57 protein-coding genes, 1 pseudogene and 1 other annotated feature (2 of these 59 cut by a window edge) are annotated in these 57,671 nt (G+C 53.4%); of the genes and pseudogenes, 50 read left to right on the plus strand and 8 right to left on the minus strand.

Features of this window, described 5'->3' with window-relative positions; all coding sequences use genetic code 11:
• From DI14_RS13260 to DI14_RS13275, 4 genes are all read left to right on the plus strand, one after another.
• Positions 1-1,119, plus strand: the 3' portion of a protein-coding gene (locus tag DI14_RS13260; RefSeq protein WP_034809340.1) for a DnaD domain protein. Its footprint begins 234 nt before the window's first position; only the last 1,119 of its 1,353 coding nucleotides appear in the window; the start codon falls outside the window, past its left edge; it ends in the stop codon at positions 1,117-1,119.
• 5 nt (positions 1,120-1,124) lie between these two features.
• A complete protein-coding gene (dnaI, locus tag DI14_RS13265; RefSeq protein WP_034809344.1) occupies positions 1,125-2,039 on the plus strand; it encodes a primosomal protein DnaI in 915 nt (304 codons plus the stop codon).
• 302 nt (positions 2,040-2,341) lie between these two features.
• Positions 2,342-4,279 carry a threonine--tRNA ligase gene (gene thrS / locus DI14_RS13270; RefSeq protein ID WP_034809348.1) on the plus strand — a complete coding sequence of 646 codons (1,938 nt, stop codon included), beginning with the start codon at positions 2,342-2,344 and terminating at the stop codon, positions 4,277-4,279.
• A 112-nt stretch (positions 4,280-4,391) separates the two neighbouring features.
• Positions 4,392-5,258: a DUF1002 domain-containing protein gene (locus DI14_RS13275; protein ID WP_034809350.1), complete on the plus strand. Its 867-nt coding sequence runs from the start codon at positions 4,392-4,394 to the stop codon at positions 5,256-5,258.
• A 29-nt stretch (positions 5,259-5,287) separates the two neighbouring features.
• Here DI14_RS13275 and DI14_RS13280 read toward each other — a convergent pair whose 3' ends face one another.
• Entirely contained in the window at positions 5,288-5,497 is a 210-nt protein-coding gene (locus tag DI14_RS13280; RefSeq protein ID WP_034809352.1) for a hypothetical protein, read from the minus strand.
• Between the two features lie 156 nt (positions 5,498-5,653).
• Positions 5,654-5,796, plus strand: a sequence feature (ribosomal protein L20 leader region).
• 39 nt (positions 5,797-5,835) lie between these two features.
• On the opposite strand from DI14_RS13280, the gene infC reads away from it, so the two are divergent.
• The 9 genes from infC to pheT all read left to right on the plus strand — a co-directional run bounded on the left by infC (position 5,836) and on the right by pheT (position 13,380).
• Entirely contained in the window at positions 5,836-6,366 is a 531-nt protein-coding gene (gene infC, locus DI14_RS13285) for a translation initiation factor IF-3 (protein WP_034809354.1), read from the plus strand.
• Between the two features lie 30 nt (positions 6,367-6,396).
• Positions 6,397-6,591, plus strand: coding sequence for a 50S ribosomal protein L35 (rpmI, locus tag DI14_RS13290; protein ID WP_012726697.1), 195 nt, complete (start codon positions 6,397-6,399; stop codon positions 6,589-6,591).
• A 28-nt stretch (positions 6,592-6,619) separates the two neighbouring features.
• Positions 6,620-6,979, plus strand: coding sequence for a 50S ribosomal protein L20 (rplT, locus tag DI14_RS13295; protein WP_021065642.1), 360 nt, complete (start codon positions 6,620-6,622; stop codon positions 6,977-6,979).
• Between the two features lie 84 nt (positions 6,980-7,063).
• Positions 7,064-7,318: a hypothetical protein gene (locus DI14_RS13300; protein ID WP_034809355.1), complete on the plus strand. Its 255-nt coding sequence runs from the start codon at positions 7,064-7,066 to the stop codon at positions 7,316-7,318.
• 23 nt (positions 7,319-7,341) lie between these two features.
• Positions 7,342-7,824, plus strand: a complete 483-nt coding sequence (locus DI14_RS13305) for a dUTP diphosphatase (protein ID WP_034809356.1) — start codon at positions 7,342-7,344, stop codon at positions 7,822-7,824.
• Positions 7,825-7,847: 23 nt separating this feature from the next.
• Positions 7,848-8,927, plus strand: coding sequence for a M42 family metallopeptidase (locus DI14_RS13310; protein WP_034809358.1), 1,080 nt, complete (start codon positions 7,848-7,850; stop codon positions 8,925-8,927).
• Between the two features lies 1 nt (position 8,928).
• Positions 8,929-9,675, plus strand: a complete 747-nt coding sequence (locus tag DI14_RS13315) for an RNA methyltransferase (RefSeq protein WP_034809359.1) — start codon at positions 8,929-8,931, stop codon at positions 9,673-9,675.
• A gap of 297 nt (positions 9,676-9,972) precedes the next feature.
• Positions 9,973-10,995, plus strand: coding sequence for a phenylalanine--tRNA ligase subunit alpha (gene pheS / locus DI14_RS13320; RefSeq protein WP_034809360.1), 1,023 nt, complete (start codon positions 9,973-9,975; stop codon positions 10,993-10,995).
• A gap of 12 nt (positions 10,996-11,007) precedes the next feature.
• Positions 11,008-13,380 carry a phenylalanine--tRNA ligase subunit beta gene (gene pheT, locus DI14_RS13325; RefSeq protein ID WP_034809363.1) on the plus strand — a complete coding sequence of 791 codons (2,373 nt, stop codon included), beginning with the start codon at positions 11,008-11,010 and terminating at the stop codon, positions 13,378-13,380.
• Positions 13,381-13,420: 40 nt separating this feature from the next.
• On the opposite strand, the gene DI14_RS13330 is transcribed toward pheT, so the two are convergent.
• The 3 genes from DI14_RS13330 to rnhC form a co-directional block, all read right to left on the minus strand.
• Positions 13,421-14,443 (minus strand): PTS transporter subunit IIC, encoded by a 1,023-nt coding sequence (locus DI14_RS13330; protein WP_034809365.1) that lies wholly within the window; start codon positions 14,441-14,443, stop codon positions 13,421-13,423.
• A gap of 345 nt (positions 14,444-14,788) precedes the next feature.
• Positions 14,789-15,601, minus strand: coding sequence for an alpha/beta fold hydrolase (locus DI14_RS13335; protein ID WP_034809367.1), 813 nt, complete (start codon positions 15,599-15,601; stop codon positions 14,789-14,791).
• Positions 15,602-15,672: 71 nt separating this feature from the next.
• Positions 15,673-16,581 (minus strand): ribonuclease HIII, encoded by a 909-nt coding sequence (rnhC, locus tag DI14_RS13340; protein ID WP_034809369.1) that lies wholly within the window; start codon positions 16,579-16,581, stop codon positions 15,673-15,675.
• Between the two features lie 125 nt (positions 16,582-16,706).
• On the opposite strand from rnhC, the gene DI14_RS13345 reads away from it, so the two are divergent.
• From DI14_RS13345 to DI14_RS13375, 7 genes and pseudogenes are all read left to right on the plus strand, one after another.
• Positions 16,707-17,108, plus strand: coding sequence for a hypothetical protein (locus DI14_RS13345; RefSeq protein ID WP_034809370.1), 402 nt, complete (start codon positions 16,707-16,709; stop codon positions 17,106-17,108).
• The gene (locus DI14_RS13350; RefSeq protein WP_034809371.1) at positions 17,108-17,632 is read left to right on the plus strand and encodes an NfeD family protein; all 525 of its coding nucleotides are present in this window, start codon (positions 17,108-17,110) and stop codon (positions 17,630-17,632) included. The genes DI14_RS13345 and DI14_RS13350 overlap by 1 nt, the downstream gene beginning before the upstream one ends.
• Positions 17,633-19,150: pseudogene (locus tag DI14_RS13355) on the plus strand (SPFH domain-containing protein). It abuts the gene before it with no gap.
• A 143-nt stretch (positions 19,151-19,293) separates the two neighbouring features.
• Positions 19,294-20,265, plus strand: a complete 972-nt coding sequence (locus tag DI14_RS13360; RefSeq protein ID WP_034809373.1) for a BMP family protein — start codon at positions 19,294-19,296, stop codon at positions 20,263-20,265.
• The gene (locus DI14_RS13365; protein WP_034809376.1) at positions 20,262-21,902 is read left to right on the plus strand and encodes a methyl-accepting chemotaxis protein; all 1,641 of its coding nucleotides are present in this window, start codon (positions 20,262-20,264) and stop codon (positions 21,900-21,902) included. Before DI14_RS13360 ends, DI14_RS13365 begins: the two co-directional genes overlap by 4 nt.
• Positions 21,903-22,061: 159 nt before the next feature.
• Positions 22,062-22,631, plus strand: a complete 570-nt coding sequence (locus DI14_RS13370) for a ComEA family DNA-binding protein (protein WP_034809378.1) — start codon at positions 22,062-22,064, stop codon at positions 22,629-22,631.
• 1 nt (position 22,632) lies between these two features.
• Entirely contained in the window at positions 22,633-24,765 is a 2,133-nt protein-coding gene (locus tag DI14_RS13375; protein ID WP_034809381.1) for a DNA internalization-related competence protein ComEC/Rec2, read from the plus strand.
• A 53-nt stretch (positions 24,766-24,818) separates the two neighbouring features.
• Here the strand turns inward: DI14_RS13375 and DI14_RS15290 are convergent, their stop codons facing one another.
• Positions 24,819-24,983, minus strand: a complete 165-nt coding sequence (locus tag DI14_RS15290; RefSeq protein ID WP_024371416.1) for a YqzM family protein — start codon at positions 24,981-24,983, stop codon at positions 24,819-24,821.
• A gap of 91 nt (positions 24,984-25,074) precedes the next feature.
• Here DI14_RS15290 and holA point away from each other — a divergent pair, with 91 nt between their 5' ends.
• Both holA and DI14_RS13390 read left to right on the plus strand, forming a co-directional pair.
• Positions 25,075-26,085 (plus strand): DNA polymerase III subunit delta, encoded by a 1,011-nt coding sequence (gene holA / locus DI14_RS13385; protein ID WP_235193477.1) that lies wholly within the window; start codon positions 25,075-25,077, stop codon positions 26,083-26,085.
• Between the two features lie 9 nt (positions 26,086-26,094).
• A complete protein-coding gene (locus DI14_RS13390) occupies positions 26,095-26,529 on the plus strand; it encodes a GNAT family N-acetyltransferase (protein WP_034809385.1) in 435 nt (144 codons plus the stop codon).
• Between the two features lie 30 nt (positions 26,530-26,559).
• On the opposite strand, the gene rpsT is transcribed toward DI14_RS13390, so the two are convergent.
• A complete protein-coding gene (rpsT, locus tag DI14_RS13395) occupies positions 26,560-26,820 on the minus strand; it encodes a 30S ribosomal protein S20 (RefSeq protein ID WP_021065661.1) in 261 nt (86 codons plus the stop codon).
• A gap of 219 nt (positions 26,821-27,039) precedes the next feature.
• On the opposite strand from rpsT, the gene lepA reads away from it, so the two are divergent.
• The 5 genes from lepA to hemW all read left to right on the plus strand — a co-directional run bounded on the left by lepA (position 27,040) and on the right by hemW (position 33,613).
• A complete protein-coding gene (lepA, locus tag DI14_RS13400; protein ID WP_034809388.1) occupies positions 27,040-28,863 on the plus strand; it encodes a translation elongation factor 4 in 1,824 nt (607 codons plus the stop codon).
• A gap of 107 nt (positions 28,864-28,970) precedes the next feature.
• The gene (gene serC, locus DI14_RS13405) at positions 28,971-30,041 is read left to right on the plus strand and encodes a 3-phosphoserine/phosphohydroxythreonine transaminase (RefSeq protein WP_034809390.1); all 1,071 of its coding nucleotides are present in this window, start codon (positions 28,971-28,973) and stop codon (positions 30,039-30,041) included.
• On the plus strand, positions 30,028-31,191 hold the full coding sequence (locus DI14_RS13410) for a phosphoglycerate dehydrogenase (protein ID WP_034809393.1): 1,164 nt from the start codon (positions 30,028-30,030) through the stop codon (positions 31,189-31,191). Before serC ends, DI14_RS13410 begins: the two co-directional genes overlap by 14 nt.
• A 12-nt stretch (positions 31,192-31,203) precedes the next feature.
• Positions 31,204-32,388 (plus strand): DUF1015 domain-containing protein, encoded by a 1,185-nt coding sequence (locus DI14_RS13415; RefSeq protein WP_034809396.1) that lies wholly within the window; start codon positions 31,204-31,206, stop codon positions 32,386-32,388.
• A gap of 67 nt (positions 32,389-32,455) precedes the next feature.
• The gene (gene hemW, locus DI14_RS13420; protein ID WP_034809399.1) at positions 32,456-33,613 is read left to right on the plus strand and encodes a radical SAM family heme chaperone HemW; all 1,158 of its coding nucleotides are present in this window, start codon (positions 32,456-32,458) and stop codon (positions 33,611-33,613) included.
• Positions 33,614-33,658: 45 nt separating this feature from the next.
• On the opposite strand, the gene DI14_RS13425 is transcribed toward hemW, so the two are convergent.
• Positions 33,659-34,264: a DUF1054 domain-containing protein gene (locus DI14_RS13425; RefSeq protein ID WP_034809402.1), complete on the minus strand. Its 606-nt coding sequence runs from the start codon at positions 34,262-34,264 to the stop codon at positions 33,659-33,661.
• A gap of 192 nt (positions 34,265-34,456) precedes the next feature.
• On the opposite strand from DI14_RS13425, the gene hrcA reads away from it, so the two are divergent.
• The 6 genes from hrcA to DI14_RS13455 all read left to right on the plus strand — a co-directional run bounded on the left by hrcA (position 34,457) and on the right by DI14_RS13455 (position 40,842).
• Positions 34,457-35,479, plus strand: coding sequence for a heat-inducible transcriptional repressor HrcA (gene hrcA, locus DI14_RS13430; protein WP_034809404.1), 1,023 nt, complete (start codon positions 34,457-34,459; stop codon positions 35,477-35,479).
• A 17-nt stretch (positions 35,480-35,496) separates the two neighbouring features.
• A complete protein-coding gene (gene grpE, locus DI14_RS13435; protein ID WP_051622730.1) occupies positions 35,497-36,072 on the plus strand; it encodes a nucleotide exchange factor GrpE in 576 nt (191 codons plus the stop codon).
• 29 nt (positions 36,073-36,101) lie between these two features.
• A complete protein-coding gene (gene dnaK / locus DI14_RS13440) occupies positions 36,102-37,925 on the plus strand; it encodes a molecular chaperone DnaK (RefSeq protein WP_034809406.1) in 1,824 nt (607 codons plus the stop codon).
• A 105-nt stretch (positions 37,926-38,030) separates the two neighbouring features.
• The gene (gene dnaJ, locus DI14_RS13445) at positions 38,031-39,134 is read left to right on the plus strand and encodes a molecular chaperone DnaJ (protein WP_034809408.1); all 1,104 of its coding nucleotides are present in this window, start codon (positions 38,031-38,033) and stop codon (positions 39,132-39,134) included.
• 18 nt (positions 39,135-39,152) lie between these two features.
• Positions 39,153-40,091, plus strand: a complete 939-nt coding sequence (gene prmA, locus DI14_RS13450) for a 50S ribosomal protein L11 methyltransferase (RefSeq protein WP_034809410.1) — start codon at positions 39,153-39,155, stop codon at positions 40,089-40,091.
• A 4-nt stretch (positions 40,092-40,095) separates the two neighbouring features.
• The gene (locus DI14_RS13455; RefSeq protein WP_034809412.1) at positions 40,096-40,842 is read left to right on the plus strand and encodes a 16S rRNA (uracil(1498)-N(3))-methyltransferase; all 747 of its coding nucleotides are present in this window, start codon (positions 40,096-40,098) and stop codon (positions 40,840-40,842) included.
• A gap of 34 nt (positions 40,843-40,876) precedes the next feature.
• On the opposite strand, the gene DI14_RS13460 is transcribed toward DI14_RS13455, so the two are convergent.
• Positions 40,877-44,542 carry a S8 family serine peptidase gene (locus DI14_RS13460; RefSeq protein WP_034809414.1) on the minus strand — a complete coding sequence of 1,222 codons (3,666 nt, stop codon included), beginning with the start codon at positions 44,540-44,542 and terminating at the stop codon, positions 40,877-40,879.
• Positions 44,543-44,869: 327 nt separating this feature from the next.
• Here DI14_RS13460 and DI14_RS13465 point away from each other — a divergent pair, with 327 nt between their 5' ends.
• The 17 genes from DI14_RS13465 to recO all read left to right on the plus strand — a co-directional run.
• The gene (locus tag DI14_RS13465; protein WP_034809417.1) at positions 44,870-45,514 is read left to right on the plus strand and encodes a trans-aconitate 2-methyltransferase; all 645 of its coding nucleotides are present in this window, start codon (positions 44,870-44,872) and stop codon (positions 45,512-45,514) included.
• On the plus strand, positions 45,511-45,978 hold the full coding sequence (locus DI14_RS13470) for an S-ribosylhomocysteine lyase (protein ID WP_021065678.1): 468 nt from the start codon (positions 45,511-45,513) through the stop codon (positions 45,976-45,978). Before DI14_RS13465 ends, DI14_RS13470 begins: the two co-directional genes overlap by 4 nt.
• Positions 45,979-46,917 carry a PLP-dependent cysteine synthase family protein gene (locus DI14_RS13475; protein WP_034809419.1) on the plus strand — a complete coding sequence of 313 codons (939 nt, stop codon included), beginning with the start codon at positions 45,979-45,981 and terminating at the stop codon, positions 46,915-46,917.
• Positions 46,883-48,040, plus strand: a complete 1,158-nt coding sequence (locus tag DI14_RS13480; protein ID WP_034809421.1) for a bifunctional cystathionine gamma-lyase/homocysteine desulfhydrase — start codon at positions 46,883-46,885, stop codon at positions 48,038-48,040. The genes DI14_RS13475 and DI14_RS13480 overlap by 35 nt, the downstream gene beginning before the upstream one ends.
• Before the next feature lie 127 nt (positions 48,041-48,167).
• Positions 48,168-49,049 carry an EamA family transporter RarD gene (gene rarD / locus DI14_RS13485; RefSeq protein WP_235193474.1) on the plus strand — a complete coding sequence of 294 codons (882 nt, stop codon included), beginning with the start codon at positions 48,168-48,170 and terminating at the stop codon, positions 49,047-49,049.
• A gap of 90 nt (positions 49,050-49,139) precedes the next feature.
• On the plus strand, positions 49,140-49,805 hold the full coding sequence (gene deoC / locus DI14_RS13490; RefSeq protein WP_034809422.1) for a deoxyribose-phosphate aldolase: 666 nt from the start codon (positions 49,140-49,142) through the stop codon (positions 49,803-49,805).
• 77 nt (positions 49,806-49,882) lie between these two features.
• Positions 49,883-50,077: a 30S ribosomal protein S21 gene (gene rpsU / locus DI14_RS15295; RefSeq protein WP_029334745.1), complete on the plus strand. Its 195-nt coding sequence runs from the start codon at positions 49,883-49,885 to the stop codon at positions 50,075-50,077.
• A gap of 33 nt (positions 50,078-50,110) precedes the next feature.
• Complete coding sequence (locus DI14_RS13495) at positions 50,111-50,560, plus strand: GatB/YqeY domain-containing protein (protein WP_034809424.1); 450 nt, start codon at positions 50,111-50,113, stop codon at positions 50,558-50,560.
• A 134-nt stretch (positions 50,561-50,694) separates the two neighbouring features.
• Positions 50,695-51,207, plus strand: a complete 513-nt coding sequence (locus tag DI14_RS13500; protein ID WP_024371438.1) for an NfeD family protein — start codon at positions 50,695-50,697, stop codon at positions 51,205-51,207.
• Positions 51,204-52,187 carry a flotillin-like protein FloA gene (floA, locus tag DI14_RS13505; protein WP_034809426.1) on the plus strand — a complete coding sequence of 328 codons (984 nt, stop codon included), beginning with the start codon at positions 51,204-51,206 and terminating at the stop codon, positions 52,185-52,187. Before DI14_RS13500 ends, floA begins: the two co-directional genes overlap by 4 nt.
• A gap of 5 nt (positions 52,188-52,192) precedes the next feature.
• A complete protein-coding gene (locus DI14_RS13510) occupies positions 52,193-52,657 on the plus strand; it encodes a hypothetical protein (RefSeq protein ID WP_034809429.1) in 465 nt (154 codons plus the stop codon).
• Positions 52,658-52,835: 178 nt separating this feature from the next.
• Entirely contained in the window at positions 52,836-53,792 is a 957-nt protein-coding gene (locus DI14_RS13515; RefSeq protein ID WP_034809432.1) for a PhoH family protein, read from the plus strand.
• A 17-nt stretch (positions 53,793-53,809) separates the two neighbouring features.
• Entirely contained in the window at positions 53,810-55,891 is a 2,082-nt protein-coding gene (locus DI14_RS13520; RefSeq protein ID WP_235193475.1) for an HD family phosphohydrolase, read from the plus strand.
• Entirely contained in the window at positions 55,869-56,345 is a 477-nt protein-coding gene (ybeY, locus tag DI14_RS13525; protein WP_034809436.1) for an rRNA maturation RNase YbeY, read from the plus strand. The genes DI14_RS13520 and ybeY overlap by 23 nt, the downstream gene beginning before the upstream one ends.
• Complete coding sequence (locus DI14_RS13530; protein ID WP_034809437.1) at positions 56,342-56,686, plus strand: diacylglycerol kinase family protein; 345 nt, start codon at positions 56,342-56,344, stop codon at positions 56,684-56,686. Before ybeY ends, DI14_RS13530 begins: the two co-directional genes overlap by 4 nt.
• Positions 56,687-56,729: 43 nt before the next feature.
• Positions 56,730-57,638, plus strand: a complete 909-nt coding sequence (gene era / locus DI14_RS13535; RefSeq protein WP_034809438.1) for a GTPase Era — start codon at positions 56,730-56,732, stop codon at positions 57,636-57,638.
• Between the two features lie 3 nt (positions 57,639-57,641).
• Positions 57,642-57,671, plus strand: partial view of a DNA repair protein RecO gene (recO, locus tag DI14_RS13540; protein ID WP_034809439.1) — the start only. It continues 720 nt past the right edge of the window; 30 of the gene's 750 nt are visible here — the first part of the coding sequence; its start codon is at positions 57,642-57,644; its stop codon lies beyond the right edge, outside the window.

Below are 57,671 nucleotides of genomic sequence, written 5' to 3' on the forward strand. Positions count from 1 at the left end.
ACGGACAGCCTGTTCCGGCTCGAAGCGATTGGACTCGTGCGGACGTATAAGACGAAAGACGCGCGCGTCACGCAGTACGTGTATCAGTTGCGGGTCCCGCTCGCGCCGCACACGTTCTTGAACGACGGCCTGTTGTCGAGTTTTCTCTTCTATAAGGTAGGCGAGGTCCGCTTCAAACAGTTGCAAGGTCGATTCACAATCGACCCGCTTCCGGCCGGCATCGTCGAAGTGACGAAAGATTTTAACGAGGTGTTCGACGTCAAAGGCGTCAACCATATGGCGTTCACGCAAAAAAACTATGAGAAACCGGACCGTGCGAAAATCGAGATCAACTATACGTTCGATATGGACATCGTCAAAAAGTTGACGAACTTCCCAGTCGGCTTTTTCACGAAAAAGTTGGATGAGACCATCACGAAACTCGCCTACGTCTCTCAAATCGATGAAGAGTTGATGGCCGAAATGTTGAAAGAATATTTCGTCCATGAAGCGTACTTGCCGCTCAGCGAACAAGAGAAGCGAGACGGCTGTCGCCAGATGGTGCTCCAGCTGAAGAAGAAGCAGACAAGGCATCGAAAAGCGAAGGCGAACGAGTTGACGAAGACCGAACTCAGGGACTTGGACGATCCGAACGTGATGGAGACGGCGCATCCGCATCAATACGTCTCGACGCTTCGGAAGACGCCGCAATTATCGAAGAGCGACGAACAACTCATCATCGAGATGGTCGATACGCTCGGACTCGCCCCAGGCGTCATCAACGCACTGTTCTATTACTGCATCGAAGTGAAGAAGCAGACGCGGCTCAGTGAGAATTACGTGATGCGCATCGCCACGAGCTGGAAGACGGCTGGGTATGTGCATGCGAAAGATGCGCTCGACCAAGAAGCGACACATGACGCGTTGATTGAGAAGAAACAACAGAAGCGCGAGAACGTGCAACGGACGACGGTCGGCTCACGCCGCAAGACGCCGCAGACGGAACTGCCGAAGTGGCTTGAAGAGGACGCGAAAGAGCAACGCTCGTACGACCAGAAACGAAAACAAGAGCTCGAGGCGTCGGTGCCAGATGACGCTGAACTCGTCAAGTTGCTCAATGAGTTGAAAGAGAAAGGATGAGGGACATGGAACGTATCAATCAGACGCTCGCCCAGATGATGAATCGGAAAGAAGTTCGGGAAGCGTACGAGTCGATTCGTCGGCGTACCCTCGACCATCCTGGCGTGATCGCCTTCTTAAAGGCGCATCCGGAGCTAGATGAGGCGGCAATCGAGCTCGGCTTCACGAAACTGAGCGAGTATGCCGAACAGATGGACGGAAAGGTGCTCATCGAGGCGAACGCCGTCATTCCGGGCCATCAGCCCGTCCTCTATGTCGACCTTGGACAAGTCGCCATCCGTTACGAGGAAACGGTCAAACATCGTCAAGCGCGTCGGCAAAAAGAGATGGACCGAAAGTTCAAGAGCCTGTTCTTGCCGGAAGAAGTGCGTGAAGCGAGCTTTGAATCGTTCGATTGGTCGGATGACGCCCGTAAAATCGCACTCCGTGAGGCGATGCGGTTCGTCTCCGGGATGAAGACGAGACAGAAAGTGAACGGTCTGTATCTGCACGGCAGCTTCGGCGTCGGGAAGACGTATCTGCTCGCGGCCATCGCCAACGAGTTGAAAGTGGCCGACATCGAGACGATTCTCGTCCACGCCCCTGGCTTCGTTTCGGAAGCGAAACGGAAAATCCGGACCGACTCGTTCGATTCGTTTTTGACGTCGTTCCAACACGTGCCCGTGCTGTTGATTGATGACATCGGGGCCGAGGCGATTAGCCCGTGGGTGCGCGACGAGCTGTTCGGCATCATCTTGCAGTACCGGATGATGCACCGGTTACCGACGCTATACAGTTCGAACTTCAGTGGCGAAGAGCTCGAGACCCATTTCTCGATTGACGGATCCCCGCAAAATAAGATGAAAGCGCAACGGCTCATGCAGCGCATCTCGACGACGACGACACAAATCGAGTTGAAAGGTGAAAATCGTCGCCGGTAAGGATTGTATTTCTCGAACGGGTTGACTATACTAATAGCATATAATGGATGCAATGACAGAGGACATGAGACGTCGTCACGGGTTTCAAAGCGAGGGAAGGTTGGTGAGAGCTTCCTAGACACGCCGAACGTTTTACTCCCTCCGAGCACCGCACGGGTCAATCGTGCGGCGAGTCACACTCGTTATCGTGTGTTCGAGCCAAGCGTCTGCTTGGGAACGAGGGTGGTACCACGAGAATCAAAGCTCGTCCCTTTCATAGGGATGGGCTTTTTTATTTTTTATGAAAAGAGAGGGGAAGTTACATGATTCATTTGACATTTCCAGACGGTGCCGTCAAGGAGTTCGAAGCCGGCATCACAGCAGAAGAAGTAGCAGGTTCGATTAGCCCGGGCCTCCGTAAAAAAGCGCTCGCCGCAAAAATTGACGGGGAATTGATCGATTATCGTCGCCCGATCGAACAAGACGGTCGCATCGAACTCGTCATGCCGGACTCAGAGGACGGCCTCGACTTGATGCGCCACTCGACGGCTCACTTGATGGCGCAAGCAATCAAGCGCCTTTACGGTGATGAAGGCTCGATTTACCTCGGGATTGGACCGACGATCGAGAACGGCTTCTATTACGACATCGAGATGGACCGTCGTATCAACGAAGAGGATTTGCCTGAAATCGAGAAGATGATGAAACGCATCGTCGATGAGAACCTCGACATCACACGTGAAGTCGTTTCGCGTGACGAGGCGCTCGCCCGCTATCAGGCACTCGGTGACCCACTCAAAATCGAATTGCTCGAAGATATCCCGGCCGACCAGACGCTCACGATGTATCATCAAGGCGAATTTTTCGACTTGTGCCGTGGACCGCACGTCGCATCGACATCGAAATTGAAAGTGTTCAAATTGATGAGCGTCGCCGGGGCCTACTGGCGTGGCGATTCCGACAACAAAATGCTGCAACGCATCTACGGGACAGCGTGGGCGACGAAAGAACAGCTCGCGGAACACTTGCGTCTCCTTGAAGAGGCGAAAGAGCGTGACCATCGTAAACTCGGGAAAGAGCTCGATCTCTTCTTCGTCTCGCAAGAAGTCGGTCAAGGTCTGCCGATGTGGCTCCCGAAAGGCGCCTCGATTCGTCGCACGGTCGAGCGCTATATCGTCGACAAAGAACTCGAACTCGGTTATCAGCACGTCTATACGCCGGTGCTCGGTTCGGTCGATTTGTATAAGACGTCTGGACACTGGGACCACTATCAAGACGACATGTTCCCGAAAATGGAGATGGACAACGAAGAACTCGTCCTTCGTCCGATGAACTGTCCGCACCATATGACAATCTACAAACACGAGCCACGTTCGTACCGTGAACTCCCACTTCGAATCGCCGAACTCGGCGGCATGCACCGTTATGAGATGTCTGGGGCGCTCACAGGCTTACAGCGCGTCCGTTACATGGTGCTCAATGACGGGCACACGTTCGTCACACCGGAACAGATGAAGCAAGAGTTCAAAGACATCGTCCACTTGATTCAAGAAGTGTACGCTGACTTCGGGATTAAAGATTATCGTTTCCGCTTGTCGTACCGTGACCCGGCGGACAAGGAGAAGTACTTCGACAACGATGCGATTTGGGAGACGGCCCAGCGTCAATTGAAAGAGACGATGGACGAGCTCGGCCTCCCGTATTTCGAGGCCGAAGGCGAAGCGGCGTTCTACGGACCGAAGCTTGACGTCCAAGTCCGGACGGCGCTCGGCAAAGAAGAGACGCTCTCGACGGTTCAACTCGACTTCTTGCTCCCAGAGCGGTTCGACTTGACGTACACAGGACCGGACGGGAAAGACCATCGCCCGATCGTCCTTCACCGTGGGGTCGTCTCGACGATGGAGCGTTTCGTCGCTTACTTGATCGAGGAGTATAAAGGCGCATTCCCGACATGGCTCGCACCGGTTCAAGTGAAATTGATTCCGGTCTCGCATGTCCACGATGACTATGTCGCGGAAGTGAAAGCGGAGCTCGTCAAGCGCGGCGTCCGCGTCGAGACGGATCTCCGTGACGAGAAGCTCGGCTATAAGATTCGCGAAGCACAGATGAAGAAAATCCCGATGACGCTCGTGCTCGGCGATAAAGAGCGCGATGAGCGGGCGGTCAACATTCGCCGTTACGGCCAACAAGAACAAGTTTCGGCTTCACTTGACGAATTTATCGCGTCATTGACTGCGGAAATCGCCAACCGTTCACGTTAACTGAGGAGACCATCCTTCGACGAAGGGTGGTCTTCTTTTCGGTCTAAAGACGGATGCGGAATAGGTGTGAGAACACGTAAGGTAGAAGAAAGGAGTGATCATTTTGAATTTTATGAAACCATTCGTAGCGCTGACGATTGGTTCGGTCGTCGCGACGAGCATGATACCAAAAGTAAACGCAGAAGCCATCGTGGACGATACAATCGTCACGCTCGGGGAGTCGCTTTCCTCGAACCAGCAGCAGTGGGTGCTCGAACGTGTCGAGGCACCGGCCGGGATTGATCCGATTATCACGACAGTGGCCGATGAAGAGAAGTATTTAGGTGACGCGGTTCCACAAGCCCAGCGCGGGGGTGGCATGTACTCGTCAGCCCGCATCAAATTGATGGAGGAAGGCAGCGGATTGAACATTAAGACAGAGAACGTCACATGGGTGACAGAAGACATGTATGCGAACGCACTCGTCACGGCCGGCGTGACCGATGCGGACATTTACATCACGTCACCGATTCGCGTGACCGGTACGTCCGCTCTCACAGGCATCATGAAGGCGTATGACGTCACCGCCAGTGAGACGGGCATCGAGCTGACAGAAGAACGTAAGGCGCTCGCCCAAGAAGAGCTCGCCGTCACGTCGGAGATCGGCAAAGCGGTCGGACAAGAGGATGTCGCCGGGCTCATGAACGACATCAAGGCGGCGATCGCCAACCAGAAACCAGAGACGAACATCGAAATTCGTGACATCGTCATTCAAGTGCTCAATCAAAACAACGTCCAACTGTCAGACACGCAGTTGAACCAATTGACGGGGCTATTTGAAAACATGCAACAAGCGAACCTTGACTGGGCATCGATCAGTGACGGGTTGAAAGGGGCCGGACAAAACGTTCAAGCGTTTCTCGAGCAAGAAGAAGTGAAAGGCTTCTTCGCCCGGTTGTTCGCCGCACTGAGTAACTTCTTCAAATCGTTGACGAACTAACTATACAAAAAAAGGGCGCGAGCCCTTTTTTAATACCAGCGTTTATAAATGTAGTCGCGGGCGCTCTTGTTGTCATCGACGATCTTAAGGGTGATGCGGTTCATCTCTTCTAATAAATCGGTCAGTACGGCTTTTAACTTTTCATCTTCTAACCCATGGTGTCGCATCGTCTCGGTGACGATGCGTTCGACTTGGTCATGATAATCGTGATCGCTGCCTACATCTTTACGCCAATTCATGGCCATCCCTCCCTTTTTTATTTTTATTCCCTCGCAAAAGGTATTGCGAAACGATGGAATGACTGTTATCATCATAAAAGTGTGAGCTACCAATTATTCATGCGCGAATTCTTGACATCTTTTCCTGCTAGTGTTAAGATGACATAGTGATTAAATACAACAAAGCAGAAGCGCCCGCTTCTCACCTCGTCCGAACAGATTCGGTCAGGTCCATCATGTACGTGAAGCAGCCGAGCATTCGTCTCTGTTGACTCCGAAATGATGTGTGGGCGGGAAACTGCCGACGCTTTTTTTATTGCCATGTTGTCTTATCAATCTAAAACTCGTGCATTCGCACGATGGAGGTGCTAACCATTAGCAAAGAGCTCTTTATCAACGAAAACATTCGTGCCCGTGAAGTTCGCCTAATTGGAGCGGACGGTGCACAACTCGGTGTGCAATCGCGCAATGAGGCATTGCGTTTAGCGGAAGAGGCTGAACTTGACCTTGTCTTGGTCGCCGACAAAGCTAACCCACCGGTCGCCAAAATTATGGACTATGGGAAATACCGTTTCGAACTTCAGAAGAAGGAAAAAGAAGCGCGTAAAAACCAAAAAGTCATCCAGATGAAAGAAGTGCGTCTCAGCCCAACGATCGAGGAAAACGATTTCCAGACGAAGTTGCGTAACGCGCGTAAGTTCCTCGAGAACGGAAACAAAGTGAAGGCGTCAATCCGCTTCCGCGGACGTGCCATCACGCACTCTGAAATCGGGAAACGCGTCATGGAGAAATTGGCGGCGGAATGTGCCGATTTGGCAACTGTTGAGCAAAAGCCGAAGATGGAAGGACGCAGCATGTTCTTAGTGCTGGCTCCGAAGAAAGAAGATTAATCATCGAGTCATAGTGGGGAGGAAATACTCATGCCGAAAATGAAATCGCACCGTGGTGCTTCAAAACGTTTCAAACGTACTGCATCAGGTAAACTCAAGCGTTCGCACGCTTACACAAGTCACTTGTTCGCTAACAAATCGACAAAAGCAAAACGTAAGCTCCGTAAAGGCGCTATCGTATCAGCTGGAGACTTCAAACGCATTCGCAACATGATCGCGAAGTAATACAGAAAGAATTTAGGAGGGAAACCATATGCCACGCGTAAAAGGCGGATATACGACTCGTCAACGTCGTAAAAAGCAAATCAAATTGGCCAAAGGTTACTTTGGCTCGAAACACATTCTCTTTAAAGTAGCAAAACAACAAGTCATGAAGTCACTCATGTACGCATACCGTGACCGTCGTCAGAAGAAACGTGATTTCCGTCGTCTTTGGATCACACGTATCAATGCGGCAGCACGTACGAACGGCCTCTCATACAGCCGTATGATGCACGGTCTCAAGCTTGCAGGGATCGACATCAACCGTAAGATGCTTGCTGAGCTTGCTGTGACGGATGCACAAGCGTTCGCGTCACTCGCTGACACAGCTAAATCAAAATTGAACGCTTAAGTTCAAACGAAAGCGCCGAGACCTTATCTCGGCGCTTTCTTTTTTCTCGTGAATTTCTTAAGATGAAGAGAAGGAGGGGAACGCATGGATCAATCGGTTCTGGCCATCGTCGCGTTAGCGCTCATCGTCTTGAACGTCTTCACGTACGTCCAAGCGAAAAACTATACGCACGGCAACGGTGAATTCAACATACTATACGCCTATGCGGGCGGCGCGATCGGTGCGCTGTTCGGGCTTCATTTGACACGGAAAAAGTCCGTTCATGCCCCAAAAAGCGTCCAATTACAAGTATTGATTTTAGCAGTGGGCTGGTCTTTAATGATTTTAGTACTGCTTTAAGTGGAGAATAGGAGGAGCAACCGGTGAACTGGACAACATTATTTGATCAGCAACGTCGTTTGGACGAACGGATCAAAGAAGAACATCAATTATCCGGGAACCAATTTGATGAGCGGTTACTCGCTTTGCTCGTCGAACTGGGGGAACTCGCCAATGAGACCCGTAGTTTTAAATTTTGGTCGACGAAAGGCCCGTCGCCTCAAGACGTGATCTTAGAGGAGTATGTCGACGGCATTCACTTCTTACTGTCGCTCGGCCTCGCCCTCGGATACGAACGGGAGTCGTTCCCGGCCGGTAGCTCGTATCTTGATGCGACTGATGCTTTTTTAGACGTATTCCGAAAAGTGACGAACTTTGGTTTGTCGAAAACGGAAGCGATGTACGAGACGCTGATGGCGGCATATCTCGAACTCGGATATACGTTAGGCTTCAATGAAGAATTGATTATGTTGGCGTATGTCTCGAAAAATAAACAAAACCATGAGCGACAAGATCAAGGCTATTAATCGGACAAGGGAGCGATCTAGAGATGAATGAATCCTTACATATGTTGAAACGATTGACTGATGCGACAGGCGTACCAGGGAACGAAGGGGAAGTGCGAAGTCTCATGCGCGAATACCTCGAACCGCACGTCGAGTCGTTCGAACAAGACGGCCTCGGTAGCTTGTTCGGTCGTGTGACCGGAGACGCCGATGGCCCACGTGTCATGATTGCCGGCCACATGGATGAAGTCGGTTTCATGGTCACACGGATTGAAGAAGGCGGGTTCCTTCGCTTCCAAGCGCTCGGGGGCTGGTGGAATCAAGTGCTGCTCGCCCAGCGGATGGACGTCGTGACGCGCTCTGGGGAAAAGATTCCTGGCGTCATTGGGGCGAAACCACCGCACGTCTTGCCGATGGAAGCCCGGAAGAAACCGGTCGAGATCAAAGACATGTTCTTAGATATCGGGGCGACGTCAAAAGAGCAAGTAGCGGAATGGGGCATTCGTCCGGGTGATACGGTCGTGCCGCATTGCGAGTTCACGGTCATGAAGAATGAAGACTTCTTGATGGCCAAGGCGTGGGATAACCGAATCGGCTGTGCCATCGCCATTGAGGCGGCGAAGCGATTAAAAGAAGATCAGGCCCCAGGTGTCGTCTTCACCGGCGCGACCGTTCAAGAAGAAGTCGGATTGCGTGGTGCCGTCACGGCAGCCAACATGCTCAAGCCGGACGTCGCCATCGCGGTCGACACGGGTATCCCGGGTGACACGCCAGGCATGACGGCTGCCGAAGGATTGTCTAAGCTAGGCGAAGGGGTTCAAGTGATTTTCTTTGATGCGACGACCATCACGAACCCACGACTCATCGACTTGATTGTAGATGTCGCGAAGGAAAACGACATCAAGTATCAACTCGACTTGACGCCAGGCGGCGGAACGGACGCAGGCCGTTTCCACTTATCTGGAATCGGGATGCCTGCGGTCGCGCTCACGGTACCGGTCCGTTACTTGCATACGAACGTCTCGATTATCCATAAAGCGGATTATGAGGCGGCCGTCGAACTCGTCGTCGCACTCACAAAACGGTTGGACGACAAGACGGTCCAATGGCTGAAAGAGGGATAATATGACGAAAATCACGTCAACGAAAAGCGAGACGATTAAACGATTGAAACGCTTGATGACGAAAAAAGGCAGACAAGAGTCCGGCCAGTTCCTTGTCGAAGGCGAGCATTTGGTTGACGAGGCGATTCGTGCAGGTCGGCTCGTGCAGCTCATTGTCGGCGAATCATACACGCCGAAGCGTTCGTGGCGTCTTGATCAGATGCCCGTCCTCGAGCTCTCTGATCACGTGGCGGACATCTTGTCTGAGACGGAGAAGACGCAAGGCGTGTTCGCGGTCGTCAACATGTCTCCGGTCGAACGGAAGATGAAACACGTGCTCGTCCTCGATCGGATTCAAGACCCCGGTAACCTCGGGACGATGATTCGGACGGCAGACGCCGCCGGGTTCGATACGGTATTGCTCGGCAAAGGGACGGTCGACCCCTACAACGCCAAGGCGGTCCGGGCGACGCAAGGTTCACTGTTCCACGTGAACGTGCGCACGGTCGATTTACTTGAGACGTTACCGGGATTGAAAAGTGACGGGTTCCACGTATACGGGACGGCGCTCGAAAAAGCCAAGTCGTACGACCAAATCGATTTTGGGGACCGCGTCGCGCTTGTCATCGGGAACGAAGCCCAAGGTGTCCATGCGGACGTCCTTGCCCTCTGTGACACCCGGGTGCACATTCCGATGCTCGGCGACGCCGAGTCGCTGAACGCGGCGGTCGCGGCTGGGATTCTCATGTACCGGATCGCCTTACGTTAATCTTGTCAGCAATTCTGTTTCATGATAGGTTAATTATATTGAACGATATACGATAGACGTTGAAAGAGCATAGTACGCGAACTACCGAACGAGTACAGGGAGCATCGGCCGTGATTGGAAGCCGACGCCTCGGGCGGCGCCGAATTCACTCTGGAGTCGTGTTGGAGACAACACCGGGTTGGCATCTCGATACCGATGCTCTCAAGTGGGCCTTCGGGCCAAGTAGGGTGGTACCGCGATGATTCGTCCCTTCAGTCAATGACTGAAGGGACTTTTTTTGTAGAGGAGGAATTATTAATGAAAGAACAATTACAAGCGTTACAACAGGAAGCCATTCAAGAGATTGAGGTCGCCTCGACACAAAAGGCGTTGAACGAAGTCCGCATCAAGTACTTAGGAAAGAAAGGACCAATGACCGAGGTGTTACGCGGCATGGGCAAGCTCTCACCGAAAGAACGCCCGATCGTCGGCGACCTTGCGAACACGGTACGCGCCGCAATCCAAGAAGCGCTCGAGACACGCATCGAGTCGGTGAAGGCGACAGAGCTTGAAGCAAAACTCGCCGCTGAGGCCATCGATGTGACGTTACCAGGACGTACATCGCTCCCGGGGCACACGCATCTACTCCAGCAAATCGTCGACGAGATGGAAGACTTGTTCGTCGGGCTCGGCTACACGATTGCCGAAGGACCAGAAGTCGAGACGGACTTGTATAACTTCGAGATGCTCAATCTTCCAAAAGACCATCCGGCCCGCGACATGCAAGACTCGTTCTACATCACGGACGAGACGTTACTCCGGACGCATACGTCTCCGGTTCAGGCACGGACGATGTTACTCGCAAACGGTGAACCGATTCGCATCATCTGCCCGGGGAAAGTGTATCGTCGGGATGAGGACGACGCGACCCATTCGCACCAATTCTTGCAAATCGAAGGGCTCGTCGTCGATGAACACATCTCGATGGCCGACTTGAAAGGGACGCTCGAGGCGTTCGTCAAGCAACTGTTCGGTGAGACGCGTGAGATTCGTCTCCGTCCAAGCTTCTTCCCGTTCACAGAGCCGTCGGTCGAAGTCGATATTTCGTGTTTCAAGTGTGGCGGAAAAGGCTGTAACGTCTGCAAAGGGACTGGCTGGATTGAAATCTTGGGCGCCGGCATGGTACATCCACGCGTGCTCGAAATGGCGGGCTACGATTCGACGAAAATGTCCGGTTTCGCGTTCGGCATCGGTGTCGAGCGGATGGCGATGCTCAAACACGGCGTCGACGACATTCGTCACTTCTATACAAACGACTTACGCTTCATCGAGCAATTCTAAGGGGGACCACACATGTTACTATCAAAAAAATGGTTGAATCAATATATCGACGTCTCGGATTTGAGCGGGCAACAGCTCGCCGATTTGATTACAAAGAATGGGATTGAAGTGGAAGGCGTGACGAATCGGGCCGAGGGATTGAGCGGTCTCGTCGTCGGACGCGTCTTGACGTGCGAAAAGCATCCGGAAGCGGATAAGTTGAACGTGACGACAGTCGACATCGGTGGTGACACGGCTCAAATCGTCTGTGGCGCCCCGAACGTCGCGGCCGGTCAACACGTCATCGTCGCAACGGTCGGTGCGACGCTACCTGGCTTGAAAATCAAGAAGGCCAAACTGCGCGGCGTCGAGTCACACGGAATGATTTGTTCGCTCGAGGAACTCGGATTCGAGAAGAAGCAAATCCGCGAAGACGAACAAGACGGAATCCATACGTTCCGTGAAGCGGTCGAAGTCGGTGCGGACGTCGTCAGTCTCCTTGACCTCGATGATGAGGTGCTCGAACTCGGCTTGACGCCGAACCGTTCGGACTGTCTCAGCCTCTATGGCATCATTCACGAAGTCGCAGCGATTTTGGAGCGTCCGTACACGTTACCGGACACGGACGTCGCGGCAACTGGTCAAAATGACGTCACGGTCTCACTTGAGACAGACAACTGCCCGTATTACGCGACGCGACGCGTGGATGGGGTCAAAATCGAGGACTCGCCCCAATGGTTGAAGAACGTCTTGATCGCAGAGGGCGTGCGCCCAATCAACAACGTCGTCGACGTGACGAACTATGTCATGCTCGAACTCGGTCAGCCGCTCCACGCGTTCGATGCGTCGAAGCTCGGCCGAGCCATCGGCGTCCGTCAAGCACACGACGGCGAGACGATTGTGACGCTTGACGATGTGACACGGACGCTCGATGAATCGATGATGGTCATTACGGACGGGAATGCGCCGGTCGCCATCGCCGGTGTCATGGGTGGTGCGAGCACCGAAGTCGACGCGACGACGACGAGTGTCGTGCTCGAATCCGCTTATTTCGTTCCAGCCTCGGTGCGGAAGACGAGTCGTGTGCTCGGGCTTCGTTCCGATTCGAGCGCTCGTTTCGAGAAAGGCGTCGACCCTGAGCGTGTCATGCGTGCGCTCGACCGGGCTGCGCAATTGATTCAGTCGATCAGCGGTGGGACCGTCAGTGACGCCGTGACGTCCGGGGATATCCTGTCGGCCGAACGGACGATTGACGTATCGGTTGCCTACATCAATGAACGTCTCGGTATGGAGCTCGACCGGGAGACGATTGTCTCGATTTTGAACCGCCTCGGCCTTGACGTCGAAGGCGACGAACTGTTGACGGTACGCGTCCCGTCCCGTCGTCCCGACCTCGAGCTACCGGCGGACGTGACAGAAGAAGTTGCTCGTCTGTTCGGTTACGACAGCCTACCGTCGAAACTGCCGGCCTCGACGACGAAAGGTTACTTGCCGCATGTCAACGTCTTGCGCCGTCGTGTGCGCCGCATCCTCCAAGGTGCAGGGCTATCGCAAGCGATTACGTACTCGTTGACGAGTGAGGCACACGCATCACGCTTCGGCGGCGAATCGGCGACAAAAGTACAATTGGCGATGCCGATGAGTGAAGAACGTACCGTGCTTCGGACATCACTCGTCCCAGGACTCCTTGAAGCGGTGCGACATAACACGGCCCGTCAACAAGCGAACGTTGGCTTGTACGAAACGGGACGCGTATATGTGAACGTCGGGGAGACGTTACCGCTCGAGACAGAACGTGTGGCCGCTGTCGTGACAGGCCTTTGGTACGACCATCGTTCACAAGGCACACGCGTCCCGGTCGACTATTTCGTCGCGAAAGGGATTGTCGACACGTTGGCACAGACGCTTCGCACCGAAGTCACGTATGAAGCCGCTTCGATTCCGGACATGCATCCGGGCCGCACGGCGAACGTCCTCGTCGACGGAGAGGTCGTCGGCTATGTCGGTCAAGTGCATCCAGGTGTATCGAAAGACATCTACGGTTTAAAAGAAGTCTATGTCTTCGAACTCGATGTCCAAGCGTTCGATACGGAAGCGACAGCGATTTATGAAGACGTGCCACGTTACCCGTCCATCACGCGAGACTTGGCACTCGTCTTAAACCGAGACATCCCAGCCGGTCACGTTGAGGCGACGATGAAACAAGCGGCCGGTCCGCTCTTGATTGACCTCGCCTTGTTCGATGTCTATACAGGTGAAAACGTTGGGAACGATGAGAAATCGCTCGCCTTTTCACTTAAATATCAAGATCCGACGCGCACGCTTCAAGATGAAGAAGTGACAGCGTCGTATGAGGCGATCATCGCCGCCGTCAAAGCGACACACGGCGCCGACGTTCGCGCTTAACGCAAAAACTGCGATTCCTAAGCTTAGGAATCGCAGTTTTTTATTGCACTTCGAGCGCCAAGTCACCGAACTTCGTCCAACCGACGAGGCAAGTCACTTTATAAAGAAGGAACGTGATGACAGCAGGGAGCACGACGCCTGTGCCGACGAAGATGGCGAACGCCTCGGCGCCTTGAGCCGCCAAGATATTGAGTGGGGCGATCATCGAGTTCAAACCGAGACCGGCAATCTCGTACGGGACTTCGAGCGAGAACCAGAGCGTCGCAATCGGGGCGCTAACCATCGCCGCGATAAAGGGTGGCATGACGACCCGAGGGTTTTTGACGACGTTCGGGAACTGGACTTTCGGTGTAACAAAGAACGATGCGACCAAACCGCCTGGGTCGGTTTGACGATAAGCCATGAGCGTGAACCCGACGAACTGGGCTGTACATCCAATCAAGGCGGCCGCACTCGCGACAGGGTCGAGTTGAAGCGCGATGGCGAGCGCAGCAGATGATGCCGGCGACATGAGCATGACACTAAAGACGAGCGCGATGACGAGTGATGTGGCAATCGGCGACGTGTTGACCGATGCGGTGATGCTTGTGCTGATGGTATTGATGAGCGGCGTCGTGACGGCCGCTGCACCGACCCCGACGATCCCGCCACCGAGAACGGCGGAAACCGGGACGACCATCATGTCAAACTTTGTCTTTCCAAGAACGCGTTTCCCAATCCAAACAGCCGCAGCCGCTGCAATCAAAGCGCTGATCGGTTGTCCCGGGACGAGGACGAGTCCACTCTCGGTCGGTTGGAGGGCAGCCCCGCCGACGGTTGCCGCAATCATCGAACTGAATAAAATGAGCGTGTTGCCACCGAGTTGATAGGCGACACCGGCGCCGAGCGCCGGGGCGAGAAGTGACTTGGCGACTTGGCCAATCGTGACGAGCATGCCGAGCCCTGTCATGTTTCCAATCGTCTCAATCAAGAGACCGACCCCGAGCGTGACGAGGACGGCGCTTGCCATCCCGGCTGATATTTTAATCATTCGATCCATTGCGTACTGTTTCACTTCCATCATCTCCTCTGTCTGTTTTCCAATAAAAAAACCTATCCGAATGGGATAGGCGCAAGTGGTTCACGGTGAGCACCTCGTCCGAATCCATCGAAACAAGGGCCCAAAAATTCGTCTCGGTTTACGAGTCGATTTTCAGTCCCTTCGTCGAATAATAATCAGCAGGCCGTGTTGTGTCTGTGTATGCATGGCGTTTCGCTCCTCCGTTTTGCTAAGATTTGTCTTAGAGTAACATGACATTTTTCAATAATCAATATTTTCTGAAAATTAATTTGAAAAAAATTGGAACGATAAAATAAAAAGAGGTAGCAGCTCCCGAATTGAGAGCGCTACCATTCGCCATACATAGCGTTATGAGGTGCTGGCCGTAAGCAAGCCAACTTGTTCATCAATAAAATTCATCGAGACGGTGTTAAAGATATCCGGCTGATCGACGTTGACGACGTGACCAGAATCCTCGACGACATGAACGTTCGCCGTCGGTTGGTGTTTCGCCGTACGTTCGACAGCTTCGAGGAACATGTAATCCTCATCCCCCATCACATAAAGAATCGGGACGGCCGTTTGAATCGATGAGAAATGTCGGAGCAACGGATTCATGTTTTCAGTCATCTTGAACCATCGAATGAATTCACGTTGACACAGGTTAGCCGCGTCACGGACGAACATCATACGTGATTTCTTATGACGTTTTTTCGGCAATAAAATCCAGGCGAACAGTTGATAGAGCCACATATAAGGGACGAAGTTTTGCACGAGGCTACCGAGACGAATCAACAACGTCGATCGAACGTTGAATTTGACGATCGCGCCCCCGAGCACGACCGATGCGATTCGCTCCGGGTGATGTTCGAACATCGCTTGAATGACGATTGTTCCGAGCGATAGGCCGACCATATGGCCTTTTTCGATGTTCAAGTGGTCCATCACTTCGACCACGTCCTCGACGACGACGTCGAGCGTATACGCGTTGAGCGGTTGCGTCAACGACTGCTCGGCATCATAAGATCCGCCGTGGCCACGCAAGTCGAGCAACAGGACATTATATTTCTTTTTAAACGGTCGGATTTGACGATACCAGTGAGACAGGCTCCCCCCGGCGCCATGAATGAAGATGACCCAAGGATGATCGTCGCTTAATGTGTACGTTTTATAATGCAACATGAACGCTATCCTCCAAAAATTTTAAGTTCATTAAACCATAAAAATAATATACCATATGTCGCTTGGAAGCACTATCGTTTCAACTCGCTCAAGCGCAGCGCCTTCTTCGTGTTGGCGAAATGAACTTTGGCGATGTTATTCAACCGTTCGACACCATCACGTTTAATGAGCGAGGCGGCGACTTGGTCGACTTTGGCTCCCGCTCCTTTGGGCAACGTGAGGCCGACGGTTTGACTCAATTGATCCATTTCTTTCAAGAAAAACGCACGTGCCAAAATCGAGGCGGCTGCGACGGCGACGTGTAACCCTTCCGCTTTCGTCGAGAAATAGACGTCAGCATTGACGATGTTTCGCTCATGGCTCAGATGCTTGTAATAGACGTTCTTTTCCGTGAACTGATCGATTAAAATCGCATCCGGCTTCTCCTCGAGTTTTTCGAGAAGGGCCGACAAGGCGGCGTTATGGGCGATGGCCGTCATCTTCCCTTGCGTCATCGTCTTTTGCATCTTATTGTACATCGGGTTATGGAGCGTCGCCTTCTGATACGGAATCGTCACATGTAAATCACGGGCAATCCGCTTGATGTCGGTGTCGGACAATTGTTTCGAGTCTTTGACGCCTAGTTCTTTGACGAGGTCGATTTTCTCTTTCGGAACGTAAGCGGCGACGATGACGAGCGGACCGAAATAGTCCCCTTTTCCGACTTCGTCACTGCCGACGACCGACCAATTTGAAAAACCGTCTGGTAGTGTCGAGGCAGCCGCTACTTTTTTCGCCTCCGGCGTTCCCCATTTTGCTGCCTCCGTTTCAGCCGTCTGGCCTTGGAACATGACTTTACCCGAATTGTAAACGGTAATCACGCACGAAGGTGTTTTCGCACTGAATTTCGCGTAAGGTGGCGGATTGACCGCGTAGGGTGAATAACGCTCGATTAAGGCGTTTTGCGCCTCAATCGATAATTTGATGACTTGATTGCCCAACAGGAGCACTTCCTTTCTCTCTCGCAAATTAATTTTACATTTTTTTTGTATATTTTGAAACCAGTGCACCGGCTTTTCCGTATGAAACAGTGAGTCGAGTAGAAGTGAAATGAGGTGAGGCGAAAATGTGGTGGCGCGATGACACGGAGCAAGATGAGGCGGAATCCCTCTATAAACAAATTCTCGAGTTAGAATCGAGAATCGCCAAACTAGTGGCCCATCAAGTGCGGGTGCGTCGTCTACTCATGCAGGAGTCGTCGGAGACGACGGCAGAGCAAATCATTACGTTGCAGGCGGAAGTCGATCATTATTTGACGTTGCTGCGGCAAGAGCGTGTGGAGGCCGTCGATCGCTACGATCGATTGCGGTTCGAGCAGACGTTAGGGCGCGTCCGTCAATCTGTTGAGCAACCGACCCGTCCGCTCTCGGAATGGGACACGATTGAACGGGCGCTCGCGCTTGAAGTCGAGCATTTGCGCCGCGTGCTCGCCTACGAGCATGAACGCCGAAGCGAGGAGGGGTGGTAATGGAGTCGATCGATCAACTATATTGGTGGGTCCTCATCATCGCGGGGCTCGGGACGTTCGTTTATATGCTGTTCTCGGATGCGTTCGATTTGTTTGAAGGCTGGTTCAATCCGGCCGTCATCCTTTCGTTCTTGGCACTCGGGGCGGGAATCGGTCTCATTTTGAATGCACTCGCGCACGTCTCGCCGATGATTGGGCTCGCCGTCGCCCTTGTCGGTTCGTTCGCCTTGACGACGCTTCTTTACTTATTCGTCTTATTGCCACTCTCGAATGCGGAGGAATCTATCGGGATGACCGATGAGTCACTCATCGGCCTCGTCGGCCGGTTGACCGTCCCTGTGCCCGAAGGTGGATATGGAGAAGTGCTCGTCGAATCGGTGACCGGCTCCGTATTAAAGACGGCGCAAAGCATTGACGGGAAAGCCATCTCGGCAGACCGTCGCGTTGTCATCATTGAAGTAGAACGAAACATTGCGGTCGTCATGGAATACGACGAACCGACAATCCGGAAGGAGAATGGATAGATGGATACAGTCATCCTTGCAAGTATTATCGTCGGGGTGATCATTCTTTCCCTGATTTTTGTATTCGTATTAAAGTACCGTACGGTCGGACCGGATGAGGCGCTAATCGTCACCGGAAGTTACTTAGGAAAGAAAAATGTCCATAGCGACGCCTCGGGCAACCGGGTCAAAATCATCCGTGGTGGCGGTACGTTCGTGTTACCTGTCTTCCAACAGGCAGAACCGCTCAGCCTTCTCTCGAGCAAGCTTGAAGTCACAACACCGGAAGTTTATACGGAACAAGGTGTCCCGGTCATGGCGGACGGAACGGCCATCATTAAAATCGGTGGCTCAATCAGTGAAATCGCCACGGCGGCCGAGCAATTCCTCGGCAAACCAAAAATCGAGCGTGAGAACGAGGCGAAAGAAGTACTCGAAGGTCACCTCCGCTCCATCCTTGGTTCGATGACGGTCGAAGAGATTTACAAGAACCGGGACAAGTTCTCACAAGAAGTCCAACGTGTCGCTTCACAAGACTTAGCGAAGATGGGTCTCGTCATCGTCTCGTTCACGATTAAAGACGTTCGTGACAAGAACGGCTATCTCGAGTCACTCGGAAAACCGCGAATCGCCCAAGTTAAACGGGATGCAGACATCGCGACAGCCGAGGCAGATAAAGAGACGCGCATCAAGCAAGCCGAAGCGATGAAAGACGCGAAGAAAGCCGAGCTCGAGCGGGCCTCAGAAATCGCAGAAGCCGAGAAAGAGAACCAGCTCCGCATCGCGGCGTACCGTCGTGAGCAAGACGTCGCCAAAGCCCGTGCCGACCAAGCGTATGAGCTTGAAGAAGCGCGAGCGAAACAAGAAGTCACCGAGCAACAAATGCAAGTTCAAATCATCGAGCGTCAGAAGCAAATCGAACTCGAAGAAAAAGAAATTATGCGTCGTGAGAAACAATATGACTCGGAAGTGAAGAAGAAAGCCGACGCCGATCGCTATGCGATCGAGCAGTCAGCGGAAGCGGATAAAGCCCGTCAAATTGCCTCAGCCGATGCCGAGAAGTACCGCATCGAGGCCGAAGCGAAAGCCGACGCAGAACGCGTTCGACTCGCCGGTGTCGCCGAAGCCGACTCGGAGCGGGCGAAAGGGGAAGCGGAAGCCGAAATCATCCGCTAGACAGGTCTCGCCGAAGCGGAAGCGAAACAAAAAATCGCCGAAGCATTCGAACAATATGGCCAAGCAGCCATTCTCGATATGGTCGTCAAGATGCTCCCGGATTACGCGAAGCAGATTGCAGCGCCGCTTGGGAACATCGATCAAATCACCGTTGTTGATACTGGAAGTGGAAAAGACGGAGGCGCCGGCAAAGTGACCGGTTATGCGACCGACTTGATGGCGTCGCTCCAACAGACGCTTAAAGCCTCGTCAGGAATCGACATGAAAGATCTGCTCGATAACTTCGTCGGAAAGGGCAACGTGCCGACCGGAGAGGTGCCGGAGCGCAAACTCACTGAGACCATTGCCGCGACAGAAGAATAAGACAAAAGGTTGCAGACGAAATCGTCTGCAACCTTTTTTCATGGTTTGTAAGATTTCCCTAACTTTCAAACAGATTGACTTCAAGCCGAGTCGAATTGTGTCGATAAGGGAGATGTCAGACCAATAGAGAGAGGAAGAGTCATATGAAAAAAGGAGTCATACTCGGTTTGATGACCGCAAGCGTCTTGTGGTTGTCGGCCTGTCAATCTGTCATCGACAAACCAGAGGCCGCCATTGAGGAGCGACAGTCAATGGGTGTCGTCTTATCAGACGTCGGTCTCGGGGACCAATCGTTTAGCGACGCCGCCATGCGAGGCATGGGCCAATTGCGAGAAACAGGGGAATGGTACGTCGATTACCGTGAGCTTGAAGAAACAAAAACATATGAAGCTGGTTTTGAACAGCTTGTCGCTGCAGGGCACGATGTCATCATCGGGCTCGGCTTCGCATGCCAAGAAGATTTAGAGAAAGTGGCTGCCAATCATCCAGACCAACAGTTCGCCTTGATTGACGCCGTTTCGACGTTACCGAACGTGATGTCCGTAACGTTTGAAGAAGTAGAAGGGAGCGCGTTGGCCGGTGCGGTGGCAGGTCTTGAGACAGAGACAGGAAAAATCGGATTTGTCGGCGGCGTGGACAACGAGTTGATTCAAAAGTTCTCGACCGGCTTCCTACTCGGAGCGAAAGCGGTAAACGCCGACGTCGAACTCATTGTCGATTATGCGAATGACTTTGCCTCGCCTGAAATCGGAGAGCAGTTGGCCGAGAAACAGATCGAGGCAGGAGCCGACGTCTTATATGCGGCGGCAGGATTGACCGGTGTCGGTGTCTTACAGACCGCGCAAGCGAACGGCGTGAAGGCCATCGGGGTCGATAGCGATCAATCGATGATTGCCCCGGATGCGGTCATCACGTCGATGTTAAAACAAGTGGACTTAGCCATCGTCGCCATCGCGGATAACGTTCAAGAGGAAGCCTTCAGCGAACATCTCACGCTTGGTCTCGAGGAGGGCGGGGTCGGTCTTGCCGCACTTCGTCGCGTCCAGTGGAGCGACGAGGAACGGGAACGCTTTGACGCATTCGAGAAACGGCTACTGGAGGGCAAACAACAATGAGTTTACGAAAACGATTTATTGTGTCAACGGTGTTTACGGTCGTTTTGATCGTCTTGATGATGAGTTACGTCTTGGCGACGTTAAATCGATTGCAAACGTATAACGAACAGTACGGCTCACAAATGATTGAGTTGTCTCAACTCGAGACGTCCCTCCTTCAAGAACAGTCACTTTGGACATCACTTGGCGAGCAGATGAGCCCGGCGACGTTGAATCAGTTAACACGCATCCGCGAAAACAACGTGGCCACGTTTGAGACGCTAGAACGTACGTATTTAATTCCGGCGTTCAACGAACATTTGGAACGGGCGACAGCAAAGTACGCGCGCATCGGTGAGAACGTCGAGGCGGAGGCCGGCGGGATTGCAGCCCGGATTCAAGCAGCCAAGCTCGAAGGATTATTGAACGATGTGAACACGCTACTCTTGAAGAATGGGGCCTTCTACGAAGCGCTTCAGCGTGAGGCGGCACAAGAGACGAAACAACTGTTTATCATTTCGATCGTGCTGACGGCTTTTGTCATCGTAGCGCTCGGGGTGTACAACTTCTTCTTTGCCCGTTCCATCACGCGTCCGCTCGAGCAGACCGTCGAGGCAGCCGAAGCCATCGCTTCTGGTCGACTGATTTCATTGCCCGAGTCGACGAGACGAGACGAGATCGGGCGTCTTGAACGAGCGATGCAACATATGACGGTCTCCCTTCAAACGGTGATCGGGTCAATCCGGGTCACCTCGATGCAAGTCAACGCGATGACCGAGACGGCCGCGACCGAGAACGAGGCGGTCGTCAGCACGACGTCAAACATCACGAACGCGGTCGATGAGATGGCGAACGGTGCCCAATCGATTGCGACCGAACTACAGGAGACGCTCGAGTCGGTCGGCATCATGGCGGCCTCGTTCGAGACGAGCCTCCAACAGACGCGCCAGACGACAGAAGAGACGAGCGCGATGACGCGTGAAGTCCAAGACGGGATTGAAACGCTGATCGACCAAGAGCGGATTTTACAACGCTCGAGCGAACGGAATGACACGCTCGTCAAACGGATGGATGCGTTTGCGCGAAACACGGACGAGATTGAACGGATGGCGAAACTCGTCGAAGACGTTGCCGCCCAAACGAACTTACTCGCGTTGAACGCGGCGATTGAAGCGGCCCGTGCCGGCGAAGCAGGACGCGGTTTCGCCGTCGTCGCGAGCGAAGTGAAGAAGTTAGCTGAAGAGAGTAACGTGGCGACACGCTCGATCTTTAGTGTCGTCCAATCGATTCATGAAGAAGTGGAGCGATTGAAACAGACGGTCGAAGAAGCGAGTCAAGAACAGACGGCCCAACTCCAAGCGTTCGGCTTGACGAAACAAGCGTTCACGCGGATTCATGATCGGACAGACCATGTCGCCGCATTCGTCCATACGATCGAGCGAGAAATGCTGGCCTCGAGTAGCGAAGTGACGAACGTGTTGAAGCGGGTCGAAGAAGTGAGCGGGGTGACTGAAGAGCTTGCCGCCGGAAATGAAGAAGTGGCCGCCTCGATGAAAGAACAACAGGCGAGCTTTGACCAAATTTTCGCGTTGATGCAAGAACTCGAAGGACAGGCAGCGGCACTTGCCGATCAAGTCCAACATTTTCAAAACGATTGAGACAAGTTTCGGCTTGTCTCTTTTTTTTATGGGAAAACAGGACGAGTCGGACGGTACAACGGACAAGCAAGCGACTGAATCGAGGAGATAGCCCTAGATGAGCGGTAGATGATTCGGGCGCATACTATAGACCAGAAGGTGTCGATAGGAGGAAGCGAGATGGAAAAATGGAAACGTTACGTCATCGGGCTGGTTGTGGCTTTATTCATGGCGGTCGGCTACATGTTCGCGTCGAAACAGCCGGAGACACCGATGGTCGAACAAATCGAACTGAAAGCGGAAGAGTCGGTTCAAGCAGAGCCGGCAACAGGAAGAGTCGTCGTCTATGTGACAGGTGCCGTCGTCTCACCGGATGTATATGAGATGCCGCCTGGGGCAAGGGTCGGTGACGTCCTGACGCTTGCCGTGTTGACTGCTGACGCCGAGCCCGAACAGTTGAACTTGGCCCAACTGCTCGTCGATGGGTCAAAGATCACGGTGCCGAAAAAAGGCGAGCTTCTCGAGGTCGCACCGGAGACGACCGAGACTGAAACGAACGGGGTCCACGTCAACAGTGCGACGAAAGAGGAATTGATGACGGTCCCGGGGATCGGACCGGCTAAAGCCGAGGCGATATTAAATTATTTGAAAGAACATGGTCCGTTCAAGTCCTATGAAGAACTTCGGAACGTGAAAGGTTTCGGTGAGAAGACGTTAGAAAACATGAAGGGCTACCTGCTGGTCCCGTAAGATGCCGATTTTTCCGCTACTTCCAATCAGTGTCCTCATCGCTTGTACCCAAGGCTTCGTCCTCGTCGGCTTCGTGCTGTTCCTCTTTTTGCTTGCGACATGTCGAGGCCAGTCAGTTGGCACGTATATCGGCGCAGGTTGTCTCGCCTTGATCATTTTTTGGCATGACGAGCCACCGGTCATCTCAGGAGGAGAAGACGTGTTGTTCTCAATCGAGAGCCGGCGTGACAATGGTCGTTCCGTCCGATTGTATGGCGAGACGTCAGGGGCGAACGGGGTTTTAGTCGGACGTGATGTGGCGCTCGGCCGTCCGGGAGAGACGTGTCTCGTCACGTTCGAGCCGGATGCGTTCGCACCGCTCCGAAACGTCGGCGGGTTCGATGAAATGGCGTGGGCGAAAGGGGCAGGCCTTTCATTCAAGGGAAGACAAGTCACCGTTCACGCCTGTCGTCCGACGGCAGGCTTGGACGGGGCGATGCTTCGGTTCAAAGAGAGACAATTGGCACGCATCGAGTCGACGTATCGGGCCGATGTTGCGTTGTATATGGAGGCGCTTTTGTTTGGAGAAGGACGATTGTTGGATGAAGAAACCTCGTTTTCGTATCGGGTCACGGGGCTGTTGCATCTGCTCGTCATTTCGGGGTCACACATCGCCATGCTCGTCCTCGCGTTCAAATGGCTACTATCTCCTCTCCCGTTCCATCGAGAGACGAAGATCCTCCTCATCGTCTTGATTGTGACGGCGTTCGGCTGGTTGACCGGCTTTTCACCGCCGGTCGCGCGCGCCGTCCTCGTCGCCGACATGGTACTCGTCTTCTCACTATTCGGTTATTCGGTCCGTGACCCGATGCGTCTTTTAAGTTGGTGCGCGGCGGCATTACTCGCACTTCAACCATACTTGTTATTTAATCTTGGGTTTCAACTCACGGTCGGGATGACGCTCTTTTTGATTGTGACCCGTTCGCAATGGACGAACGTGCTCAGTCTGGCAATTTATGCCCAATGGATTGGTTTGATTTTGTTATGGAACGTGCAACCGGTCATCTCGATCGCGGCTCCGTTCTATAACGTAATTGTGGCCATTCTCTTCTCGTGGGTGATGATTCCTCTCGGTTTTTTGGCGTATCTCGTACCGTTATATGAACCGTTACTTCATCCGGTACTCGACGGGCTACATGGGACGTTCACGCTACACAATCAGGTCAAACCGTGGCTCCCGCTCCATGAGCTGACCGTTTGGGGCTCGTTCCTTCTCGCCATCGGATTATGGATTGGACTTCTCTTTCTCGAGCGGCGCCAATTGATTGGTTGGGGAATCGCGTTGCTCACACTCAGTGCTGTCGCCTTGGCGTCCGAATTGAAAGAAGAAGGGCGCGTCACGTTTTTAGACGTCGGGCAAGGAGATGCGATCGTCGTCGAGACGCACGGCCTCACCGGTTTGATTGATGTCGGTGGGGTGTATCATGACCCTTCGGAGAAAAAACGCTCGACGTTTGACCCAGGCGCAGATGTCGTCGCGCCGTACTTATGGAAGCGGGGCGAACGAGAAATCGACTTTTTATTGCTCACCCATGCCGATCACGATCACATTGGCGGGTTGGACGGGTTACTTGATTTGATTCAAGTAAAAGAAGTGTGGTTAGCGGCCGAAGCGGCCGATATGGAGAAACGAGGCGAATTGTTATCTAAACTTGCGCAAAAAAATGTCCCGGTCCGTTTCGTCCGGGCCGGGGACCGTCCCTATCCATGGTTTTGGATCGTCAGTCCTTCGGAGCGTAAGGCAGATGAGAATGCCAATTCTGTCTCGGCCTATTTAACGGTCGGTGGGATGACGTACTTGTTGACGGGTGACTTACCGGAAGCGGGGGAAGCCGCTCTCCCGAATGTCGACGTTGATGTGTTCAAACTCGGCCATCATGGCTCGGACACGTCGTCGAGCGAGGCACTAGTAAACCGGATCGATCCGGAATGGGTCGTGGCGAGCGTCGGCAGGAACAACCGTTACGGGCATCCGCATCCAGACGTCTTGGCGCGACTTGTCGGCAGGCGCGTGCTACGGACGGATGAGGACGGGATGATCGTATGTGAACGTGACGCTTGCCGAGGGATCGTGGAAACGAAGGTCAGTCGATGAAATGTATGATAAACTAAAAAACGATTGCTCCCCCGGGGCAATCGTTTCGTAGCTTATAAGCTTAAGAACTTGATGAGGACGCCAATCGCGAATAGCGTGAAGAAAAAGCCGAACGGTACGATGAAGCCGATCGCTGAATCGATGGCATCGTTTCGTTTGCATTGGACATCGTTCTCAAACGGGTTTTCGCTTGGTGGGCGAACAGAGTTAATATGCATAGTGAGTCCCTCCTTGAAATGGTTCCGTCCTAAGTATAGCGAATCGTTGAAGGATAATCTATGTTTTAGATAAGAATAAATTGTGAAAGTGGTGTGTGTTTTGAATGAACCCTGGCTCCATAACGGCAAAGTAGCCAACGTGTACGTCTTGTTCGGGACGGAGAAGTATCTGCTCGATTCGTGGGAGAAAGAAATCGTCAAGGCGGCCAACCCGTCCGGCGACCAGTTCGACGTGATGCGACTCGACTTACAAGAGACGGCGCTCGATACGGCACTCGACGAGGCGGAGACGGTCCCGTTCTTCAGCGATTATCGGACGGTCGTCGTGAAAAACGCCCAGTTTTTGACCGGCGCGAAAGAGAAACAAAAGCAAAATGTCGAACGGTTGACGGAATATTTGTTGCAGCCGGCACCGTACGCCGTGCTCGTCTTCATCATCGAGACAGAAAAACTCGATGAGCGTAAAAAAGTCGTCAAGCGCTTAAAAGAACGGGCCATCGTCCTCGAGGCGAAAAAGCCGAGCCAGACGGAGCTGATGCGTTACGTCGGTGACGAACTGAATCGACGTGGGCAAAAGATGGACCGCTCGACCGTCGAGCGACTTTTGTTCTTATGCCATGATGATTGGGGGAAACTCGTACGCGAGCTCGAGAAGTTGCAACTGTATGCGAGTGATGGTAGCGAGATCCCGCTCGAAATCGTCAACGATCTCGTCCCTCGAACGCTTGAAGACAACGTGTTCCAACTGTCCGAATTTTTAGTCGCCCGGCGTGCCGACGCGGCGCTACGGCTCGTCCGTGATTTAGAGAAACAAGGTCAGGAGTTGATTGGGCTCTTGTCGCTTCTCGCCCGTCAGTACCGGAACATGTATTTGACGAAGCAGCTGACGGAAAAAGGATATGGGGAAAAACAAATCGCGTCAAAGATTGGGGCACATCCGTACACAGTGAAGCTGGCCGGGCAAGCGAGCCGGAACTTCACGGAGGCGCAGCTCGCCGCGGCGCTGACGATGATTGCCGATGCAGATGAGTCGATGAAGACCGGTCGTGGCGATAAACAAATCGTCTTCGATACGCTCGTCTGTCAGTTGACGCTCGTGTGAGGTGAGAAAATGAGTTTACGACAAGTGGAACTTGAAGATGTGATTCCGCTCAGGCATGAAGTGCTCAGACCGGGTCAGATGCGGGAGACGTGTTATTTTGAAGGGGATGATAACGAGACGACACGCCATTTCGCTTGGGTCGAGGACGGTCAGGTGTTGTCGATCGCGACCGTGATGGAAGCAGGGCGTGACGTCGACGGGAAGACAGTGCCGTACCAACTGCGGGGGATGGCGACCGACCCGGCCTCCGCCGGGCAAGGGATCGGCTCGTCGTTTTTACAGGCGCTGCACGAAACGGTCAACGACTCGTGGTGGTGCAACGCCCGCGAAGTCGCCGTGCGCTTCTATGAACGGAACGGCCTCGTCGTCGTCGGTGAGCCGTTCGAAATTCCCGGGATTGGGACGCATTACGTCATGGTATACGAAAAAACAGCCGGCTCCTGATGGAGGCGGCTGTTCCGGTTTGATCTCTAATTAGAGAGCTGCGATGCGAGCTGCGAGACGTGATTTGTCACGGCCAGCTTTGTTTTGGTGGATAAGACCTTTTGCTGCAGCTTTGTCGATTTTCTTCGTAGCGAGGACGAAAGCTTCTTGAGCAGCTTCTTTGTTTCCTTCGAGTACGAGAGCGTCAACACGTTTTACTGCTGTACGCATTGCTGCTTTCTCTTGCGAGTTTGCGACGCGACGCTTTTCAGAAGTTTTTGCACGTTTGATTGCTGATTTGATGTTTGCCATTGTTTGTCACCTCCTGAAACAAGAAAGTGTATGTTCTCATTACTTCAAGTAATCATTCAACAGAACAAGCACAATTGTAGCAAACGCTTATTTGAAAAGCAACCACTTGATGATTATTCTGAAAACTATATGTGGTATTGTTGTAGTAGGTCGTACACATACACTTAAGATTTTGATATAATGACACGGTATGCATGAGAAGGATAGGTGAACCCATATATGAACAACAAAGAATTAGAGAATCGTCAGAAGAAGATTCGCAACTTTTCCATCATCGCTCACATCGATCATGGAAAGTCGACGCTCGCTGACCGGATTCTTGAGAAGACGGGTGCGCTCACGGCGCGCGAGATGAAAGAACAGACGCTTGATGCGATGGACCTTGAACGTGAGCGCGGTATCACGATCAAGTTAAACGCCGTCAAGTTGAACTATACGGCTAAAGACGGGGAAGAGTATATCCTTCATTTGATCGATACACCGGGCCACGTCGATTTCACGTATGAAGTATCACGCTCGCTCGCGGCGTGTGAAGGGGCCGTCCTCGTCGTGGACGCGGCCCAAGGAATCGAAGCACAGACGCTCGCGAACGTCTACCTCGCATTAGATAACGACCTTGAAATCATCCCGGTCATCAACAAAATTGATTTGCCGTCAGCCGACGTCGAGCGCGTGCGCCAAGAGATTGAGGACGTGATTGGTCTTGACGCGAGTGATGCCGTACCGGCTTCAGCGAAAGCCGGGATCGGGATTGAAGAGATTCTCGAGCAAATTGTCGAGCTCGTCCCGGCACCGACGGGCGATCCGTCCGCGCCGCTTCAAGCCCTCATCTTCGACTCGTACTATGACGCCTATCGCGGTGTCGTCGCCTCGATCCGAATCGTCAACGGTTCGGTCAAAGTCGGAGACAAGGTGCAAATGATGTCGACCGGTAAATCGTTCGAAGTCACAGACCTCGGCGTCTCGACCCCAAAACCGGTGTCGGTGAAAGAGTTGAACGTCGGAGACGTTGGGACATTGTCAGCGTCGATCAAGACGGTCGGCGACGTTCGCGTCGGTGACACGATCACACTCGCGAAAAACCCAGCGACGGATCAACTCCCAGGTTATCGGAAGATGAACCCGATGGTGTACTGCGGTCTTTATCCGATCGATGCGGCGAAGTATAACGATTTACGTGAAGCGCTCGAGCGCCTCCAATTGTCGGATGCGGCACTCGAATTTGAGCCCGAGACGTCACAGGCACTCGGTTTCGGTTTCCGTAGCGGTTTCCTCGGCATGCTCCACATGGAAATCATCCAAGAGCGGATTGAGCGAGAGTTCGGGATCGACTTGATTACGACGGCACCGTCGGTTATTTATCACGTCACGACGACGTCAGGCGACGTCATCCACGTCGATAACCCATCGAAGATGCCAGAACAACAAAAGATCGAGACGATTGAAGAGCCGTACGTCAAAGCGGCCATCATGACGCCGAACGACTATGTCGGCGCCATCATGGAGCTCTGCCAGAAGAAACGTGGGACGTTCATCGATATGCAGTATATCGACACGACACGCGTCAAAATCACGTACGAGATTCCATTGAGTGAAATTGTCTACGACTTCTTCGATCAGTTGAAGTCGAGCACGAAAGGCTATGCCTCGCTCGATTACGAATTGATCGGCTATCGTCCGTCACGCCTCGTCAAGATGGACATCCTTTTGAACAACGAAGTCGTCGATGCACTCAGCTTTATCGTTCACCGCGATTTCGCGTACGAGCGTGGGAAAGTCATCGTCGAGAAGTTGAAGGCGCTCATCCCGCGGATGCAGTTCGAGGTACCGGTCCAAGCAGCGGTCGGGACGAAGATTGTCGCCCGTTCGACGATCAAGGCGCTCCGCAAGAACGTCCTCGCGAAATGTTACGGCGGGGACATCTCGCGGAAGCGGAAGCTTCTTGAGAAGCAAAAAGAAGGTAAAAAGCGCATGAAGATGGTTGGATCTGTCGAAGTGCCGCAAGAAGCGTTCATGTCTGTCTTGTCGATGGACGAAGAATAACCGTTCGCCCTTATCAAACGATAAGGGCGATTTTTTTGATTTGGCAGGATATGGGGAAGGCGATACGGAATAGTACCCACTTACAGAAAAATAGAGGAGGAGAAGCAGTGCCGACTTATAATTTTTCAGCCGGTCCGGGGATGTTGCCCGCACCGGTGTTGGAAGAAGTACAATCACAACTTCTTTCCTATAAAGAAAGCGGCGTCTCGATCGTCGAGATGAGCCATCGTTCTTCGGCATTCATCGAAGTGGCAAGGGAACTCGAGCACCGGCTTCGCCGTTTGATGCACATTCCAGACACGTACGCCGTCCTGTTCCTTCAAGGTGGGGCGACGCTTCAGTTCTCGATGGTCCCGATGAATCTGGGCAAATCGGGCCGCTTCGCCTATCTCGACAGCGGGACGTGGTCGAAGAAGGCGATTCAAGACGCAAGCCGGTTCGGTGATGTCGTCCTTGCGGGCAGTTCGACGGCAACAACGTATGGGACGATTCCAGTTTGGCCGGAATCGATTCAAGACGTCGACTATCTTCATTTAACGTTGAACAACACGATTGAAGGTACCCGCTACACCGCGCTTCCTGAGACGAACGTCCCGCTTGTCGCCGACGTCTCGTCCAACATTCTGGCGGAAGCGATTGACGTCGAGCGCTTCGGCCTCATCTACGCCGGTGCCCAGAAGAACATCGGGCCGGCCGGGTTGACGCTCGTCGTCATCCGTCGCGATTTGATTGTCGAACGTGACCTGCCGTCATATCTCGCTTACAGCAAACACGTCGATACGCTCTTGAACACCCCGGCGACGTTCAGTCTCTATGTCGCCGAACGGGTCCTCGCTTGGATTGAAGCGGAGGGGGGCGTTTCGGAGATGGAGCGCCGCAACCGCGAGAAGAGCGAGCGATTGTATCACGCGCTCGATACGTCATCGTTGTTCCGTCCGATTGTGACCGATACGACGTGCCGCTCGTTGACGAACATCCCGTTCACGACGGGGGATGACGTCACGGACGAGGCGTTCCGGAAGTTTGCAGAAATGCGCGGGTTGATTGAACTCGGCGGCCACCGGTCGGTCGGCGGGTTGCGGGCGAGCCTATACAATGCGATGCCGCTCGAAGGCGTCAATCGCTTGATTGAAACGATGCAAGAGTTTGAACAGGGGGGACACGATGTTTCATATTAAAACGTATAATCAAATCGCACAGGAAGGACTCAATCGCTTCGAACCGAGCGAATATGCCCTCAATGCGTCGGAGCAGGCGGACGCCTGGGTCATCCGGAGCCATGACGTGCACGAGGCGGAGATTCCGCCTTACCTGCTCGCTATCGCCCGCGCTGGAGCCGGGGTGAACAACTTGCCGCTCGAACGGCTGGCCCGTCAAGGCGTCGTCGTGTTTCACACCCCGGGAGCGAATGCGAACGCGGTGAAAGAACTCGTGCTCGCGAGCATGCTTTTGTCGGTCCGGCCAATCTTACAAGGCGTGCGTTGGGTCAACGAGCATACGTTCAACAGCCAGACGCTCCTAGAGCGGGCGATGGAAGACGAAAAACGTAAGTTCGTCGGGGCGGAGCTTCGAGGTAAGAAAGTCGGCATCGTCGGCCTCGGGGCAATCGGCTCGGCGCTCGCGAGCGACTTGATTCAGCTCGGTGTCGACGTCGTCGGATACGACCCGCATCTATCGGTCGATGGGGCGTGGAACGTCTCCAAGCAAGTGAAACGGGCGCGGCACGTGAGCGAACTGCTCGCCGATATCGACCTGTTGTCCATCCATATGCCGCTCACGGCAGATACACGTGGCATCATCGACGCCTCATGGTTCAATCAAATGAAGCCGAGAACGACCGTGTTGAACTTTGCGCGCGGTGAGCTCGTGAACGATTCCGACTTGTTGGACGCGCTCGATGGGAACGTCGAGACGTACATCACCGACTTCCCGAAACAACAGCTTCTCGGACATCCGCGGATTGTCGCATTCCCACATCTCGGGGCGTCGACGAAAGAGTCGGAAGTGAACTGTGCCGTCCAGGCGGTCGACACGTTGAAATCGTATTTGGAGACCGGCAACATCCGCCACTCGGCGAACTTTCCGGACACCGAACTGCCGTACATCGGCAAGCGACGTCTGGCCGTTCTCCACCTAAACGTCCCGAACATGGTCGGCCAAATCGCGAGCCGACTCGCTGAGAACGGAATCAACATCGACAACATGGTGAACCGGAGTCGAGGGGACGTGGCATATACGTTAATTGATATCGATAATCACCAGAACGAGAAACTGTCGGTCCACACGCTTTATGAGATCGAGGGCGTCATGCGCGTCCGTGAATTTTGAGGAGGAATGACCATGGTCGTATTCAAACCGTTTGCCCCATACATGCCGAAACATCCCGAGAACGTCGCCGCCGACCCGTACGATATCGTCAGCGTCGAACAGGCGCGTCTTGACGTCGAACAGCGTCCCGATTCGTTTCTTGCGGTCGATAAACCAGAACTGTTCATGGCGGACATGCCGCTCGAGGCGTGGGGACAACGAGCCCGTCATGAGCTCGAGCGGCTTTACGAGAGCGAGTTGACCGAACGGACGAACGGATTTTATGTGTATCGGCTCACCGATCAAGGGCGTGTCCAGACAGGGCTCGTCGCCACGTTCTCAGTGGCAGATTATGAGGCAGGTCGCATCAAGATTCATGAGCACACGCGTGCCGTAAAAGAACGCGAACGCGTCGAGCACGTTTCGGCGACGAAAGCGCACACCGGCCCGATTTTGATGAGCCACGCGCCGGACGAAGGGTTGCGTCGCATCCTAGACGACGCGACGACCAGGGAGCCGTTGTTTGCCTTCACGGACAGTCAAGGTGTCGTCCATGAAGGCTACGCCGTGCCATCGAAGCATCAAGCACGCGTCATCATGCTCGGGGCCAACATTCCGGCCATCTATATCGCCGATGGACATCACCGTGCCAAGGCTGCAGCCGTCGTCGCCCGGAGCCCGCTTCATGAAGGAGAGTCCAAACAAGAACGGGACCACTTCCTCGGCGTCTTGTTCCCGAGCGATGAGCTGACGATTTTGCCGTACCATCGCGTTTTGCACGATGTGGCACCTGAAGAAGTCGCGGCGCTACTAGACGGCCTCTCCTTTAGTTACGAGATTGAAGCCGCAGAAAATGTATTCGTCCCGACCGAGAGTGCGATGTTCGGTTTGGCTTTTCGAGACAAGCATTACAAGTTGACGAAGCGACAAGACGTCGAGGCGTTAGCCGTCGCGACGCTTCAACGAGACATCCTCGAGCCGTACTTCCGAGTCGAGGATGTTCGGACGGATGAACGCATCGATTTTGTCGGTGGAAAAGACGCGATTGAGCGCCTCGAAGCGTTAGCTAGGCGACAGGACGTCGTCATCCTGACGTGCCACGCCACGGCGATGGAAGAACTGATGCGCGTCGCGGACGAAGCGGGCCAAATGCCGCCGAAATCGACGTGGTTCGAGCCGAAACTGAAGAGCGGGCTATTCATCCATCGCTTTGACTGAACACGCATAGTGGCATCGCGGCGCAAAAAACGTTATAAATGGAAAGAGAAGAAAGGGGTGGCCGCTCATGGCTAAAGCCGTATATCTTCACATTCCATTTTGTGAACATATTTGTTATTACTGCGATTTCAACAAGGTGTTCTTGAAGAACCAACCGGTTGATGACTATTTAGATGCACTTGAACGAGAGATCGAACTATCGCTCGTTCAATATCCGACCGATACGATCGAGACGATTTTTATCGGCGGCGGGAAACCGACCGCGCTCAATGAGGCGCAGATGAAACGACTCATGGACATGGTCGAACGTCATCTGCTCCCGCTCGCGTCTCCGAATCTTGAATACTCGGTCGAGGCGAACCCGAACTTCGTCAGTACCGAGAAACTCGATACGATGAAGCGAGGCGGCGTCAATCGCCTCAGTTTCGGCGTCCAGACGTTCGATGACGGCGGGTTGGAACGGATCGGCCGGACACACCGGGCCGATGACGTGTTCCACACCGTCAACGAAGCGGCGAAACGGTTCGATAACATATCCATCGACCTCATGTTCGGGCTCCCGGAACAGACGCTCGAACAAATCGAGCGCGATTTGGACTTGGCGTTCCAGCTGCCGATTCAACACGTCTCTTCCTACTCGCTCATTTTAGAGCCACATACCGTGTTCGCGATTCAAGAGCGAAAAGGGAAGCTGCGCCTTCCGGGTGAGGATATCGAAGTCGCGATGTATTTGAAAGTGATGGAGACGCTCGAACGACGCGGGTTGAAACAATACGAAATCTCGAACTATAGCCTCGAAGGACGGGAGAGCCGGCACAACCAAGTGTATTGGCGCAATGAAGAGTATTATGGCTTCGGTGCCGGGGCGCACAGTTATTTGAACGGGGAACGGCGGGCGAACATCGCACCCATCCCGCACTATATTAAAGCGGAAGGGTTACCGGTTCGCAATACGACGCCGCTCGAGACGGTCGAGAAGATGGAAGAGGAGCTTTTCCTCGGTCTTCGCATGCGTTCCGGTGTGGCGTTTGAGACGTTCGAGTCGAAATATGGCGTGTCGATGGCTTCGGCGTTCGGCCACGTCCTCGATGATCTCGTGGCAAAACAGTTGATTGAACTGACGGACACGCACGTCCGGCTGACCGAGTCCGGTCTGCCGCTCGCGAACGAGGCGTTCGCCGCCTTTATCGGCGAGGCCCGTGTCGACTCTGATGCGGTTCAGTAAATTGCGCATACAAAAAGGGAATCCACGATGGATTCCCTTTTTACGTTATAAGACGAGGTCGCGATAAATCGGCGTGAGCCGGCTGAACGTGTCCTCGACGAGCGCGAGGAAGGCCGCCTCGTTTTGGAGGATCGACGCATCGGCCGGAAGTTGGCGACCGATTAAAAAGTCGGCTTTTTTCACGTCTTTGAACCGGTGTAAAATTGTGTCGATTGCTTCTTCGGACATGTCGTCGAGCAAGAACGCCTCTTTCTTCATATGGTCGCCGGCGATATGGAAGTCCGGGAACGCCGATTTGACGTCAACCTGCATGAGACGCTCGGCAATCGCCGCCTTGTTTGGCATTTCATAGATGAAAGCGAGCCAGATGAAGACGCGGTCGTCGAACAGGCCGACCTGGAAGTGCGGGTGTTTCTTATAGCCACGTTTGTCGTGACAGATGGCCATCCACGTATCTTTCGGCGGATTGACCGTACGACGCGCATGTTTGGCGACGTGCAAGTAGAGCGGGATTCCGACGTCCGCTTCGAGTTGTGGACCGACTTCCTCATAGATTTGATGGAAGATCGGTTGGATGGTCGAACGAATCCCTTCCATCCGTACATCGAGACCGTCTTGTGTGAATACGTCAAATTGTTGTGTTGTAAACATTTAATCACCTCACCCCGTATGATACCGAAATGAGTCGTAAGATGCATCGGCGGCGACTTCGGAACAACTGGAAAAAATGAAGCGAATGAATTGACAAATATGGAGAACGTGATAATATTTGAAGTGTGATTAGCACTCAGTAAATATGAGTGCTAATAAAGCGAGGCCAATCATTCAGAGAGGAGTGAAAACGTGCTGACGAAGAGACAATTGCTCATTTTACGAGCCATCATTGATGACTATATTCAGACGGCACAACCGGTCGGATCGCGTACGTTATCGAAACGAGATGATCTTTCGTTCAGTTCGGCGACGATTCGAAACGATATGGCTGATTTGGAAGATTTGGGTCTCATCGAGAAACCGCATACTTCAGCCGGGCGCATTCCTTCTGAGGTCGGCTATCGCTATTATGTCGATCACCTCGTCGAGAAACGAGTGATTGACGAACGGGAGACGCACCATCTCGGTGAACGGTTGCGGGCGTCGGCGCAAGAGTCGGATCTGCTCATTCGTCAAGCCGCTGACCTCCTCTCTGACTTGACCAACTATACGACGGTGGCACTCGGCCCCAATAGCCAAATGAATCGTCTGGCCCGCATCGATTTGATGCCACTCGATGAACGGCGCGGTGTCGTGTTGATTTTGACGGACCAGGGCCACGTCGAACATCGGACGCTTGTTTTTGAATCTCCGATGGCGCCGGACATGGTCGAGGAGACGATTCGGTTTTTAAACGATCGGTTGAAAGGGACACCGATCGGGCAGTTGAAGCAGCGCCTTGGCGAGGAAGTGTCAAAGCTTCAACTCGCGAATCGAGAACAGTATGAGAATATGTTGCAACTGATTCAATCGACTGCCGGACTGCAACATCCGACCTCGCTCTATTTAGGCGGGAAGAAGAACATCTTCAATCAACCGGAGTTTCAATCGCTCGATACGCTCCGCCCGTTCCTCGAATGGATCGATGAACAGGAGCGCTTGACCGATTGGCTCGAATCGTTGCCAAACCGCGAGATTTATGTGAGCATTGGGAGCGAGAACGGGATCCTCGCGCTTCAAAACTGTAGCGTCATCACGTCGGATTATACGCTCGACGGAAAAACGTTCGGAACGATTGCGATGATCGGTCCGACGCGGATGGACTATCGGCACGGCGTCCAAATGATGGGGCAGTTGATTGAAGCGCTCAGGCGAACGAAATTAGAAGAGTGACGGAAAGGAGCCTCAACATGACAGTTGACAACCAGAACGGTCCAGACAAGGACGAAGTGCTCGAAGAGAAAGATTTTGAGCCGAAACAAGAAGCGACAGAAGTCGAAGCGGACGAGGTTTCAAATGCTCAGATTGTGGAAGAAACTTCTGAGGGGACGGATTATGAAAAAGAAATCGAAGCACTGCGAGCGAGCGAGCTTCGCATTCGCGCCGATTTTGACAACTTCCGTCGTCGGACGAATGAAGAGAACGCGAAACGCATCAAGTTCGCTTCCCAGTCAGTCATCGAGAAATTGATTCCGCTCATCGATAACTTCGAGCGGGCACTTCAAGTCGAAGCGACGTCTGACGATGCGAAACAGATTCAGGCGGGCGTCGACATGATTCACCGTCAGCTTCTCGATGTGTTGAACGGGGAACAAGTCGAAGCGATCGACGCGGTCGGTCAGCCGTTTGACCCGAATTTTCATCAAGCGGTCATGCAAGAGCCGAGCGACGAGTTCGATTCAGGCGTCGTGACGATGGAGCTTCAAAAAGGGTACACGATGCATGGGCGTGTCATTCGTCCGAGCATGGTAAAAGTCGCAGAATAACATTACTTAACTAGATGGAGGAATCGACAATGGGTAAAATTATCGGAATTGACTTAGGTACAACGAACTCATGTGTAGCAGTGATGGAAGGTGGCGAAGCAGTCGTCATCTCGAACGCGGAAGGGAACCGGACGACACCTTCTGTCGTCGCCTTCAAAGGGGAAGAACGTCAAGTCGGTGAAGTCGCTAAACGTCAAGCGATCACGAACCCGAACACGATCCAATCAATCAAGCGTCACATGGGTACGTCACATACAGTAGAAGTCGATGGCAAGAAGTTCACGCCACAAGAAATCTCGGCCATCATCTTGCAAAAACTCAAAAAAGACGCAGAAGACTACCTCGGTGAGTCTGTCACAGAAGCGGTCATCACGGTTCCTGCCTACTTCAACGACGCCGAACGTCAAGCGACGAAAGACGCTGGGAAAATCGCCGGACTCGAAGTCAAACGAATCATCAACGAGCCGACAGCAGCGGCACTCGCTTACGGCCTCGACAAAGGTGAAGACCATACGATTTTGATTTATGACCTCGGTGGCGGTACGTTCGACGTCTCGATTCTTGAGCTCGGCGACGGCGTCTTCGAAGTTGTGGCGACAGCCGGTGACAACCGTCTCGGTGGCGACGACTTCGACCAAAAAGTCATCGACTACCTCGTCCAAGAGTTCAAAAAAGAGAACGGCATCGACCTCGCCCAAGACAAGATGGCGCTCCAACGCTTGAAAGATGCGGCCGAGAAAGCGAAGAAAGACCTCTCGGGCGTGACAAGCGCGCACATCAGCCTCCCGTTCATCACGGCCGGTGCGGCTGGCCCGCTTCACTTGGAGACGACGCTCACGCGTGCGAAATTTGACGAATTGACAGCCGACCTCGTCGAGCGCACGATGGAACCGACGCGCCGCGCCTTGAAAGACTCAGGCCTCACGCCGTCTGACCTCGACAAGATCATCCTCGTCGGTGGGTCGACACGTATTCCTGCGGTCCAAAAAGCGATTCAAGATTTCACGAAAAAAGAACCGTTCAAAGGTGTCAACCCGGATGAAGTCGTTGCCCTCGGTGCTGCGATTCAAGGCGGTGTCCTCGCCGGTGACGTGAAAGACGTCGTCCTTCTCGACGTGACACCACTTTCGCTCGGAATCGAGACGATGGGTGGCGTCATGACGAAGTTGATCGACCGTAACACGACGATCCCGACTTCGAAGTCGCAAGTGTTCTCGACGGCAGCCGACAACCAGCCGGCCGTTGACATCCATGTCCTCCAAGGGGAACGTCCGATGGCACCGGACAACAAGACGCTCGGTCGCTTCCAATTGACGGACATCCCACCGGCACAACGTGGCGTCCCGCAAATCGAAGTCAAGTTCGATATCGATGCGAACGGAATCGTTCACGTTTCGGCGAAAGACCTCGGCACGAACAAAGAGCAGTCGATCACGATTCAATCGTCGTCAGGCATCGATGAGTCTGAAATCGAGCGGATGGTAAAAGAAGCCGAAGCGAACGCCGAAGCGGACAAACAGCGCAAAGAAGAAGCAGAACTCCGTAACGAGACAGACCAGCTCGTCTTCGCGACAGACAAGGCAATCAAAGACCTCGGTGAGCAAGTCGATGCTGCGGATAAAGAGAAGGCCGAAGCTGCGAAAGAGAAAGCAAAATCAGCGCTTGAAGGAACGGACCTCGAAGCGATTCGTACGGCAAAAGACGAATTGGCGAACGTCGTTCAAGAGTTGACGCAAAAAGTGTATGCGAACATGGCTGAACAGCAAGGTGCAGAAGGTGCCGAGGCTCAAACGGAAGCGAAAGACGACAACGTCGTCGACGCCGAGTTTGAAGATCTCGACGACCGTAAATAATAAAACGGATGGGAGGGCGCCAAAGCAGGTTTCTGCTTTGGCTCTTTCTATGTTAAGGTAGAATCGGTAAATTCGAACTTTAAAGACGAGATAGGAGAGACTGACGTGGCGAAACGAGATTATTATGAAGTGCTAGGCCTAGATAAATCGGCCTCGGCGCAAGACATTAAACGAGCGTACCGTAAGCTCGCACGGGAATATCACCCGGATATCAACCAAGAGCCGGATGCGGCGGATAAATTCAAAGAGATTGGCGAAGCATACGAAGTGTTGTCCGATGAGCAGAAACGGGCCCAATATGACCGCTTCGGGTTTGAAGGGGCGAGCCAGTTCGGTGGCGGCGACTTCCAAGGCGGATTTGGCGACATTTTCGACATGTTCTTCGGTGGCGGTGGACGCCGACAAGATCCGAACGCGCCGCGTCGTGGCGAAGACTATCAATACGTCGTCGACCTCGATTTCATGGAGAGCGTCACGGGCAAGACGGAGACGATCGAACTCGAGATTGAAGTCGAATGTGACACGTGTATGGGCAGTGGTGCGAAACCGGGTACGAAACCGGAGACGTGTGGTCACTGTGGCGGCAGTGGCGTCGAGACCGTCGAACAGAACACGATTCTCGGCCGGATGGTCAATCAGCGGCCGTGTAGCCAATGTCATGGGACAGGGAAGACGATTAAGGAGAAGTGCCCGACGTGTCATGGTTCGGGCCACGTGAAGAAGACGCAGCGCGTCGAAGTGAAGATTCCAGCGGGGATTGATAACGGTCAGCAGATTCGGATGTCCGGAAAAGGTGGTCCTGGCTTTAACGGGGGACCAGCCGGGGACTTGTACGTCGTCGTCCGTGTCCGTGGTCACGAGATTTTCGAACGGGTCGATCAACATATCGCGATGGAGATGCCGGTCACGTTCGCCCAGGCGGCGCTCGGTGCCGAAATCGAGGTTCCGACCGTCCATGGCAAAGTCAGCTTGAAAGTCCCGGCCGGCACGCAGACCGGATCAAAATTCCGACTTCGTGGAAAAGGGATGCCTAGCGTTCGTGGCGGTGGTCACGGGGACCAATACGTCACCATCGTCGTCATGACACCGACGAACATGACGGACCGTCAAAAAGAGTTGCTCCGCGAGTTCGAAGAGATTGGCGGCGAAGCGGGCGTCGAAGAACAACACGGGTTGTTCCAAAAAATGAAAAAGTTTTTTAGTCACTAAAAGGAGCGTGTTCAAACGATGAAATGGTCTGAAATTTGTGTCCACACGACACAGCAGGCGGTCGAGGCCGTATCGAATTTATTACATGAAGTGGGGGCACAAGGGGTCGTCATCGAGGACGTCGAAGACTATGACCAGATGATGGCTGAAGACCATTTCGGAGAGATTTGGGACATCTCGGGACGTGAATCGTATCCGACCTCAGGCGTTTACGTCAAAGCGTACGTGCCGGCGTCGAGCGACTTTCAGGACACGCTCGCCGCGTTCCGAAAAGAAGTCGACCGGCTACGGGACATCTTGGACATCGGTAGCGGAGACGTGACCGTCGCCGAGCTCGACGAAGAGGACTGGGCCCACTCGTGGAAACAATACTATAAGCCCGTCAAAATCTCACAACAGCTCACGATCGTCCCGCTCTGGGAGGACTATGAGCCGCAACCGGAAGAGAACGTTATTCTCCTCGATCCGGGCATGGCCTTCGGGACGGGCACGCATCCGACGACGATGTTATGCATTCAAGCGATCGAGAATTACATTCAGCCGGGTGACCGCTTGATTGACGTCGGGACCGGTTCAGGCGTACTTGCCATCGCGGCGGCGAAACTCGGGGCGTCACACGTCGAGGCGCTCGATTTGGATACCGTCGCCGTCGAATCGGCGCGACAAAACGTCGAGACGAACGGGGTCGAAGCGCTCGTCGCCGTCAACACGGGTGACCTGTTGAAAGGAATGGACGGCACGTATGACCTCGTCGTCGCGAACATCCTCGCGGACGTCATCTTGCTCTTTATCGACGATGCGTACGACCGCGTCAAACAAGGCGGTTACTTCATCACATCCGGCATCATCGGTCAGAAGCGGGCGGAAGTTGCCGAAGCGCTCCAAACGGCCGGCTTTGTCATTGAAGAGACGCGTGTCATGGAAGATTGGGTTGCCATCATCGCGAAGAAGGGGTGAGCGCATGCAACGATACTTTCTGAACCGAGACGCGCTCGCGAATGACCACGTCGTACTACCGGTGGATATCGCCCATCATATCGGGACCGTGCTCCGCGGACAGCCCGGCTATCGGCTCGTCCTTCTCGACGGGGAAGGATACGAGTACGAGGCCGAGGTCGTGACACTCGAGAAGAAGTCAGGGACGGTGCGTGTGATCGAGAAACGCCCGGCGACGACGGAACTGCCGATTGAGGTGACGCTCGCCTATGCGCTCCCGAAAGGTGACAAAGTCGAACTCGTCGCCCAAAAGGCGACCGAGCTCGGCGTGCACCAGTTGCTTCTCTTCGAGTCGAAACGGTCGGTTGCGAAGTGGGACGCGAAAAAAGCGCCGAAAAAAGTCGAGCGTCTTCAAAAGATCATGCAGGAGGCGGCCGAACAGTCGTATCGTGCCATCGTCCCGACGTGTTCGTACATCAGTTCACGAGAGTTGTCACGACAGCTCGAGACGTACGATGCCGTCGTGGTCGCCTATGAGGAAGAAGCGAAGCAAGGAGAGGAAGCGGCCTTTGCGACCGTGCTCCAGGCACTTCGACCTGGGGCCAAGCTACTGCTCATCGTCGGGCCGGAAGGTGGCTTTGATGAGGGGGAAGTGATCGAGTGGACGGAACGCGGGGCACAGGCCTGTGCGTTCGGACCACGCATCTTGCGTTCTGAGACGGCGCCGCTCTACGCGCTCGCTGCCATCTCCTATGCGCTCGAATTGACGTAAAAAAAGCTCTTGCCGCACGCGGCAAGAGCTTTTTTCATTTCTTCGTCAATGTGATTGTCTCTTTTGTGACGTTCCCCGCGAGGTCGACCGCCTCGAACGTGAACGTGTTCTCACCAGAGACGACAGGAAGCGTGAGCGTCTCGGTCCGAGAGAACGGACGCATCTCATATGGCGCCTTGAGCGTTTGGCTGAACTTCAAGTCTCCGTTGACGAGTAACTTCACTTCGTCAAAGTTATCTTTCACCGTCACGTCCAAGCGGACGGACTGCTGGTTTTTATTAATCGTTTTTGGAAGCTTCCCGAACGAGATCGTCGCTGGTGTCGCATCGACAAAGATCGTCCGTTGGAAGTTCGCGACGTTACCGGCCGCATCTTCAGCGACAAAACGTAACTTGTGCACGCCGTCGGCGAACGCCCGCGTCGTGTTGAAGTCATAGCGTTTCGTCGCCTCGTTCCACGTGAGTGGGACGTCCGTGCCATCGACTTGGAACGATTGAATCGCAGAGGCGTCTTGAATCGAACCGGCGATCGGGATGACCGAAGTCGCGTACGGTGCGAGCGCGAGCGGGGCCGTCAAGAAGACGCCTGGCTTGTCGGCGTCGTTCGAGTACGCCACTGCTTTCGTCGTTGCGTTACCGGCATGGTCCGTGACGCGGACGCTGATGGAGTCGCTCTCGGCGAGCGAGGCGAACGTATGCGTCGCTGTCGTGTCAGCAGATGTCGCAACGGCTTTTCCGTTGACGAGGTACTCGACCGAACGGACGCCGGCGAAGTCGTCTTTCGCTTGGACCGTCAAGCTGTCACCTTGCCATTTCGCTGTGAACGTCGGATCCGTGTAGTCGACTTTGACCGGGAAACGAAGCGCCTGTGCTTCTTTTTTCATGTAATCGATGCTCGCTTCAATCTCGTAGAAGTACTTGCCGGCAGGTGCCGGTTTCCCGTTCAACTGGCCGTCCCACTTGTAGGCTGCCGAGTAGTAGTACGGTGTGTTGCGTCCGCCATCAAAGTAATTCTTCCGCAACTCATCGTCTTGGCGGAGGGTACGGACGACGTTTCCGGCTTCATCGACGATGCGGTACTTCACATCTTTCGCGTTTCGGAGCAACGAGAAGACTGGTGTCGCGGCGTCTTTCACGCCGTCACCGTCTGGCGAGAAGGCGATGGCATCAAAGTTTAACGACTTGTCTAACTTAGCGCCTAGGTAGTTCCCGGCCTGGTCGACCATGCCGGCAGTCTCATAGAATGAGCCCGACTCATAAACCGAAGCGTCGAAGATTGGTGCCTTGCCCCAGTCCCCTTCGAAACCGACGAACGGTACGACGAGATCTGGGTTTCCTTCAGACCCGTTCGAATCAGACAGGCGGATGAAGCCGTCGACGAAGTACCCGTTCTCGAACACGTCTTTCGCTGCCACGAGGCCGCTCAACGTCTTCGGGTTCAATACTTGTGCTTTCGAGACATCGACAGCGACTTTAACTTCTGTCTTTTGATTCGGTTTCAACTTCACCGAGTTGACTGCCTTCCCGTTGACGGTCACCGTCGCGTTTTGAAGCGGTTGGGCTTCCATCGCGTTTTGGACGAGGCCTGGTGTGCGCTCGATGGCGAGGTCTGTCTGGAGCGATGATGAGACGTCATACGAGACGGCTTCGTTCGACAAGTTCTCGACGACGAGCGTGAACGTCGCTTTGCTGCGGTTCAATTCCTTCAAGGCAACTTTTGCCTCTTTTGACGTCTTCTCATAGGCGACGGCTGGTGTCGAGACGGCAGCGTGCAACTGCATCAAGCCGGCTCCACCACGACGTGGCGTGTACGGGATGTTTTGTTTCAACTGTTGATTGTATGGGCCGATATCGGTCACAGCTTTCGACGTGTTAATCAACAAGTTTTTCGCCATCGTGACGCGATCGACGCCGTCGAGGTCGAACTGCTCATCGACACGTTGCAAGACGAGCGCTGCGCCCCCAGCGACGTGTGGGGCCGCCATCGACGTACCGCTCATGAGGCCGTATTGGTTATCGTTGAGCGTCGAGAAGATTTGACCGCCCGGTGCCGCGATTTCTGGTTTGAAATCGAGGTTCGGTGTCACGCCCCACGATGTGAAGTTTGACAACGCGCCAGCCGCGCGGTTGGCCACGCTGATTCGATCGCCGTTGAAGCCGATGCGCATCTGTTCGCCAGCGATCAGACGGTCGCGTAATTCGTTCCCGTCCTTGATGCTGAGTGAAGCCATCGGGATTTTCGGGTTCGCCAAGGCCATGCTCACATAGTCGCCGTGACCGACCGTACCGCGGACGATGACACCGGCCGCGCCGTTCGCTTCGGCAGTTTGTTGGATGTTCGAGTAGAAGTAACTACCGTCCCGGACGGCGAGCACGATTTTTCCTTCGATGTCTTTGCCGACGTAGTTTGCCGGCTGACCGTCGCCGACGTAGACGATATCGTACTCGCCTTGTGTGAAGGCTGGTCCGTCTTGTTTTTTCCAACCGACTTTATCGGTCTTGTCACCTGAGCGGACCGAGAACGCGTCGAGCTGGATTTGGTCGTTCTCAAGCGAGGCGACCGATGTCGAAGCCGAACTAACGCTCGGTGATCCGACGACGCCCGTGTCCGGGTTGTTGGCATATGGCAAGTCGAATCCGTTCCCAAAGTAAGCCGAGTTCCCTGCCGAGATGGACATGAACACACCGTTGTCGACAGCGCGTTGAACGGCTTGTTGTTCCGGGGAATCAGCGCTGACGAATCCAGCGGTCGATCCGAGGCTCATGTTGATGACGTCTGCACCGAGCTTGATGGCGTCATCGATCGCTTTGATGTAGATGTCTCCGTAGGTCGAGGCGTAGTTCGGGTCATTACTGAATACTTTCAGTCCAAGGACTTGGGCTTCAGGCGCGACACCTTTCAATCCGCCGGTCTCTTCGTTTCCGTTCGCGGCAACCGTTCCGGAGACGTGCATCCCGTGCATCGATGCACCTGGTGAATCGTCACGGATGTCGTCATTCTCGTCATAATAGTTGTATGCATACGGCACCTTATCGTTTATGTACGCGCCGGCCATCCCGAATTCGCTCACGGCCGATGTGACCTCGGATTCAGAGAGTTCGGCTTTTGACTGATCGCTCAATTTGAAGTCGCGATGGTCCGCATCGACACCGGTATCGATGACGGCGACGACCGTCCCTTCTCCTGTATAGCCGTAGTCGCCCCATGTCTGTTGGGACTGGACCATGCCGTTGCTCGTCACCATGTCTGGCTTCACTTCCGGACGTTCGTATTCGTTGACGAGGTGGACGGCCGCGACTTCTGGCAACGCCTCGATTTTTTCGATGTCGGCTGTCGTCGCGAACGTACTGAATCCGTTGAAGACGGTCGTGAACTCTTCGAGTGGTTCGGCTTTGACGCCTTTTTTCGCAATCGCGTCTTTCGCTTTCTTTTGCTCGGCCTTCACGAGACCGTGTGCCCGATCCTTCTCGGCTTTTGAAAGCGCATTAAACTTTTTACCTTTTTGTTTCGCTTGCTCGATGGCCGGGGCGCCGACGAGTTCGACGACGACACGTAGTTTTTCTTGTTTGTCACTGAGGGCGACGTTCGCTGTGACCGACGGTTTGGCAAGGACTGGTTCGGCACCGAGACCGAGAAGGCCAGGCGTCAATGCGAGGCAAGTGGCGAGGGATACGTTAACGTAAAATTTAGGTTGTGGCAAAATAAATCCTCCATTCGTTTTCTAAAGATTTAATCCATTTGTGGAAAATCATAGCGGAATAACGATTTAATTTCCTTTTATTTTTTAAAAATCAGGGTAATGAATTTGAACAAATTAAAAAATTCTGACAATTACTTTTGTCCTAACGACTCATAATTGGATGGGTCTTTTTTCGTTTTGAGACATCGGTTTATAAATAATGCGGCTGATTGTGACGAGAGCGATACAATTCACTTGAGATTTTTCAAAAAAGTTGATAAAGTCTGGGTATAGAATTCATATAAAACATATCAACATAGTCGGAATAAAGAAGAATGAGGTGGATCAATGGGACTTCAGTTCATGGATATTTTTAAAGAGTGGGCGTCACAATACGATGAGACGGTGAACGGGCACGACGAACAATATAAAGAAGTGTTCGCCGGGTATGACACGATGCTTGACGAGGTCGTTGAGCAGTTAGACGGACGCGTGATGGAGTTTGGTGTCGGGACGGGCAATTTGAGTGCCCGTATTCTTAAACAGCACGAGTTGATTGCGATCGAGCCTTCTGATGAGATGCGTGAGGTAGCGGTTCAAAAGCTCGGGATTGAAGTGAAGACGGGTGACTTCTTGAACTATCCGGCCGAGCAACGCGTCGATTCGATTGTATCGTCTTACGCGTTTCACCATTTGACAGACGTCGAGAAACGTCAAGCGATCGAGAGCTATATCGAGCATCTTGATTCACCAAGGTTCGTCTTGCTCGATACGATGTTTGAGTCAGCTGAAGCACGGGCACAGATTATTAATTGGGCAACGGAACATGGTTACGCTGACTTGGTCGAAGATTTGAACCGCGAGTATTATCCATACACAGACACGATCCGGTCGATTTTAGAAGACAACGGATACGCTGTGCAGATGGAACAAAAAAACAAATTTGTATGGCTCGTCGTGGCCACGAAACAAACAGGAGGAACACAATCATGAAAAGTTATAAAGTCGAAAGCTTTAATTTAGATCATACAAAAGTACAAGCGCCTTACGTCCGTCTAGCCGGAGTGAAGAAAGGCACGGCCGATACGATTTATAAATATGATATCCGTTTCATTCAACCGAACGAGGGGCTCATGCCGATGCGGGCCGTGCACTCGCTCGAGCATTTGATTGCTGAAAACAGCCGTAGCCATTCGAACCAAATTATCGATGTATCGCCAATGGGTTGCCAGACAGGCTTCTACTGGACGATGCTCAACGACGGCGATTACGAAGCGATGCTCGACCTCGTCGAAGCGACACTGCGCGACGCGGCGAATGCGACAGAATTACCGGCGCAAAACCCGATTCAATGCGGAAGCGCGAACCATCATGATTTCGAGGGCGCCAAAAAACTTGCGGCTGATATGCTCGCGAAGCGTGACGAGTGGCACATCATCTTCAAGGACGAGGCGTAAATGATCGTCCGGGATGTGTATGAGCTTATCGGACATACCCCGCTCATCGAGTTGACGACGTTACCTGTCCCGGAAGGCGTCAAAGTGTACGGGAAGATGGAGATGCGAAACCCGGGCGGGAGCGTTAAAGATCGGCTCGGCCTGCAATTGATTGAGCGTGCCATCGAGCGCGGACAACTCAAACGCGGCGGGACTGTCGTCGAACCGACCGCCGGGAATACCGGAATCGGACTCGCGCTCGCCTGTCAAAAGTTCGGGATTAATCTGATGACGGTCACTCCTGAGAAGTTCAGTCAAGAAAAACAGGAGCTCATGCGTCTGCTCGGGGCGACGGTCGTCAACACGCCGACATCACTCGGGATGAAAGGGGCGATTGAACGGGCGAAAGAACTGGCGGTCGAACACGACGCGTATTTGCCAGAGCAATTCTCGAACCCGGACAATCCGGACACCTATGTCGAGACGCTCGCTTTGGAATTGCTGCACGATATGCCGCAAATTGACGTTTTCATCGCGGGTGCGGGTTCTGGGGGCACGTTCACGGGTGTCGCGAAAACGCTCAGACCGCACGGGACGAAAACGATCGTCGTTGAGCCGGAAGGGTCGATCTTGAACGGTGGGGCTCCTGGCCCGCACAAGACCGAAGGAATCGGTGTCGAATCGTGGCCTGTCTTTCTAGACGAGGCTTACGTCGATGGCATCTATACGATTACAGATGAGGACGCATTCTACTACGTGGCCCACATGGCCAAGCGCGAAGGGCTTCTTATCGGAAGTTCGTCCGGGGCGGCCATCGCGGCTTGTGTCCAGGAAGCCAACCAGATGACCGAAGGCGTGATTGTCACGATCTTGCCGGACAGTGTGGAACGATATTTAAGTCAAGGGATAGTCGAGGAGGCAGAACATGCGTACAAAAACAGCGCTCATTCACGGCGGTAAAACGACGGACCCGCTAACAGGGGCCGTCACACCGGCGATTTATCAAACGAGCACATATAAACAAGACGGGATCGGAAATCTGCGGGAGGGATATGAGTACTCGCGTACGGCCAACCCGACGCGCACGGCACTCGAGACGTTGATTGCTGACATCGAAAAGGGCGCGCGCGGATTCGCGTTCGCATCCGGGATGGCGGCCGTGTCGACGATTTTAATGCTTTTAAAATCTGGGGACCACGTCATCGTCGGTTCTGACGTATATGGAGGAACGTACCGTGTATTCAATCGAGTATTTCAATCACTTGGCCTGGAGGCATCTTTTGTCGATACAGCTGATGAAACGGCAGTCCGCGCCGCGCTTCAGCCGAACACAAAAATGATTTACGTCGAGACGCCAACGAACCCACTTTTGAACGTCACCGATTTGAAGCAAATGCGTCAAATCGCAGATGAGGCCGGAACGTTGTTCGTCGTCGACAATACGTTCATGACGCCGTACTTCCAAAACCCGATCGAGTTCGGAGCCGACTACGTGCTCCATAGCGCGACGAAGTATTTAGGGGGCCATAGTGACGTCGTCGCCGGTCTCGTCGTCTCCCGGACAGAAGAGCTCGGTGAGGACTTGGCTTTCCTACAAAATTCGGTCGGAGCCGTCCTTGGACCGCAGGACAGCTTCCTCGTCGTCCGTGGCATTAAGACGCTCGCCGTCCGCATGGAGGAAATCGAATCGAACGCGCTCGCGCTCGTCGACTTCTTGTCGAAACATGAAGCGGTTGGACGCGTCTTGCACCCGAGTATCGCAAGTGATGAGGCGAAGCAGGTGCATACGTCACAAGCCCGTGGATTCGGCGGTATGATTGCGTTTGATGTCGGATCGGCCGAAGCGGCAGAACTCATCGTCGCCAAGACGCACTACTTTACACTCGCGGAAAGCCTCGGAGCGGTCGAGAGTTTGATTAGTGTCCCGGCTCGGATGACGCACGCGTCAATCCCAGCCGAGCGGCGACTAGAGCTCGGCATCACGGACGGTCTCGTGCGCATCTCGGTTGGCCTCGAGGACGTGGCCGATTTGATTGAAGATTTAGAACAAGCGCTCGCATCCGTTGCGACGATTTCGAATTAAAGGAACAGCAAAAAGAGGCGGTGCTTTCGGCACGCCTCTTTTTGTCATCTATATATGAAAGAAATGTGTTGAATGTCGATAACGCATCGACTACACTGACGTTAATTGTAGAAGAGGGCAGGTGAATGTGTTGAATAAAGGAGTCGTGACCACGGTCGGCGCTTACGTCATGTGGGGAGTCCTCCCGATCTATTGGAAGTTTCTACAGGAAATTCCGAGCAGTCAAATTCTTGCTCATCGCATCGTGTGGTCGTTTTTATTCATCTTGCTCGTCTTGAAGTGGACGAAACAGTGGACAGAGTTCAACTATGCGCTCCGCCATCGGGCGACGCGAAACGCCTTCATGTTGAACGGATTTATCGTCAGTGCGAACTGGTTTGTTTACATATGGGCCGTCAATAACGGTTATATCATCGAGGCGTCGCTCGGGTATTACATCAATCCGCTCGTCAGTATGGTGTTAGGGGTGCTCGTTTTTCGGGAATCATTAAACCGGGTCCAGTGGCTCGCCGTCGGGGTGGCCACGGTCGGTGTGCTCGTCTTGACGTTCGGATATGGCTCATTCCCTTGGATTGCCTTTATACTGGCCAGCACGTTCGGGTTTTATGGGATGGTGAAGAAACGACGCCCGCTCGCCTCGACGGTCAGCCTTGGTATCGAGACGCTCGCTGTCGTGCCGGTCGCAGTCCTGTTCCTCGCCTTCGAGGCGTCGCGTGAGACGCTCACCTTGACGTCGTCCCCGATCATTTGGGTCGCTCTGCTCGGCACGGGCGTGATGACGGCGTTACCGCTTTTGTTGTTCGGCTACGGGGCGCAACATATCCCGTTCACGCTCGTCGGATTTTTGCAGTTCATCGCACCGACATTGAGCCTTGCGATCGGTGTCTTGTTATATCATGAGCCGTTCACGGCATACCACGTGTTCGCCTTCACGTGCATTTGGCTCGCCATCTTTTTCTTCAGCTGGAACAGTTGGGTCCAAACGAGAAAACGACGTCAACTCGTCTAAATGAAAGCTGTTACAAGCGTACAAATCATGATAATATGTTAGAGGTCAGACCTATATGTCAGACTTAACGATCAAAGGAGGAACTATACGATGGAATTAGCACGTTATATCGACCACACGGCTTTAAAGGCTGAAACGACGAAAGATCAAATTACAAAGCTTTGCGAAGAGGCGCTTGAGTACAAATTTGCGAGCGTCTGTGTCAACCCGACATGGGTAAAGTATGCAGCAGAACAACTCAAGTCAGATGACGACGTGAAAGTATGCACGGTCATCGGCTTCCCACTCGGAGCCAACACGCCAGAAGTGAAGGCGTTTGAGACGAAAGATGCAATCGCGAACGGTGCAGATGAAGTCGATATGGTCATCAACATCGCAGCGTTGAAAGACGGCGACTTGGAGCTTGTCGAGCGCGACATCCGCGCGGTCGTGGAAGCAGCGAACGGTACGCTCGTTAAAGTCATCTTCGAAACGTGCATGCTCACGAAAGAAGAAATCAAGACTGTGGCCGAGTTGTCAGTCAAGGCTGGTGCAGACTTTGTGAAGACGTCGACTGGTTTCTCGACGGGCGGCGCGACGGTTGAAGATATTCGCCTCATGCGCGAAACGGTCGGCCCGGATGTTGGCGTGAAGGCATCGGGTGGCGTACGTGACTTTGAAGGCGCGAAAGCGATGATTGATGCGGGTGCGACGCGCATCGGCGCATCGGCTGGAATCGCCATCGTCACAGGCGGTCGTTCAGATAGCGACTATTAACAACTAGTGGTTGACCTCACGACTTAATTTCACTATAATATGATATGACGTGTGAAACACGTTTCCTTAGTCGTGTAATTCGGAGGGAGGGAAAACTAGTGGAAACTCGTGTCCGTAAAAACGAATCGCTTGAAGACGCTCTTCGTCGTTTCAAACGCGGTGTTTCGAAAGATGGCACTCTTGCCGAAGTTCGCAAACGTCGTCACTACGAAAAGCCAAGCGTAAAACGTAAATTGAAATCAGAAGCTGCGCGTAAGCGTAAGAAATTCTAATTTCAGTTTCATTTGTAGAGAGGGTGTTAGCTCATGAGTCTTCAAGAACGCTTGACGGACGACATGAAGCAAGCCATGCGCGCCAAACAGAAAGATCGTCTTACGACGATCCGGATGGTCAAAGCGTCGCTCCAAAATGAGGCTATCAAATTTGGCCGACAAGATCTTACTGAGGAAGAGGAACTCACGGTGCTTAACCGAGAGATGAAACAGCGCAGAGACTCCCTCCGAGAATTCGAAAGCGCTGGTCGTGAGGACCTTGCTTCTAAAGTTGCTGACGAGATTGTCGTGCTAGAGGCCTATATGCCTGAACAACTCTCTGAAGAAGAGGTCACTGCAATCGTCAAAGCAGCTATCGCCCAGACGAATGCGTCGGCCCCATCTGATATGGGTAAGGTGATGGGCGTCGTCATGCCTCAAGTTAAAGGCAAGGCAGACGGTGGTCTTGTGAACCGAATCGTCAAACAACAATTGACGAATTGAACGAATTGGCAGGGTCTTTTGGAAATTCCAAAAGATTCTGCCTTTTTTTGCGTATTCTGAAACCACATTCAATCTCGTTTCGTATACACTAGAGATAAGAGGTAGCTTTTTATTTGGAAGGGGGTAGCAATACGATGACATTTGGTCTCGGAGTGATTCTGACAGTGTTTTTCGTCGGAGTCGTCCTTCTTGGAATTGAAGTGTTCGTTGCCGGTTTTGGGTTGTTTGGAGTGCTCGGTATAGGTGCGGTCGTCGCCAGTCTGATTATGGCAGGCGCCACGATCGGTCAGTTGTGGCTATCGCTCGGTTTGGCCACGGCCATCGTTGCCGGACTTGGATTTTGGGCGTATCGACGTTTGCAGTCGAATCGGTCGCTCATGTACAAGGGCCTTATTTTGACGGACTCGACGTCGTCAGAAAAAGGTTACTTGTCTCACGCCGACAAACAAAGTTTGCTCGGTAAGGTCGGCGTCACATTGACACCACTTCGTCCAGCGGGTACCGCTGAGATTGAAGGAGAACGAATCGATGTCGTGACAGAGGGTAGCTATCTCGATCAACAAACTAAAATTCAGGTGTATAAAGTGGATTCAGGACGCGTCGTCGTCCGAAGCTTTGTAGAGCCGAAGGAGGATGTAACAGAATGACACCAGAACTATTGACCACGTTACTCATCTCAGGTGGAGGTTTGATTGCCCTAGCGGTATTCTTCACGTTCGTACCGGTAGGATTATGGATTAGCTCGTTCGCAGCAGGCGTTCACGTTTCAATCTTTACGCTCGTCGGGATGCGTCTCCGTCGCGTCGTCCCATCGAAAATCGTCAACCCGCTCATTAAAGCGGTGAAAGCCGGACTCGGTTTGAACACGAACCAACTCGAGAGTCACTTCCTTGCCGGCGGTAACGTCGACCGTGTCGTCAACGCATTGATTGCGGCACACCGCGCCAACATCGAGCTGTCGTTCGAACGAGCGGCAGCGATTGATCTCGCTGGTCGGAACGTGCTTGAAGCGGTCCAAATGTCGGTTAACCCGAAAGTGATTGAAACACCGTTTATCGCTGGTGTGGCGATGGATGGGATCGAAGTAAAGGCGAAAGCCCGCATCACGGTTCGCGCCAACATCGACCGTCTCGTCGGTGGTGCCGGTGAAGAGACGATCATTGCCCGTGTCGGGGAAGGGGTCGTTTCAACGATCGGTTCGCAAAACAATCATAAGCACGTACTTGAAAACCCGGATTTGATTTCACGTACAGTATTGACGAAAGGTCTTGATTCAGGGACGGCGTTCGAGATTCTCTCGATTGATATTGCCGACATTGATATCGGTAAGAACATCGGTGCGGTACTTCAAACAGACCAAGCCGAAGCCGACAAAAAGATTGCCCAAGCGAAGGCGGAAGAGCGCCGTGCGATGGCGATTGCTCGCGAACAAGAGATGAAATCTTCTGTTGAAGAGATGCGCGCGAAAGTTGTCGCAGCTGAAGCCGAAGTCCCACTCGCGATGGCCGAGGCACTCCGCCACGGTAAACTCGGTGTCATGGACTACGTCAACTACTTGAACGTCCAAGCCGATACAGACATGCGTAAAGCGATCGGTCACCCAGTCGAATCTGACAATAGAGAGTAATCGATATGGATGGACTGTGGGTACTCCTACTCGCCGCGTTCGGGATCGCCTCGGCGGTCATGAAGCGGTTAGAGAAATCCTCGTCGACGACGGGAGAGCGTCCACCAAGTTCGGACTTGAAACGCTATCTCGATACGGTCGGCGATATGATGAAAGAAGTCGAAGGTTCGCTTGAGGAACCGAAGCAAGGACAAGGCCAGGGACAAAAACTGCGACGCCGCGTCGCGGCTCCTGCGGCCCCGGAACAAACGTTAGGTCGTCCGTACGACCCAGACCGTCACGCGCCGAAGTCGCGAGAGCGACAACCGGCCGTCAGTCGGGAGTTTGAACAGACGGTGAAGATTCCGCCAATCACGGAGGCGGAATCGACACGTCCACAACCACAACCACGCATGTCGATGAAGCAAGTGAGACAAGCGGTCGTGTGGAGTGAAATCATTCAGCCACCTGTTTCAAAACGTAAGCGCTGAATGAAGCAGTGACGGGAACCGCCTTGATGTGTTGGTTTAATCCAACAATCAAGTGCGGTTCTTCTCGTTGCTGCTTTTTTGCTCGTGGAAGGGGCGGTCATTCTTTCACGAACGGCTTGATAGTGCTAAAGTAAAGAGGGAACAATCTATTCAAGAGGGGGAGTATCATCCATTGATTATGACTGATAAAATTCCGTTCGTCATGGAGCATGCGAACGAAGCACAAGCACTCCTTGGACCGAAAGACGAAGTGTTCGAAGCTATCGAATCTGAGCTTTCCGTCGCATTGACACCTCGAGGAGAAGAACTCATCATTCAAGCAGACTCAGCCGATACGTTAGAGCTGACGAAACAAGTTGTCAAGACGTTGCAACAGCTCGTAAAGAAAGGCGCACGTTTGAACGAGAGTGATGCGATCAGCGTGATTCAACATATTCAAGTCGGGAAAGGTGACGAGTTGCTCGAACATTACGAACGCGTCGTCTTCACGACGAGCAAAGGGAAGCCGATTCGTGCGAAGACGGTCGGGCAGAGCCGTTACGTTCGCGCCATCGAGCGCCGTGACCTCGTCTTCGGAATCGGTCCGGCCGGTACGGGGAAAACGTATTTGGCGGTCGTCTTAGCCGTCCGTGCTTTGAAGGAAGGTCAAGTGAAACGCATCATCTTGACACGACCTGCCGTTGAAGCCGGAGAGAGCCTAGGCTTTTTACCGGGCGACTTGAAAGAGAAAGTCGATCCGTATTTGCGTCCGCTTTATGACGCCTTATTCGACGTCTATGGCGTCGAACAGACGAATCGCCTGCTCGAGCGCGGGACGATTGAAGTCGCCCCGCTCGCCTATATGCGAGGACGGACGCTCGAGGACGCGTTCGTCATCCTAGACGAGGCACAGAACACGACGAAAGAACAGATGAAGATGTTCCTGACTCGACTCGGTTTCGGGTCGAAGATGGTCGTCACGGGTGACTTGACGCAAGTCGACTTACCGAAAGGGAAAGCGTCCGGCTTACAAGAGGCGCTCCGCCTGTTAGAAGGGGTAGACGGGATTCATTTCGAGCACTTTACCGCTTCGGACGTCGTGCGCCATCCACTCGTCAAGAAAATCATCAACGCCTATAGCACGGATCTTACATGACGAAAGGGGGGGCACTGATGCAACGTGCACGTCATTGGACGGTGGCGGCGATTTCAATCGTCTTCTTCCTCATCCTTGGGGCAATCCTTTACTTTACAGTGCGCCCGACCATCATAAGCGTCGAACCACTCGGGATTGCCGAACAGGATATCCGCTCACCGATCACAATCGAGGACCGCGTGGCGACGGAACGGTTGAGGCAAGAAGCGACGAACGCCGTCGGCAGCCAGTTCTCGCTTCGCCGTGAGTTCGCCGATCAACAGATTGCGAAAGTCGAGCAGCTGTTCGCGGCGTTCGAGAACACGGATGACGAGACAGAATTAGCCGACATTAAAAGTCGTCTCAACTCGACTGATGCGAACGGATTTCTTGGGGACGATGAGTTGAACGCGTTGCTCCAGGCGAGTGAAAACACGCGAAGAACGGTCGAAGATGTCACCGTGACGGCGCTTCAGGAAGTTATGGGGAATCGCATCGAGACGAGTTCCGACTCAATCGCCGATGCACGAGACCGCGCCGGGACGCTCATCGATCAATCACCGCTCTCGCTCGAGTTTCGGACGATTGCCAAAAGCTTGAGCGACCAGCTCATCGTGCCGAACTACGTCTTCGACTCAGAAGCGACGCGGCAAAAGGAACAAGAAGCGGTCGATGCTGTCGACCCGGTCATCATTCAAGAGGGTCAACTGCTCGTCAATCAAGGAGAAGTCGTCACGCGCGAAATTTATCGTAAGCTCGAACTGAGTGGTGCCATTGACCCGAACCGATCGTTCGCACCGCTTTTCGGATCATACTTATTGAGCGGCCTGCTGACAGCTGGATTTTTGTTTATGTTGATTCGCTCAAAGATCAATGAGCTATTGCTCCGACCGAAAATCTTGATTACGGTATATGGTCTCTTGTTATTCCAACTTGGACTCTTTTTCGGAGTCGGCTATATCGGCATCGAATTCACAACGTACGCCTATGTGCTCGCGCCGACGGCCTTCGTCGTATTACTGCTCCGGATTTTGGTCGATGAACGCGTCGCCCTCGCATCGGCGTTGATCACGATGATTGCCGGGGCGATTGTCGTCAGTTATGGACAGAATACGAGCTTCATGACGCTCGTTTATTTCGCGACGGGAAGCTTCCTCGCGGTGTTCTTGGTCGAACCGAAGATTCAGCGGAAGCGACTGTTCTTGTCCGGCATCTTGCTCGGGATCATCAATATCATCATGGTGCTCGCCTTGTTGTTCTTACGAAACACGCAAGTGACATGGGAGATGGCGGCTTACTTGTCCGGCTTCGCCGTCGTCGGAGCGCTCTTGTCCATCGTTCTCACGTTCGGCTTCTTGCCGTTCCTCGAACCGTGGTTCGGCGTCTTGTCATCCGGACGCCTCGTCGAACTGATGAGCCCGACTCACCCGCTCTTGCGGAAGTTGTTGATGGAGGCGCCAGGCACGTATCATCACAGCATGATGGTCGCCAATTTGGCCGAGTCGGCGTGTGAGGCGATCGGGGCCGACGGATTGCTCGCCCGCGTGGCGAGTTATTACCACGACCTCGGAAAGACCGAACGACCGCTCCATTTCATCGAGAATCAACAGAACGGCGTCAATCCGCATGACCGACTCACTCCTGAAGAGTCGGCCGATATCATCATGGCCCATCCGTATGACGGGGCCGATCTTCTGCGGCGCTACAAGTTGCCACAAGAGATTATCGACATCGCCGAACAACATCACGGTACCTCGCTGTTGAAGTTCTTTTACGTGAAGGCGAAAGAGACGCGTGACGTATCCGAATCGCGCTTCCGTTATCCGGGTCCGAAACCGCAGACGCGTGAGGCGGCCGTCGTCATGATCGTCGATTCAATCGAGGCCGCGGTCCGGTCTCAAAAACAACCGACGCCCGACCGCATCCGTCAGCTCGTTAATGGCATCATTCGCGATAAGCTGCAAGACGGTCAGTTTGAAGATTGTGATTTGACGACGAAAGAAGTATGGCGTGTCGGCGAGAGTGCCTGTGAGACGTTGACTGGCCTCTTCCATGAACGCATCGAATATCCAGAACTAAAGAAAGAAGGCGACATGCATGCAAATCATCTCGAACGATGAACATGGATTACTGACGAGCGCACAACGTGAACTCGTCGAAGCGATTTTAGTCCACGCCGCAACAGAAGAAGACGTCGAGGAACCGAGTGAACTCTCGGTCACGTTCTTGACGAACGAGTTGATTCAAGAAATCAATCGGGATTGGCGCGGCAAAGATGCCCCGACGGATGTGATCAGTTTCGCGTTCGATGAGATGGGGGAAGAAGAGATGGATTTCATGCTCGACGAAGACGAGCCGCGCCTCCTCGGCGACCTCGTCATCTCGGTCGAGCGTTGTCGGGAACAAGCGGCGGACTACGGCCACTCATTCGAACGAGAACTCGGTTTCTTGGCAATCCACGGCTTCTTACATCTCCTCGGGTACGACCATATGACGCCGGAAGACGAGGCGGAAATGACGGCTCGGCAAGAAGAAGTGCTCGCCCATTTTGAGTTGAAGCGAGGCGAGGTGTGAGACCGTTTTGGTTCGCCGTGCAAGGGATTGTGCACGCGGCGCGGACCGAGCGGAATATGCGGATTCACCTCATCGCGAGCCTCCTCGTCGTTGTGTTCGCGATATGGCTCGACACGACGACGATGGAGAACTTGTTGTTATTTGGTTGGATCATTCTCGTCATTTCGTTAGAATTACTCAATACGGCCGTCGAACGAACGGTCGATCTTGTGACGCGCGACGTGAGGCCACTCGCCAAACAAGCGAAAGATGTGGCCGCTGGTGCCGTGCTCGTCGCCTCAGTCGGTGCGGCCGTAACGGCCCTCGTCATCTATTTACCGTATCTTCTCGCGCTCGTGTGAACGGGCGCGTCCTTATTCAAGACAATATGAAAGCAGGTGCACTATGTATCAAGAAGATTTTAAATCAGGATTCGTCTCGATTATCGGTCGCCCGAACGTCGGGAAATCTACATTTTTAAACCGCGTGATTGGCCAAAAGATTGCCATCATGTCGGATAAGCCACAGACGACGCGCAACAAAGTCCAAGGGGTGTACACGACCGACGACGCTCAAATCATTTTCATCGACACGCCAGGGATTCATAAACCGAAACACCGCCTCGGTGATTTCATGATGAAAGTCGCGACGAACGCCTTGCGTGAAGTCGATGCGATTCTTTTCATGGTCAACGTGACGGAACCGCGTGGCGCGGGCGATGATTTCATTATCGAAAAGTTGAAAGGGCTCGACACGCCGATCATCCTCGTCATGAACAAAATCGATATGATTCATCCGGATGAGATTCCAGCCGTGATTGAACAATATAAAAACCAGCTCGATTTTGCGGCATATGTCCCAATCTCGGCACTTCAAGGGAACAACGTCGAACCACTTCTTAAAGAGATTAAAAAGTTACTTCCGGAAGGCCCGATGTATTACCCGGCCGACCAAGTGACCGATCACCCGGAACGGTTCATCATCTCTGAACTGATTCGTGAGAAAGTGCTCCATAAGACGCGTGACGAAGTGCCGCACTCGATTGCCGTCGCCATCGAGTCGATTAAAAAACGCGAGAACTCGGAGATGGTCGATGTCGAGGCGGTGATCATGGTCGAGCGCGATTCGCAAAAAGGAATCGTCATCGGCAAAAAAGGTGCGATGCTCCGTGAAATCGGGACCGAAGCCCGTCAGGATATCGAGATGCTCCTCGGGACGAAAGTGTATTTGAACCTTTGGGTGAAAGTACAGAAGGACTGGCGCAACAAGATGGGCCAACTGCGCGACCTCGGTTTCCGCGACGACGAGTATTAAGCGATGTTACAAAAAGTCACGGGAATCGTCATC

This window comes from Exiguobacterium sp. AB2 (assembly GCF_000696055.1).
In the GTDB taxonomy this organism is placed as follows: Bacteria; Bacillota; Bacilli; order Exiguobacteriales; family Exiguobacteriaceae; genus Exiguobacterium; species Exiguobacterium alkaliphilum.

Excerpts from the sequence above, each read along its gene's own strand:
- dnaI (WP_034809344.1), top strand. The coding sequence starts at position 1,125 with ATGGAACGTATCAATCAGACGCTCGCCCAGATGATGAATCGGAAAGAA.
- thrS (WP_034809348.1), top strand. The coding sequence starts at position 2,342 with ATGATTCATTTGACATTTCCAGACGGTGCCGTCAAGGAGTTCGAAGCC.
- DI14_RS13275 (WP_034809350.1), top strand. The coding sequence starts at position 4,392 with ATGAAACCATTCGTAGCGCTGACGATTGGTTCGGTCGTCGCGACGAGC.
- DI14_RS13280 (WP_034809352.1), bottom strand. The coding sequence starts at position 5,497 with ATGAATTGGCGTAAAGATGTAGGCAGCGATCACGATTATCATGACCAA.
- infC (WP_034809354.1), top strand. The coding sequence starts at position 5,836 with ATGGAGGTGCTAACCATTAGCAAAGAGCTCTTTATCAACGAAAACATT.
- rpmI (WP_012726697.1), top strand. The coding sequence starts at position 6,397 with ATGCCGAAAATGAAATCGCACCGTGGTGCTTCAAAACGTTTCAAACGT.
- rplT (WP_021065642.1), top strand. The coding sequence starts at position 6,620 with ATGCCACGCGTAAAAGGCGGATATACGACTCGTCAACGTCGTAAAAAG.
- DI14_RS13300 (WP_034809355.1), top strand. The coding sequence starts at position 7,064 with ATGGATCAATCGGTTCTGGCCATCGTCGCGTTAGCGCTCATCGTCTTG.
- DI14_RS13310 (WP_034809358.1), top strand. The coding sequence starts at position 7,848 with ATGAATGAATCCTTACATATGTTGAAACGATTGACTGATGCGACAGGC.
- DI14_RS13315 (WP_034809359.1), top strand. The coding sequence starts at position 8,929 with ATGACGAAAATCACGTCAACGAAAAGCGAGACGATTAAACGATTGAAA.
- pheS (WP_034809360.1), top strand. The coding sequence starts at position 9,973 with ATGAAAGAACAATTACAAGCGTTACAACAGGAAGCCATTCAAGAGATT.
- pheT (WP_034809363.1), top strand. The coding sequence starts at position 11,008 with ATGTTACTATCAAAAAAATGGTTGAATCAATATATCGACGTCTCGGAT.
- DI14_RS13330 (WP_034809365.1), bottom strand. The coding sequence starts at position 14,443 with ATGATGGAAGTGAAACAGTACGCAATGGATCGAATGATTAAAATATCA.
- DI14_RS13335 (WP_034809367.1), bottom strand. The coding sequence starts at position 15,601 with ATGTTGCATTATAAAACGTACACATTAAGCGACGATCATCCTTGGGTC.
- DI14_RS13345 (WP_034809370.1), top strand. The coding sequence starts at position 16,707 with ATGTGGTGGCGCGATGACACGGAGCAAGATGAGGCGGAATCCCTCTAT.
- DI14_RS13350 (WP_034809371.1), top strand. The coding sequence starts at position 17,108 with ATGGAGTCGATCGATCAACTATATTGGTGGGTCCTCATCATCGCGGGG.
- DI14_RS13360 (WP_034809373.1), top strand. The coding sequence starts at position 19,294 with ATGAAAAAAGGAGTCATACTCGGTTTGATGACCGCAAGCGTCTTGTGG.
- DI14_RS13365 (WP_034809376.1), top strand. The coding sequence starts at position 20,262 with ATGAGTTTACGAAAACGATTTATTGTGTCAACGGTGTTTACGGTCGTT.
- DI14_RS13370 (WP_034809378.1), top strand. The coding sequence starts at position 22,062 with ATGGAAAAATGGAAACGTTACGTCATCGGGCTGGTTGTGGCTTTATTC.
- DI14_RS13375 (WP_034809381.1), top strand. The coding sequence starts at position 22,633 with ATGCCGATTTTTCCGCTACTTCCAATCAGTGTCCTCATCGCTTGTACC.
- DI14_RS15290 (WP_024371416.1), bottom strand. The coding sequence starts at position 24,983 with ATGCATATTAACTCTGTTCGCCCACCAAGCGAAAACCCGTTTGAGAAC.
- DI14_RS13390 (WP_034809385.1), top strand. The coding sequence starts at position 26,095 with ATGAGTTTACGACAAGTGGAACTTGAAGATGTGATTCCGCTCAGGCAT.
- rpsT (WP_021065661.1), bottom strand. The coding sequence starts at position 26,820 with ATGGCAAACATCAAATCAGCAATCAAACGTGCAAAAACTTCTGAAAAG.
- lepA (WP_034809388.1), top strand. The coding sequence starts at position 27,040 with ATGAACAACAAAGAATTAGAGAATCGTCAGAAGAAGATTCGCAACTTT.
- DI14_RS13410 (WP_034809393.1), top strand. The coding sequence starts at position 30,028 with ATGTTTCATATTAAAACGTATAATCAAATCGCACAGGAAGGACTCAAT.
- DI14_RS13415 (WP_034809396.1), top strand. The coding sequence starts at position 31,204 with ATGGTCGTATTCAAACCGTTTGCCCCATACATGCCGAAACATCCCGAG.
- hemW (WP_034809399.1), top strand. The coding sequence starts at position 32,456 with ATGGCTAAAGCCGTATATCTTCACATTCCATTTTGTGAACATATTTGT.
- DI14_RS13425 (WP_034809402.1), bottom strand. The coding sequence starts at position 34,264 with ATGTTTACAACACAACAATTTGACGTATTCACACAAGACGGTCTCGAT.
- grpE (WP_051622730.1), top strand. The coding sequence starts at position 35,497 with ATGACAGTTGACAACCAGAACGGTCCAGACAAGGACGAAGTGCTCGAA.
- dnaK (WP_034809406.1), top strand. The coding sequence starts at position 36,102 with ATGGGTAAAATTATCGGAATTGACTTAGGTACAACGAACTCATGTGTA.
- prmA (WP_034809410.1), top strand. The coding sequence starts at position 39,153 with ATGAAATGGTCTGAAATTTGTGTCCACACGACACAGCAGGCGGTCGAG.
- DI14_RS13455 (WP_034809412.1), top strand. The coding sequence starts at position 40,096 with ATGCAACGATACTTTCTGAACCGAGACGCGCTCGCGAATGACCACGTC.
- DI14_RS13465 (WP_034809417.1), top strand. The coding sequence starts at position 44,870 with ATGGGACTTCAGTTCATGGATATTTTTAAAGAGTGGGCGTCACAATAC.
- DI14_RS13470 (WP_021065678.1), top strand. The coding sequence starts at position 45,511 with ATGAAAAGTTATAAAGTCGAAAGCTTTAATTTAGATCATACAAAAGTA.
- DI14_RS13475 (WP_034809419.1), top strand. The coding sequence starts at position 45,979 with ATGATCGTCCGGGATGTGTATGAGCTTATCGGACATACCCCGCTCATC.
- DI14_RS13480 (WP_034809421.1), top strand. The coding sequence starts at position 46,883 with ATGCGTACAAAAACAGCGCTCATTCACGGCGGTAAAACGACGGACCCG.
- deoC (WP_034809422.1), top strand. The coding sequence starts at position 49,140 with ATGGAATTAGCACGTTATATCGACCACACGGCTTTAAAGGCTGAAACG.
- DI14_RS13495 (WP_034809424.1), top strand. The coding sequence starts at position 50,111 with ATGAGTCTTCAAGAACGCTTGACGGACGACATGAAGCAAGCCATGCGC.
- DI14_RS13500 (WP_024371438.1), top strand. The coding sequence starts at position 50,695 with ATGACATTTGGTCTCGGAGTGATTCTGACAGTGTTTTTCGTCGGAGTC.
- floA (WP_034809426.1), top strand. The coding sequence starts at position 51,204 with ATGACACCAGAACTATTGACCACGTTACTCATCTCAGGTGGAGGTTTG.
- DI14_RS13510 (WP_034809429.1), top strand. The coding sequence starts at position 52,193 with ATGGATGGACTGTGGGTACTCCTACTCGCCGCGTTCGGGATCGCCTCG.
- DI14_RS13515 (WP_034809432.1), top strand. The coding sequence starts at position 52,836 with ATGACTGATAAAATTCCGTTCGTCATGGAGCATGCGAACGAAGCACAA.
- DI14_RS13520 (WP_235193475.1), top strand. The coding sequence starts at position 53,810 with ATGCAACGTGCACGTCATTGGACGGTGGCGGCGATTTCAATCGTCTTC.
- ybeY (WP_034809436.1), top strand. The coding sequence starts at position 55,869 with ATGCAAATCATCTCGAACGATGAACATGGATTACTGACGAGCGCACAA.
- era (WP_034809438.1), top strand. The coding sequence starts at position 56,730 with ATGTATCAAGAAGATTTTAAATCAGGATTCGTCTCGATTATCGGTCGC.